The sequence below is a fragment of the Bacillus pumilus genome (assembly GCF_038738535.1).
In the GTDB taxonomy this organism is placed as follows: domain Bacteria; phylum Bacillota; class Bacilli; order Bacillales; family Bacillaceae; genus Bacillus.
Map to the genome: position 1 here is coordinate 2,176,736 of NZ_CP046128.1, position 57,671 is coordinate 2,234,406.

Genomic DNA, 57,671 nt, shown 5'->3' on the forward strand with positions numbered 1-57,671 from the left:
ACTGTTGAAATCATTTGGTCTTGCATCAAATGCAGCCACACTGATCTCTTGCCCAACTTGCGGCCGAATTGAAATCGACCTCATAAGCATTGCAAATGAAGTCGAAGAATATATCTCCACGATTAAAGCACCGATTAAAGTAGCTGTTCTTGGCTGCGCTGTAAACGGTCCAGGTGAAGCGCGTGAAGCTGATATCGGAATTGCTGGAGCTAGAGGCGAAGGCCTATTGTTCCGTAAAGGTGAAATTGTTCGTAAAGTGCCAGAAGAAACAATGGTTGAAGAACTGAAAAAAGAAATCGATAAAATCGCTGAAGAGCATTATGCAAAAATGGAAGCTGAAAAAGCAAAAGCCAACGCATAACAAAAAACGCCTGACGTCACTGTCAGGCGTTTTTCTGTTCTTGTTAAAAGAACGGGGTGATAAATATGCCAAGGATGACGGAAACAATTCCGATCCCGATTGACCATGCGCCAAGCGCATGTGCTCCTTTTCTTCTTGCAATATAACCAACGACGATTGCCGCTACTCCTAATAGCACCGGCAAGACAAATAACGAGATAATCGCAATCGCGAGTGCTGTATAGCCTATCCCCTTACTGCCTGAATCGTCACCTGCTTGGTCACGTTCTCGTCTGTCTACTCGATCTCTTGAAGCCTGATATGGCTCTGCAATTTCAGCAGCTGTTTCCTCTAGATAGCCATCATCATTACTAAAGTGTGTGTCGATTTCACGATCATTTCTTCTGAAATCTTCGTCTCTTTCCATGATCAATTCCCCCTTTTGGTTAATAGAAAGGAGCTTTTTTAGTATGAGCAAAAATGTCTGTTTCATGTTTGCTAAAACTTGCTGGAATTGTGAATTGATTATGTTACACTTTAAGAGTATAAAAATGAGGAGTGTGGGCATGTTACGTTTAGGAATTGATATAGATGGCACAGTGACGGCGCAGGATACCTTTGTTCCCTATTTAAATGAGTCGTTCCAATGTGCCATAACACTAGATGATATGACAGAATATGATTTGACGAAGCTTTTAAATATTTCTCAAGAAGAGTTTTGGGGCTGGATGAATCAGCATGAGCCTCATATATATAAACAGGCAAAGCCTGCTAAGGACGCAAAAGAGATTCTTGATCAAATGAAACATCAACACAGGCTGATCTATATTACAGCGAGAAGGCAGCATCATGCGGATATCACCTACGAGTGGTTTCACAAACATCACGTGCCCTATGATGACATTGAGCTGGTTGGCGGTCATCATAAGCTCGAAGCTGTGCAAAAGCACAAGATTGATGTGTTTTTCGAGGATCATCATGGGAATGCCACAATGATTGCAAAAGAGGCTGACATACCGGTTATTCTTTTTAACTCCCCATATAATCAAATGCCCATTGATGACAGGATTATACGCGTCAACAACTGGCAGGAAGCATCTCAATGGATTAAACAATACGAGCAGCGTTTTGAAACTGTTTATTAATACAGAAAAGCCGATACGCTAATGTATCGGCTTTTGATTGCGCACAAAGAGATAAAATGATCTTTATTTTATCTCTTTGGCTTCATTTCAGCATAGTTGAAAACCCTTAATGTATCGGCTTTTTTGATGGAACAAGCTGACCTTCTTTCATGAGAAAATGGTACAGTGCTCCCTTCATGCCTGCCTGATTCAAGTAGTGGCACGTTTCCAGCTTCACCTGAATGTTCTTCCACGCATGCAGTGTATGTAAATGTTTCTCAATGCTTGATAGTAAATCCGGTCTTGCACTTACGCCGCCTCCAATGAGGATTTTCTCTGGATTAAGGACAGTTGCTACATTGTAAATACCAATAGCGATTCGCTTGTACCACTGATCCACCAGCTTCTCAATGGACGGATCGTGCTTTGCCTTTTCAAAAATTTCTTGACCGTCTATTTGAGTACTTTGCGGAATTCCTTGCTTTTCTTTATAGCTGCGAATTAATCCAGCCGTTGAAGCACTGCTGTTGAGTGTTGTAAATTGTCCATTTTCTGTCTCTGTCAGCATCATGCCAAATTCACCGCCGCGGAAGGAAGCCCCGCGCACAAGCTGACCGCCAGCGAAAAGACCACCGCCAACACCTGTGCCAATCGTCATACAAATAAAGCTGTCACAATCTTTCGCATGGCCACTATATTTTTCTGCAAGAGCTGCACAATTCGCATCATTTTCAACTTCAACACGAAGAGATGTTTTCTCTTCTAAAAGTGTTTTTACATTTTGACCATTTAAGGCGATGATGGCTCCTGCAAATTCTGTATAACCTGTTTCACTGTCCACAAAGCCCGGAAGACTAATGGCGATTCCGCTGACATCCGACGTTCTCTGATATTGCTTGACCACATCCGCCATAACTTCTAAAAACGGTTCAAGCTGCCGGCAGTTCGTTTGATAGTCACCGCTCGTGACCAGCTCCCCATCCTGATCCATTAATCCATGTTTTGTTCTCGTCCCGCCTACATCGAACACGACATAATACGCCACTTTTGACCCCTCCCTTTACTCCAAAAGACGCAAATTGCTGCATCGTACCTTGTTCTCATTTTAATGAAACAGCCGCCCTTTGTAAAACGTTTTCAAAAAGACAAAAGAAAAAGCCAGCTCTGCGGCTGGCTTTTTCATGAGTGAACTTCCTTCGGTTCGCAGGAAGGACACGTTCCGTAGATTTCGAATTTATGTCCGCTAATGTGATAATCCTCTAAATCGGCGTCTAGCTTGTCCATAGGACAGGCATCGATCTCCTTTGTTTTACCGCATGCAAGACAAATAAAGTGATGGTGGTGATGAGAAAATGAGCATTTAAAACGAAAAAGCTTCTCCCCTGACAATTCCGTTGTTTCTAATATACCTAAGTCTTCATATAGCGATAAGTTTCGATATATCGTATCAAAGCTAAGACCTGGGTAGTCTTCACTTAGTGCCGTCAGCACATTTTTAGCGGTCAAATATTTATCAGAATCAGAAAACAATTGAAGCATATCTTCACGTTTGCTTGTATATTTGTAGCCTTTTTCCTTTAATAAATCAAGCGCTTCTTGTACGTTCATGATGATTCCCCCTTCTGAATTTTCCAATACTAATACATCCGATTAAAATCAAAATGGACAGCATCACAATGGTTCCGCCTGGCGCTAAATCTAGATAATAGCTTAAGATTAATCCGGCCAATACAGACAATTCACCGAACAAGATCGAAAGGAAGATCGCCTGTTTGAATCCTTTGGCAATACGGATACTTGCCGCAACAGGAAGCGTCATAAGCGCGGAGACAAGCAGTGTGCCTACGATACGCATTGATGCCGCAATGACGAGTGCGACGACTAAGATAAAAATAAAATGAATCCATTTCGCTGAAATACCAGAAGCCTTTGCATGCTCTTCATCAAAAGAAAGTAAAAACAATTCTTTATATAAAAGCACGACAACTAACACAACAACGAGTGAAATCCCAACAATAATCCAAAGATCTAATCTCGAAACCGCACTGACACTTCCGAACAAATAACTAAACAAATCGGTATTAAAGCCATTCGCTAGTGAAATGAAGATGACGGAAATCCCGATACCACCTGATAAAATAATAGGAATCGCAAGCTCCTGATAATGCTTATACACGGAGCGCAGACGTTCAATAAACAATGAACCGGCAACAGAAAACGCCATCCCTAAGTACAGCGGGCTCACCCCTGTCAAGAGGCCAAACTTTTTATCAAGGAATAAGCTTGCTGCAATACCGGCAAGTGATACGTGACTGAGGGCATCTGCAATCAGCGAGAGCCTTCTCACGACGATAAATACACCAAGTAAGGGCGCAATAAAGCCGATCAGCATTCCTGCGATAAACGCATTTTGTAAAAATTCATAATGAAAAAATGGAAATAGCATTATTCATGTCCCCCATGATGGTGATGGTCGTGATGAATCACTTGAATGTCATGTCCGTAAAATTGAGATAACGCTTGATCATCCATTGAATCAAACGTTTCTGCATCCCCGTGGAAATGAAGTGTCTGATTTAAGCAAGCCACATGGGTGACTTTATCAGAAACGGTGCCAACGTCGTGTGTAACGAGAATTAAAGACATTCCTTTTTCTTTGTTCAATGTTTCGAGCAGCTGATAAAAGCCTTCTACTGTCCGCTGGTCTACACCAACCGTCGGTTCATCTAAAATGAGCAGCTTTGGCTGACTGACGAGCGCACGGGCAATAAAAGCACGTTGCTGCTGACCGCCTGAAAGTTCACCGATGTTTTGGTGCTTTAAATCTTGTATGCCAACTGAGCGAATGGCATCCTCAACTTGCCATTTGTCCTGCTTGCTCATTCGTTTGAATAAACCAATTTTCGCCGTCAATCCACTTGCAACGACCTCGTAAACAGAAGCAGGGAAACCCGTATTAAAACTATTCGCCTTTTGAGAAACAAATCCAATTTGATCCCAGTCTCTAAATTTTGACGCAGGCGTGCCAAATAGCTTTAATTCACCTTGCTGTGGTTTAATGAGCCCAAGCAGGCATTTTAATAAGGTTGTTTTACCAGATCCATTCGGTCCAACAAGTGCTAGAAAGTTCCCTTCCTCTACTGTTAAATGAATGTGATCAATGACATTTCGCTGTCCATACGAGTACGAAATGTCCTTCATTTCAATAATTGGCTTTGCCATGAATCTTTCCACCTTTAATCAATATAAAAAGAATGATTACGATTTATACAACAAAAAGAAAATGGCTTTTGCCATTTTCTCTGTCCATACATACATTTCATTATATAAAAGAAAGATTAAAAAGTAAAATAAAAGCTAATGAATGGCTGTTTTGAACTTACCGCCTTTTGTTTCATGCGTATCCATAATCGTAATAAATGCTTGACCATCAATTTCAAATACAATGGATTTTAGCTTTGTAATTTCAAGTCTTGTGACAACGGCGTAGATGACATCCTTTTCTTCATCTGTATAGCCGCCTTTCCCTCTCAGCTTTGTCGTTCCCCTGCCAAGTCGATGAAGAATCGCATCTGAAATTTCATCATAATAATCTGACACGATAATGACAGCTTTTGTTTCATCAAGCCCTTGAATGACAGCATCAATTGTTTTCATTGCCAAATAATATGTCATGACAGAATACATAGCCTGCTCTGGTCCGAAGACAAAGCCTGCCCAAATAAAAATGAACACATTGACGATCATGACAAACTCACCGACGGAGAAAGGAATTTTTTTCGTCAGAAGAATTCCTAAGATCTCTGTTCCATCCATTGAGCCTCCATTACGGATGACAAGTCCAACACCAAAACCAAGTAATAGCCCGCCAAATACAGTAGCTAAGATCGGCTGATTTGTAAATGCCTCTACATGATGGAGTGAAGATTCAATCACGGCTAAGCTGACAATCCCAATCATTGTGGAAACCAGAAAGGTTTTCCCAATATGTTTGTATCCTGATATCATAAATGGAATATTTAAAATGACAACAATCGTCGCAAAATTGATGAATGGGTTATCTGTAAAGAGATAATCCAAAATAAGCGAAATACCGATGATGCCTCCATCAATAATATTGTTTGGCACTAAAAATAATTCAATGCTGACTGCTGCGCATGCAGCTCCTACTAGAATCAGGAAAATTCTCAAAATAAAATGAGGCACTGATTCCTTTCTATGCTGTTTACTATTTGCCATACGTTCTCCCTTCTACACATGTTAAATTTTCAATGAACATTTTATTCACTTTACTATTTTATCATTTCACAGGATAAAATAAAATTTTTTGCACATTTTCCGTTTTCGCCCATACATTGTTACAGAGGGGAGGAATGGAATTGATTTTAATTCAAAAAATTGTCCTGCAGCGGCTCAATCAGATCACAGCAAATGATCTGTTAAGGTATGCGAAACAGTATGGTGTCAGTTTAACGTCAAACCAAGCTGTCGAGGTGGCCAAACTCATGAATGGGAAAAACGTCAATATTTTTAATGATGCAGAGCGTAACCGGCTTCTTAAGCAAGTGGAAGCGATTACTTCTAAACAGACAGCTCAGACTGTCAATGATCTGTTTAATCAGTTTACAAGTTAAGCAAAAAAGGGCCGCATTTAGCGGCACCTCATGATGTTGTATGCTTTTTTACTGACCCTTAATTTTATCTAGTAAGCCTTCGTCAAATTGCTTTTCTTTCAGCATCGCAATTTCGAATTTGTAAGGTGGTTTTTTGTTCTTTTTATCTTCACCTACATAAGGCGTTTCTAAGATTTTGGGCACATCTTGAAGCTGCGGGTGATGCACAATATAGTTCAGTGCATCGAAGCCAATTTCACCAAAGCCGATATTTTCATGTCGGTCTTTTCTTGCGCCTTGTACGTTTTTACTGTCATTAATATGAAGAACCTTGATTCGGTCAATACCGACGATTCGATCAAATTCTTCTAACACCCCATCAAAGTCAGTTACAATCGGATAACCAGCATCGTGTGTGTGACATGTATCAAAGCAGACTGAAAGTGCTTCGTTATGTGTCACTCCGTCGATAATTTGGGCAAGCTCTTCAAAGCTTCTTCCGCACTCTGATCCTTTGCCTGCCATTGTTTCAAGTGCAATTTGAACCTCTTGCCCTTTTACGATGACTTCGTTTAAACCTTCAATGATTTTTTGGATTCCTGCTTCTGATCCTGCTCCGACATGTGCACCTGGGTGGAGAACAATCTGCCCTGCACCTAGCGCTTCTGTACGTTCAATCTCAGAGCGAAGGAAGTCCACGCCAAGCTCAAATGTCGCTGGATTTACGGTGTTCCCAATATTAATAATATACGGTGCATGTACGACGATATCTGTCATACCATGCTCTTTCATATGCGCTTGTCCAGCTTCAATATTGAGGTCTTCAATTTTTTTGCGGCGCGTATTTTGCGGTGCACCTGTATAAATCATAAACGTATTCGAACCATAAGAGGCAGCTTCTTGACTCGCTGCAAGAAGCATATGTTTTCCGCTCATGGATACATGTGAACCAATCTTCAACAATGTTTCCCCCTACTTTCCATTACGCTTTGACTTTCTACGTTCCTGTCTCTTGATTTTGTCCATCTCACGTGTCATTTTCTTTTTATATCCAGGTTTGACGGCTTTCGGTTTTCTCACAAGACGCTTTGCTTTTTCTTCAATTTCATTAGGTGCTTTTTTACGTCTTTGACGCTTCAAGCGGTCATCTGCATCTCGCCATTCGCCATGAACAATGGTTTTGTTTTCAAACACAACGCCCATTTTCTCGATTTGAATGAGTGCATCCTCATCAGCAAGCTCATAAATAGTCATTGCAATTCCAGATGAACCAGCTCGAGCTGTTCTACCAACACGGTGAACATAAAAATCAAGATCAGATGGAAGTTCATAGTTGATCACGTGGCTGACGCCTTTAATATCAATTCCGCGGGCTGCAAGATCAGATGCCACAATATAAGTGAACTCTAAATCATCAATTTGTTTCATCACTTTTTTACGTTCGCGCGGCGTTAATCCGCCATGAAGCACTCCAACTTTCATTCCTTTTTCTTGTAGGAATGATGCGATTTCATCAACGGTTGTTTTTGTATTGGCAAAAATGATGCCTAAATAAGGCTGTACATTCGTCACCATTTCATGAAGCAGTTTTAGCTTGTCACGCTGTTTAGATGGGACTAAAATATGCTGAATGTTTTCAGCTGTAATTCGTTTTGGTTCAACATGGGCATATTTTGGATTGTCCATATATTTTTTCAGGAACGGCTTTAGTTTTTCTGGAATAGTTGCTGAGAACACAAGCATTTGCAGCTGTTCTGGCATTTGTGAACCAATACGGTCCACATCTTCTAAAAATCCCATATCCAGCATTAAATCCGCTTCATCAATGACAAGAGATGTCGCTTTGTAAACGTTCAGCGCCTGCTCATGAATGAGGTCAGCAATACGTCCAGGTGTACCGACAACCAAATGCGGCTGGTTTTTTAGCTTTTGAATGGATTTCTGCTTGTCCGTTCCGCCAATGTAAAGCTTTGCTTTCATCTCTTCTTCTGGAGAGGCATTCTTTAAAATCGTTTGGGCTTCTTTGAAAATTTGATTGGCTAATTCTCTTGTAGGTGCAGTAATCACAACTTGTACTTGCTCTTTGCTTGGATCAATTGAATGAATAAGCGGCAATAAGTACGCGTGAGTTTTTCCTGTTCCTGTTTGTGATTGACCAATCACGCTTTCTCCTTTTAACACAGCAGGGATGATTCTTTTTTGAATATCAGTTGGCTCATAAAAGCCCAGTTCATGAATAGCATCTATAATAAAAGGCTTTAATTCATATGTCGTAAATTTTGTTTCGTTCATGTTTTCACTCCTTAAGGCAATGCCTTTTTGCTCATCTCCTCATTATAGCTGATTTTCAGCAAAAAAACCATGTCCGCTTTTCTTACAGGAAACCAATTGATGCTTCCTTGCATAACCTATGAAGAGAAAGAGAATGCAGTAAGGGAGGTACAAGTATGTTAGGGCAAAGGCCTATGGGCGATTTTCAGCCGCACCGTCCCTCACGCCGGCATCTTGGAAATGGCGGACAACCCGGGATTTTTCAAAGAGGGCAGCAGCCTCCTATCGAACAGCCTTTTCAAGGGCAAGGCAATCAATTTCAGCAAATGATGCCTCGCTCCCCGTCTGTACAGGGAGGCGGTATACGCGGGATGGACGGAATTCCAGGAGGCGAGAGCCGCGCACTAGGCGGCGGAGCAGGAATGAAAGGCATGCTCGCTAAATTTCTTCCTGGCGCAGGGGGAGCAGGGATCTCTGGAGGTGGTGCGGGATTACAAGGAATCCAGAGCTTCACAAATCCTGCGACCCTCTCAAGCATGTTAGGAAATGTACAAAAAGTGCTCGGTATGGCGCAGCAATTTACACCAATGATTCAGCAATACGGTCCTTTAGTAAGAAATCTGCCTGCCATGATTAAGCTGTACAGCCAGCTCGGCAGTGCGGATGATGATGAAACAAGCGCAGATGAAGATCCTAAAGAGATCGGCAAGGAAACAGAAGTGCCGCAAGAAGAAGCAGCACGAGATGATGAAATAGAAGAAAACAAAGAACCAGAGGACATCCTCGTCAAAAAAGCAGCTCCTCACACATCACCTGCTCCTGAAGCAAAACCGAAAAAAAGACCTGGCAGCTCTGTTCCAAAACTATATGTCTAGTGATCTTTTAACGGCGAAGTGTTCACTGCGTATAACAATCTTTGATATATGCGCTTACTTTGGCTATAATGGAAGCTAGAGAATGATAAAAAGCCGTTTTTTACGGCTTTTTATATTGTTCTTCTCTAGCAGCACTTCCCTACAGGAGGACGAATAAATGAATGTAATTAAAATTTCGCCGCGTGGCTATTGCTATGGCGTTGTGGATGCAATGGTCATTGCTAAAAATGCCGCACTTGATAAAAACTTGCCACGCCCAATTTATATATTAGGTATGATTGTGCACAACAAGCACGTGACAGATGCCTTCGAAGAAGATGGGATCTACACACTGGACGGACCAAACCGCATGGACATTTTAAAGCAGGTTGAAAGCGGAACAGTCATTTTCACCGCTCACGGCGTTTCACCTGAGGTTCGTCAAATTGCAGAAGAAAAAGGCCTTATCACCATTGATGCAACCTGTCCCGATGTAACGAAAACACATGAACTCATTTCAGAGAAAACAGCCGATGGATATGACATTATTTATATTGGGAAAAAGGGTCATCCTGAGCCAGAGGGAGCTGTCGGAGTAGCTCCTGACAAGGTGCATCTTGTCGAAACAGAAGCCGACATTGAGGCGCTCGATTTAACATCAGATAAACTGCTCATCACCAATCAGACGACGATGTCTCAGTGGGATGTTCACGATCTAATGGAGCTGATTAAAGAGAAATACCCTCACGTCGAGTACCATCAAGAAATTTGTCTTGCGACACAGGTACGTCAGGAAGCTGTTTCCGAGCAAGCTGGCCAAGCTGATCTTACCATTGTTGTCGGCGATCCAAAAAGTAATAACTCCAACCGTCTGGCACAAGTGTCCATGGAGATTGCTGGAACGCAGGCTTACCGTATTGGTGACCTAAGTGAGCTCAAGCTGGAGTGGCTGCAAGGCGTAAATACCGTTGCCGTTACGGCTGGTGCTTCAACACCAACACCTATTACAAAGGAAGTCATACGTTTCTTAGAAAACTACGAGCCGGATGATGAAGCAACTTGGAAGATTGAACGGTCGGTTCCTCTTTCGAAAATACTACCGCGCGTGAAAACAAAGAAATAAAGAAAACGTCAGAGCATAGCAGCTCTGACGTTTTTTTGTTTACATAAATTGAAATGGGTTTGTGTTCGATTCAGAAACAAAGAGCTGTACATCATACTTTTTATCTGAACATAGCGATTGAAGCTTCGCCTTTACGCCCTCTTTCATAATCTTTTCTGCATAATGCCCTGGGTCCACTACGTTCAGCCCGAGCATCATGGCATCATGGGCGACATGGAAATAAAGATCCCCTGTCACATACACATCAGCACCCATTCTTTTCGCTTGATGAATGTATTTATTTCCGTCTCCGCCAAGCACAGCCACTTTTTTCACAACAGCGTCCTGATCACCTACAAAGCGAGCACCATTTACATCCAGCTTTGTCTTCACAAATCGTGTAAAATCTCCAAGGGTCATAGGCTCTCTTAGCTCCCCTATACGGCCAAGGCCTTTTTGAATCGGAGGAAGATCTGTCGTGTGTACACTATAAGCGACTTCTTCATAAGGGTGTGCTTTGATCATTTCACGAATCACTTGTTTTTCTATACTTGCCGGGAAAATGGTTTCAATCCGCACTTCTTTGACAAATTCCAATTGACCGCTCTCACCAATGAACGGATCCGCATCTTCTGATGGCAAAAAGCTGCCTGTCCCCTCATTTGAAAACGCGCAATGGCTGTAGTTGCCAATATGGCCTGCGCCCGCATTTCCTAAAGCTGTACGGATGGCTTCTTCAAATTCCTGCGGAACATACAGGGCAAGCTGTTTGATTTGATCTTCATATGTCGGGACTAACACACTTGTTTCTTCAAGCTCTAAAGCCTCCGCAAGCAAGTCATTGACTCCTCCATCAGCCACATCTAAATTCGTATGTGCCACATATACCGCAATATCATGTTTGATGCATTTCTCAATGATCCGTCCAGCTGGCTGATCTGTCGCTACATGTTTTAACGGACGGAAGATCGGTGGATGGTGAGCAATAATGAGATCCACATTTCTTTCGATCGCCTCATCTACCACATTCTCTAATACATCCAAGGTGATCATGACATTGTTTACCTTTTTATTTAACGTCCCAATCTGGAGACCGATTTTGTCACCTTCTACGGCATATGCCTTTGGTGAAAATTGTTCAAATAATTGGATGATTTCATGTCCGTTTACTGTTTTAGCCAACAGTCAAAACCTCCTTTAGAATCTTTATTTTTACATGCAGCTCTTCAAGGCGCTCCTCATTCTCTTCTGCCCGCGCTGCCTGCTGAATTTGACTTTCTATTTTCTCCATATGCTGAAGCTCTTGCATCCACTTGCGCCGGAAGACGTCGTTTTGCTCTTTCGCAAGAAACGGACCAACTAGCATGCCTGTTTCAATCGACATCCCTTCATAGGCTTTATCTTTGTCGCCTTTTTCTGCGATCATGATTTCGTATATTTTGCCATCCTCTTCTAAAATGACTTCATCCATCAATTCATACCCCTCTTGATAGAGCCATAAACGAATGTGGTGAGCATGGATATTTGGCTGAAGAATGAGCCTCTCATGGCCTGCGAGCTTATGCTTGCCATCATTTAAAATGCTTGCGATGAGTGCTCCGCCCATACCTGCAATCGTGATAGCATTCACTTCGCCCTTTTCAATAACTTCAAGGCCATTACCTTTTCTGACCGAGATCTGGTCATCTAATTCAAGTCTATGTACTTGCTGCTTCGCCGATTGAAGCGGTCCCTCTGTAATTTCACCAGCAATGGCTTTTACTGCTTTTTGATGCAGGATCGCATAGCATGGCAAATAGGCATGATCTGAGCCGATATCAGCAAAGACGGCCTCATGTGGTAAAAAGTCTGCGACTCTTTTTAATCGTTTTGATAAATTCATTTCATTCATACGTATCACTACTTTTCTTTAATGTTCATACTTGTCTATCTTATATAAATTATGGACTTTTTAAAAGTCGTTTTCAAATGAAAAAAGCTCTTCTGATGAAAAAGAGCTTTTTGCGTAACATTATTTAATTTTGGATACCCATTCCGACATTTCATCGAGCTTTTCATTCGGGATCAGCCCGCCTGGCATCCCGTTGCCGCCTTCTTGAATTTTCTTCTTGATGTCTGCCACTTCAAGCTTGTCTCCAACGCCTTTTAATGCAGGACCTGCGCCGCCTTCATAGTTTTCCCCGTGACAGCTCAAACAGTTTTGCTTATACAATTCTTCCGGCGTCGCATTCGCTGTCTCTTCTTGTTTTTGCTCCTCGCCTCCAGAGGCGATTTTGTCTTCATCTTTCAACCCCTTCATTGATAAGAAAAAAGTGAGTCCAATACCTAAAATGGCAATCAATAAGAATGGTATAAGTGGATTCCGTTTCATTTCTTTCATCCTCCCCTTTGTGAAAACCCCTTTGAGACTATGCAAACAATTCTAATTCTACTTTAATTTTACAAAAAGTAAACGAATTATGATACAAAACTTTGGTCAAGTTCACAGATTAGACAAAAATGATACAAGATGAGAAATGAAGCCTTCAGCACATTTTGATGTATTTTTTATACATCTTTTCTCTAAGAACGTTGCAAATTCATTTGTTATTCAGTAAAATATAATCAGATTGAAAAAAGCGTTTTCATTTTTGATGAAGAAAGAACGGATCTCTTTCAAGATCCGTCCAGTTTCTACTCTAAGAAGTCTTTTAATCGTTTACTTCTGCTTGGGTGTCTTAATTTACGCAGAGCTTTCGCTTCAATTTGGCGGATACGCTCTCTTGTGACGCCGAACACCTTTCCAACCTCTTCTAACGTACGTGTTCTTCCGTCATCTAGTCCGAAGCGTAGTCTCAGTACATTTTCTTCACGGTCCGTTAGCGTGTCTAATACATCTTCAAGCTGCTCTTTTAACAATTCGTATGCAGCATGGTCAGATGGAGATGTCGCCTCTTGGTCTTCAATAAAATCACCAAGATGCGAGTCATCTTCTTCACCAATAGGTGTTTCTAAAGATACAGGCTCTTGCGCAATTTTAAGAATTTCTCTTACCTTTTCTGGAGTTAAATCCATGTCTTCAGCAATTTCCTCTGGCGTTGGTTCTCTGCCTAGGTCTTGCAGAAGCTGTCTTTGAACACGGATCAATTTATTAATGGTTTCCACCATATGAACCGGGATCCTGATTGTTCTGGCCTGATCGGCAATCGCACGCGTGATCGCCTGTCTAATCCACCAGGTTGCATATGTTGAGAATTTGTATCCTTTGCGGTAATCAAACTTCTCAACTGCCTTCATAAGACCCATGTTTCCTTCTTGAATCAAGTCAAGGAACAGCATACCACGACCGACGTAGCGTTTCGCGATGCTGACAACGAGACGAAGGTTTGCTTCCGCTAATCTTCTTTTTGATTCCTCATCGCCTTCTTCGATCTTTTGAGCATACGTAATTTCTTCTTTAGCAGATAACAAATTGACGCGTCCGATTTCTTTTAAGTACATACGAACAGGATCATTAATTTTGACACCTGGTGGTACGCTTAAATCATTCAGGTCAAATTCCTCTTCTGCTTTAGCCAGCTGCTGAACATTTGGGTCTTCTGTCTCTTCGTTTTCACTGATGAGCTCTACACCCTGTTCGCCTAAGTATTCATAGTATTCATCCATTTGGTCTGATTCAATTTCAAAGCTAGACATACGCTCTGCAATTTCTTCGTATGTTAAAACGCCCCGTTTTTTACCCGTTTCAGTGAGCTTATCTCTCACCTGTTCATAGGTTAATTCAGTTTCGGTTTCGTGGGCTTGTTTATCAGCCATTATGGATCCCTCCTTCCAAAGCTTGCAACGAATTCTAAAGTAACTTGCGATTTGCTTTCGCTCTGCTTTTCTCTCTTTATCAAACAGATGAGCAAATAGGAATAAAATAAATAATGATGAAGGCAAGATGCTTGCGGTCTTATGCTCCTCCCGTAAAGGATTCATTGCCAGCCGTAAGTCTTGTCATAAATATTAGACGTATTACTTCAGCGAACGGTTCAACTGAATAATTTCTTTTGCAAGTGTTGCCGCTTTGAAGAAATCTTTTTGCCTCTCCGCTTCTGCACGTTCTAGTTCTTTTTCCTTTATCATTGACAAATTCCGATGATTCAACACTTTTTTTACATAATCACTTAATTCAGCTTCACTTAGTTCGTCTCCAACTTGAATCATGAATATATCCGTCAGAAGCTGATTGATGACATCATCTTCTATACGGTTCATCAGATGCTGCGGCGTTGGTTCTTTGCCTTCTTCATACAAAGCATAAATGTACGTGGCCAGCGCCCTGTGAGAATCTATATTAAATTCAATCCCTACTCTGTCAAGTACTTTTCGGATCACGTCATCACTTTTTAACATATGAGCAAGCAGCATTCGCTCTGCATTTTCATATGCTGGCCGCAGACGCTTTCTTCTTACCTGTGTTGACAGATGTGCACGCCGTTTTTCAAGCCCGCTTTCTTCCTGTGTGCTTTTGGCTTCTTGCCGCTGCTGTTTTTCAAACAGCTCCAGTTGTTCTTTTAATGAATCAAGTGAGATCGAGAACTCTCCAGCAAGCTGTTTCATGTAAATCTCTTGTTCCAAGGAACCGTTTAACCGGCTAATTTCTCGGAGTACCTGCTTCATATAAGTAAGCCGGTCTCCTTCGTCAGATAAATTCTTTCCCCTACGGAAAAAGTTCATCTTAAAAGTCATTAATGTCACACTTGCATCTATGATGTCATTCCTAAATTTCTCGCCGCCATATTTACGAATGTAATCATCTGGATCAAGTCCATCTGGTATCATGGCAACGCGAACTTTACATCCTCTTTTTCCAAGCAAATCTGATGCTTTCATGGTGGCTTCATAACCGGCCGTGTCAGAGTCATAGCAAAGAATGATCTCTTCTACGTTACGTCTGAGAAGTTTTACGTGCTCTTCTGTTAGAGACGTACCCATTGTTGCAACACTTTCGCCGACACCTGATGTGACAGCTGAAATGACGTCAGCAAATCCTTCGAAAAGAACCGCCCGTTCGCGTTTTCGTATATGCATACGCGCGTCATGAAAGTGATAAAGCAGCTTACTTTTATGAAAAAGTGGCGTTTCAGGACTATTCATATACTTAGGCTGCTGATCACCAAGCGATCTTCCGGAAAAAGCGACAACTGTCCCATGATGATCATGAATGGGAAACATCACACGATCCCTAAAGCGGTCAAAAAAGCCTGTTCCGTTTTCACGTTGAATCAAAAGACCAGCCTTCTCCATCATCACAGGATCAAACCCTCGTTTTTCTAAAAACTTGGTCACGAAATCCCAAGAGTCAAGAGCATATCCGATCTCAAACTTGGCAATTGTTTCATCCGTAAAGCCTCTCGCCCGTAAATAATCGAGTGCGTTTTGACCTTCCTTTGTATTTACCAGCAAATGGTGGTAAAATTTCTTAAGAAGCTCATGCGCTTCAATCATTTTATGATCTGCAGTGTCCTCTTGCTGTGAGGAGCTGACCTGAGCATTTGCTACATGATCAGGCAAATCAATATGGTACTTATCAGCAACATGTGAAACGGCTTCAATAAATGAGTAGCCTTCCATTTGTCTGAGGAACGAAAATACATTACCTCCTGCACCACAGCCAAAACAATGGAAGATTTGCTTATCTGCTGAAACAGAGAATGAAGGAGTATTTTCACCATGGAATGGACAAAGACCGAAGTAATTTCGACCTTGCTTTCTAAGCTGTACGTATTCTCCAATCACTTCGACAATGTCTGCGTTTTTTTGGATTTGCTCCAAAAGTTCATCTGGTATACGTTTGCTCATCCTATAACACTCCGTCGTACATTATTCGCCTTTTAATTCAAAAATCCTTCATGATTCGACAGGATTTTTTGTAGCTGCGCAATAAATCGCTTTTTATCCTCTTCTAAAAGCTTTTTGGGACCTTTTCCATATACACCTTTTCTTCGCTGTTTACTGGAAACATGTCTGCGTTCCAAATCAAAATCAATTGTTTCGTTTGTGTACATCCGTCCTCTTTCAGACAGTACAATGACCTGTCTTGGAAGCAGTAAGGAGGCAAGACCAATGTCTTGGGTGACGACAATATCATGCGCGGCAGCTGAGTTCGCAATGACTAAATCCGCTGCTTCCTTATGTGTATCTACAAACCGCCAATCTTCAAGTGGAGATCTTTTGGTTTGAAAATGCTCATATGAAGCAATGAACATCACAGGTACTTGAAATTGAGATGCGACAGAAAGGATTTCGTCTTTTACAGGACAAGCATCTGCATCGACATAAATCGCCCTCTCTTGTTTATGTTCATTCAGGTGACTAATTCTCCATCCCTCCACCTTATTCCTGCTTTAGAGAAGCAAAAAGACCATACTTTCCCCCCATATAGCAAACAACAGTAAAACTCATTTTGTCGAAAAGTTATGTTCAGAATCACTTGACTTCTGCCAATATTAGTTTATTCGTTCTTGACTTAACTTAAACCTAAAATCAATCATTTTATCACAATTTTTTATTATAATACAAATGCAGCAAATATGCCATTGTTTTTGTTTACCCGTTTCCCACCATAGGAAAAACCCAGGAGGAGCATCCTGAGTTTATTCGGAACCTCTTTTGGTCAGCATTTGATGAATGACATTTGCCGTTTCCTCAACTGCTTTATTCGATACATCAACGACTTGACAGTTAATGCGGTCCACCACTTTTTCAAAATACTCTAGTTCTTCTTTAATCCGCTCAATGTTCGCATAAATTGCGCGATCATTTAAACCTAGAGATTTCAAACGCTCTTTACGAATATGATTTAGTTTGTCTGGACTGATTTTTAGACCGATGCATTTTTTTGGATCAACTGAAAATAACTCCTCTGGCGGATCTACTTCAGGAACAATTGGAACGTTCGCTACCTTCAGCCGTTTATGCGCCAAGTATTGAGATAATGGTGTCTTAGATGTGCGTGATACACCGATGAGCACAATATCAGCCTTTAGAATGCCTCTTGGGTCTCTGCCGTCATCATACTTCACTGCGAACTCAATGGCTTCAACCTTTTTAAAATAGTCCTCATCTAATTGACGTACACGCCCCGGCTCATGTTTCGCTTCATTTCCATAAGCAGTCTCCATTTTATCGATGAGTGGTCCGATGATGTCATAATAAACGACTCCGTTTGCTTCTGCCTCTTCAATTAAGAATTGGCGCATTTCTGGCACAACAAGAGTAAAGCAGACGATTCCGTTATCTGCTTTCGCCAGTGAAATGACTTCTTTAATCGTACCGACATCCTCTACATACGGAATTCTTCTAATATTTGAATGGTCTGATGAACCGCCATCAAATTGGCTAAGTGCCGCTTTGACCACGAGCTCTGCCGTTTCTCCTACTGAATCTGATACCACAAAAATTACGCGATTACTCATAACATCCCCTCGCAGTCTTCTGTAATTAGATTATTTCATTCTCCGATAAGCTAACAAGTATTTTCGTCATGTTTGTTTTCGTAATTCTGCCGACCACTTCAAAGCCTTTATCCGTATCTTTTATAACAGGAAGTGCATCTATCTGCTTTTCAATCAAGTGCTTCGCCACATCCATAATAAAATCTTCCTTGCGGCAAACGGTGATGTTCGGCATTCTTGTCATAATAATATGGACAGGGATAGATGGAAGCTCCTGTTTTCCAATACTTGCGCGAAGGAGGTCTTTCCTTGACAACACGCCTGTTAAAATAGAGTGATCATCCACAACGAATAATGTGCCCACATCCTCTAAAAACATCGTACAAATCGCATCATAAACTGAAACATTCTCATGTATCACCACTGGAATGGATTGAAAATCTTTTACTTGAAGTTTTTTCAGCTTATCTGCTAGAAGCTGCGTGCCTGTTTTTCCTGTGAAAAAGTAGCCGACCCTTGGTCTTGCTTCTAAAAAGCCTGACATCGTTAATATGGCTAAATCCGGTCTGAGGGTCGCCCTAGTTAAGTTCAGCCGATCGGCGATATGCTCTCCAGTGATCGGACCATTCTCTTTGACAATCTGTAAAATCTGCTCTTGCCGTTTATTTAACTCGATTGTACTCACCACCTTTAAATAGAGAGAGCGAATCTTTACTTTATGTATATCATTTTCATAACTCATCATATTATAGCGCATCTTTGTCCGAATGAAACAAAAATCCACTCAAAAACCGTGAATTAAATGAGTAAAAAACGATTGCCCTTCGAAAAAGGCAACCGTTCTTAGGTATTTATTTTACAATTAAATTGTTCATATTCGCAAATGATTGAATGACTTTGGCTAGTTTGACCATTTGCGCCAAACGATTTCGCTTCAGCTTTTCATCATCCGCATGTACCATTGTGTGATCGAAATAATGAACAATCGGTGTTTTTAACGTATCTAGCGCCTCAAGTGCTGCGCTGTATTGCCCTGCTGCTACATGTTCCTTGACAGCTGTCTCTACTTGTTGATACGCCTCATATAGCTTTTGCTCATGCTCATTTTCAAACAGCTCAGGCTGAATCTCTGCATCTTCCCCTTTTTTACTGATTGAAATGACGCGTCCTAATGCTTCTGCCGTTTCTTTGAAGCTTTCTTGTTTCACGCTCTCTTCAAGAACAGCTGCTTTTTTCACGACTGCATAAGGTTCAATATTTTCAACATCCAGCACTGCATCCACAACATCATGACGGATATGCTCTGCTTGGAGGACATATTTTAAACGGTGTGTCAAAAATTCAATCAGAGCAGCTTCATGTTCTGCTTCTACTTGAGCAAGTGCCAAAAGCTCTTTAAATGAAATATTCCAATGACGATCGAGCAGGATTTGAACGATACCGCTCGCTTGTCTTCTCAGTCCATAAGGGTCTTGAGAGCCTGTTGGAATGACATCAATTGAGAAGAAGGAACAAATAGAATCCAGCTTATCTGCTACTGCCACAATCGCACCAATCAAAGTGGAGGGCGCCTCATCACCGGCAAAGCGCGGCATATAGTGCTCGTTGATACTCTTTGCCACTTCTTCATGTTCGCCAAGTGCTTTTGCATATTTCTCGCCCATGATTCCTTGTAATTCTGGGAATTCATAGACCATTTGAGTCACAAGATCAAACTTCGAAATACTTGCTGCTCTTGCCACTCGTTTTGTCGTTTCGTCATCTGCACCGACATGCGCTGCTAGACGGGTCGCAATGTCTGCCACTCTCTTTAGCTTGTCGCCAATTGTGCCAAGTTTCTCATGGAATACAACTTTATCAAGCTTCTTAATATTGTCATCAATGACTAGTTTTTCGTCTTCTTTATAGAAGAATGCAGCATCTGATAAACGTGCACGAAGTACTTTTTCGTTCCCTCTTGCGACATTTTCAAGCGCCTCACTGTTTCCATTTCTGACCGTAATAAAGTGCGGCAATAATTCCCCTTGCTCATTTTTCACAGGGAAGTAGCGCTGATGCTCTTTCATTGTGGTCACTAATACTTCTTCCGGCAATGCAAGGAATTCTTCTTCAAAGGAACCAGAAAGCACCGTTGGATATTCTACAAGATCGTTGACTTCTTCTAGAAGCTCAGGATCAACAGGAATGACCCAGCCTTTTTCTGAAGATAGGGCATTTAGCTGCTTAGTAATGGATTGTTTTCTTTTATCTGAATCTGCAATGACAAATTGATCGCGCAATGTTTGCTCATAAGAAGCAGGCGAGTCGATGGTGGCTGCCCTACCAAGGAAACGGTGTCCTCTTGTCTCACGGCCGCTTTTCACCCCAGCAATTTCAACAGGTACAATCTCCTCTCCAAATAAACAAACAATCCATTTAATCGGACGGATATAGCGTAAATCTTTACTTCCCCATCTCATGTTCTTTGGAAAACTTAATGAGGCGGCGATCTCACCTAACGCTGGCAGAAGGTCTTTGACTTGCTTTCCTTCTTGAAACTTTTGGACATGAACGTAGTCCACTCCTTTGATCTCTTTAAAATAGAGATCAGCTGTTGAGGCACCTTGTCCGCGGGCAAAGCCTTCTGCTGCTTTTGTCCAATTGCCTTCAGCATCTTTCGCAATCTTTTTAGCTGGGCCTTTTGCTTCTTCTTTGATGTCTTCTTGTTTTTCTGCGACACCTTTCACGAGTACAGCAAGACGTCTTGGTGAGTTGAATAAAGCAACATCTTCAAATGAAATATTTTGCGTTTCAAACCATGCTTTTACTTTCTCACCTAGCTGCTTTGTGCTTTCCGGCATGAAACGAGCCGGCATCTCTTCTAAGCCAATTTCGAGTAATACATCTTGTTTATTCATGAGAAGCCGCCTCCTCTTTTAGCATAGGGAATCCCAATTTTTCTCGTTCTTCATAATATGTTTTGGCTACTTTTCTGGCTAACTGGCGCACTCTTCCGATATAGCCAGTTCGCTCGGTAACAGAAATCGCGCCCTTTGCATCGAGCAGATTAAACGTATGAGAGCATTTGAGCACATAATCGTATGCTGGGTGAACAAGCCCTTTGTCCATTTGGCTATGCGCTTCCTTCTCATAGGTCGTAAATAACTCAAACAGCATGTCAGTATTAGATGTTTCAAATGTATAAACAGAGTGCTCATATTCAGCCATTAAGAATAAATCTCTGACTGTAAACCCGTCTGTCCATTCAAGATCGAAGACATTTTCTTTGTCCTGGATGTAGGAAGCAAGACGTTCAATACCGTATGTGATTTCAACGGAAACAGGCTTACATTCTAAGCCGCCGACTTGCTGGAAATACGTGAATTGTGTAATTTCCATCCCATCAAGCCATACTTCCCAGCCAAGTCCTGCACAGCCAAGAGATGGGTTTTCCCAGTTGTCTTCCACAAAACGAATATCATGTTTCAGCGGGTCAATACCAAGTGCTTTCAATGATTCAAGATACAGTTCTTGAATATTGTCAGGTGACGGCTTAATGATCACTTGAAATTGATGATGCTGATACAATCTATTTGGGTTTTCTCCATATCTGCCATCAGCCGGGCGTCTTGAAGGCTCTACATATGCTACCTTCCACGGCTCTGGGCCAATGCTTCGCAGGAACGTGTATGGACTCATCGTTCCGGCACCTTTTTCTGTGTCATACGCCTGCATTAATACGCAGCCTTCATTTGACCAATGCTTTTGCAGCGTCAAAATCATGTCTTGAATATTCAATGATCGCACCTCCATCTTTTCTACACCATCCGCTATGATATGGCGGGTGGGGATGAGAACCTCGTAAGAGAACACAAAAACTCCCGTCTCTATGCTCGCAAGGCTCCTTGCAAACATAGGGACGAGAGTTTTTCCCGCGGTTCCACCCTATTTGCTGGTGTCGTAGCATCCAGCCGCTTTGTTTTACGTTGCTCAAGAATGCCTTTCGTTACGCCTCCATCCTTAGCTCACACCGCCCTAAGGTCGCTTTTAATGAATTCTGCGTAAGTACTTCTTTCTGTCAATGCAACATATTTTATCTTAGATGATCTTACAAAAAGTCATGGGAGATGTCAACTTTTGTTTTCCCCGCCCATTAGCTTTTTCATGGATTCCATCTGATTCATGAATTTTTTTGATTTCAAATAAAGGCCTGAATACTCTTCATAGTAGTGATCGAGCACTTGACGAATTTCTTGTTTCGTCTGCGGTTTCACATCAACCTGACCGAGCCTTGATAAATCAAAATAATGAAATAAACGGAGCAGCCTTGCAGCTGCTGGGGATAAGGGCAGTTTATACGGATCTTTAGAAAAGCAATTTTGGCAAATGAAGCCGTTATCTCTAATAGAGAAATGAAACTGCCCTTCTTTTTGACCACAATGGACACATTGATCAAGTTCAGGCTTCATTCCCATTACTGATAACATTTTGACCTCTACGATAAATAAGATAATATCAGCATCTGTGCCTTCATTCAGATGACGCAGAGATTGAAGCAGGAGCTCAAACAAATAAGGGTTTGGCTTTTTTTCTTCTGTGCCTTTATCGAGTAACTCTGTCATATATGCGGCATATGCGGTCAAAAATAAATCCTCCCGAATGGTTCGCATACTTTCAATCATTTCGCCTTGCTGGAGCGTTCCAAGTCCTGTTGATGATTGGATCAGGAAGGTTCCGTATAAAAACGGCTGGCTTATGGCTGACAGGCGGCTGTTTGATTTTTTTGCACCTCTTGCCATCACGCCAATTTTCCCATGTTCTCTAGTGAGCAGCGTGACAATTTTGTTTGTTTCGCCATAATCTGTTGTTCTAAGGACGATTCCTTCACTTTTAATGAGCATTTGTCTACACTCCGAGCATTGGAGGGGGTCAAGAATTATAAGATTGGAAAATCAAATCGTGCTATCTCTTCTTCAAGTACATCGGGTCTTTCCAGGTTCTCCTTTTCTAACTCTTTGAAAAGCAGATACGTGTCAACGCTTCCTGTTTGTGAAAATACGTTCCATGTAAAATTCAACATAAAAACCCCACCTTTCTTTATTAGAAGCAGCAACGCTACATCCAACATATTAATTTTATCTTGACCAAGCTACCTCCATTTCATGATAAACAATTTTTACTAATCGAACCGCACCATTGTCAGATTTTATGACAACAGCAGCGATTTTTTAATATTCGTCTTCTCTAAATCCGAAGTCACGAAGATGAGTGGATTTATTACGCCAGTCCTTCTGAACCTTTACCCAAAGCTCCAGATACACTTTTGAACCGAGAAGTGCTTCAATATCTCTGCGTGCTTTTTGTCCCACTTCTTTTAATAAGCTGCCTCGTTTACCAATGACGATCCCTTTTTGTGAATCACGTTCTACGACAATGGTCGCCGCAACATGGATCTTGCCATTTTCATCTGGCTTAATGGATTCGATCGCAACTGCAATACTGTGCGGGATCTCTTCTCTCGTTAAATGCAGCACTTTTTCACGAATTAATTCAGAAATAATAAACCGCTCTGGATGATCTGTTACTTGATCTGCCGGATAAAATTGAGGGCCCTCAGGAAGATAACTTTCAATCTGCTGAAGAAGCGTGTCAATGTTGTTTCCTTCAAGAGCTGAAATTGGCACAATTTCCTTAAATGGATAACGTGTGCGGTATTCATCAATTAAAAGGAACAGCTCATCTGGGTGAATTTGGTCGATTTTATTGACGACTAGGAATACCGGTGTAGATGTTTGCTTGAGTCGTTCAATGATGAATTCATCACCCTTGCCATAGCCTTCCTTTGCATTGATCATAAACAAGATCAGGTCGACTTCCTTCAGTGTATTTTGAGCCACTCTCATCATAAAATCACCAAGCTTATGCTTAGGTTTATGAATCCCTGGTGTATCGATAAAGATCGTTTGTGACGTGTTTGTTGTTAAGACACCTTGCACTTTGTTTCGTGTCGTTTGGGGCTTATCACTCATGATCGCGATCTTTTGTCCAATCACACGATTAAGAAAGGTTGATTTTCCTACATTTGGTCTTCCAATAATTGATACAAATCCTGATTTGAAGATTTCGTTAGTCATTTAAATCCTCCGGTGAAAATGCGCCTGGCAATAGTTCGTTTACTGTTGTTTCGTATATATGTCCTTTTAAGTTCGTTAGAATCACTGGCATATCAGGTGCACATAGCTCTGAAATGACCTGTCTGCATGCGCCGCACGGCGAAACAGGCCGGTCTGTATCAGCCACTACCGCTAGCATTTGAAACGATGTGATGCCTTCTGAATAGGCTTTAAAAAGTGCTGTTCTTTCCGCACAATTACACATGCCATATGCTGCATTTTCAATATTGCAGCCGCCATACACTTTTCCATCATTCGACAATAATGCTGCACCGACTTTGAATTTTGAATAGGGTACATATGCAAAATCTCTTGCTTTAACTGCTTCTGAAATCAACTCTTGTTTGTTCATTCCTAGTTCCCACTTTCAGAAGAAATGGACCCACTGTCACATTTATATTTTACATAATTCACGTGACATTTTCACGCCCATTTCTAAAAATGTTAATAAATAGTAATATTGTTCTATTGCATGATCTTCGGTAAGAAGATGATCAACCCAATCATAACCGAAACCGCGGCGTAAACGCAAACAGCGCCTGCTGCAGCGTCCTTCGCTCTCTCTGCAAGAGGGTGCTTCTCTTCTGTCATCAGGTCCACTGTATGTTCAATGGCTGTATTGACAAGTTCAAGCGCAAACATCCCCCCGCATAAAAGCAAAACGATCGTCCATTCGAATGGTTCAATGTGAAACCAAAAGCCGCAGATCACCACGATGATGGCTGCGACTGTGTGAAATCGAAAATTCCGTTCATTCAAGAAAGTTCGCCATATTCCTCTAAATGCATAATAAAAACTCCGAAAAAAACGGGCAAGCGGCCTTCTCTTCTTACGAAGATCTTGAAAGGCCATAATCATCCAAGATCTTTGTCTGTTTGGCGAACATTTCTTTTTCATCTTCTTCTGTCATATGATCAAACCCGAGCAAATGAAGGAACCCATGAATGGTGAGAAATCCAAGCTCTCTCATAAAGGAATGTCCATATTCCTCTGCCTGCTCTTTCGTACGGTCCACACTAATGATGATGTCGCCGAGTACAGGCGGAATATCATCAGCACCAATGATTTCAATTTCCCCTTCTCCTTCTTCCTCAAGTGCAAAGGAGATGACATCCGTTGGTGCGTCTTTCCCGCGGTATTCTTTATTGATTTGATGAATCTCTTCATTCGAGACGATCGTCACTGATACCTCCGCTTGATCTTTGACCTCAAGGGCATCTGCAGCGAACTGAAGAAGCTTTTCCACTTCTTCAAGCTGCTCTTTTGATACTTGTCCTGTTTCATCTATTAAATCGATTAACAATGTCATTTACTTCACCTTCTGCTTCGGGGCATCTGGATATTCAATCCGAGAATGAAAAATCCCCTTTAATGTTGTACAAATCGTTTGACCAATAATATTTAATTCTTTAAATGTCAGATCACATTCACTAAATTGCCCATCCTGCATTTTATCTGAAATAATGCCTTTGACGAGCTTTTCGATTCGCTCTGGATTTGGATTATGCATCGATCGTACTGCCGCTTCAACGCTGTCCGCTACAGAAATAATTGCCGCTTCTTTTGATTGCGGTTTTGGACCAGGATAACGGAATTCTTCCTCTGTCACCTGATCATCACGCTCTTTTGCCTTATAGTAAAAGAACTTTAACAGTGACTTCCCGTGATGCTGTTCTGCAATATCGACAAGCTCTTCAGGAAACTTCTTTTCTCTCAGCATATCAGCTCCATCTGTCGTATGGGCAATAATGATATTTTTACTTAGCTGAGGAGAAAGCTTGTCATGTGGATTATCAATGTTCATTTGGTTTTCGATAAAGTATTGCGGTCTTTTCGTTTTCCCAATGTCATGATAATAAGCGCCGACCCTTGCTAAAAGACCGTTTGCGCCAACTGCTTCACATGCAGCATCCGCTAAATTTGCCACCATGACACTATGATGATATGTACCTGGTGTCTCTGTTAAAATCTTTTTGAGCAGCGGATGATTTGGGTTTGATAATTCAATCAGCTTCATTGTTGAAAGGATGCCGAACATACTCTCAAACACAGGCATTAACCCGATGACCAAAATAGATGATGCAAACCCTGACACAAACGCCATCATGAGGTTCACACCGATTTCAAGCCCTGATGGTGAGGAGTTTTGGATCAGCGTAATGGATAGAACCACAAGGACATTCACCAAAGCGACCCAAAGCCCTGCCTGCAATATTTTTGAACGTGCATTATGCTTTCTCAAAAATAAAATGCCCGCCATCCCGTTCACAAGGTAATAAGCACAGATCACATAGTTAAAGACGCCGGTTACCCCTTGATTAAACATCATACTGCCGCAAAGAGCAAATACAAGGCCAGAGAAGATCGCTAGCCGCTCATTGATAAGCAGCTTGATCAGCATCGTGCCAAGTGCCACTGGTACCACATAACCTATTGTCGTATACTTCGTTTCCTGGAAGAGACTGAATACTTCCATGATGACTAAAATAATGGTGAAAATAAGCGAGTAGAGCAGCAACGACTTATTCTTATGAACAAGCGATTTTTTCCTCGTTTCAAGTGAATGAATAATCGCTGCTAAAAACAGACCAATCAATATCATAAGACCGCTTACAGGCTTAATCAAATTGGAGCTGTTTAAGAGGCCTGTCAGTTCTAATTTACGATACACTTCCCGGTCGATAAGTTCTCCTTCTTCGACTAAAATTTGCCCTTGCTTAATCTGAACCGGCTGAATATTATCAGCTGCTTCTTGTCTTTTCTTCTCTGTAGCCACTGGATCAAATACATAGTTTGGAATGATCGCAAATTCACCGATTTCTTTTGCTGCATTTAAGTATTTTGATGGAATTGAATTATTTTCAAGCTCTGTTTTCACTTGTTTTTTCTCATCTTGTAATTTCGCTGCTGTGATTTCTTTACTCATCAGTGAATTCACCACTGTGATGATGGAATCCTTAGTAAAAGAGAGATTTTCGTCACTTGCCTGAAGCAGTGCTTTGATGGATTGGTCTGAAACAGCCTCCTGCATATCTGATGTGAGTTTTTCTTTGACACGCTTGACCATTTCTTTATCTGATGGCGGATTCTCTTTTTCATCAGCTGCTTTCTTCTCTTCTTTAATGGCTTCAAAAAGGGAGGAGATGAGGTCAACACGATTGTCAGAATACGCTTTTTTGAGTGTATATTGATCCTCTACTTGATCTGTTGCTTCTTGCTTCTTTTCTTCTGTCGCTTCTTGATCATCGACGGTTGATGGAGAATAGATGGTCTGTTCGCTCACTGAAAATAAATCTAAGTCGAGCGATTCAGGCTTTACATGGAAGAAGAGCACCACGAATAGAATGGCTGCTAAACCAGCGTATAGCAAAACATTTAAATAACGTGAGCGCTCCATTTTCTGAGGTTCTTTTTTAGACAGCAGTCTTTTGCGCTTACTGTCTTTCTGATTCTTTCTCAAGGAAAGTACCTCCTTTTTTACTTTAAACCACGATCGAAACAAAATGACCCGATGAAGACGATCGGGTCACTAAGTTCATTTTTGCTTTTCGTATGCTCCGATGATCTTCGCCACAAGCGGGTGTCTGACCACATCTGTCTGGTCTAGCTCAATAAATGAAATGCCCTTGATCTCTGCAAGCATGTCCTTTGCAGCTGCAAGGCCAGACTGCATGCCCTTCGGCAGATCAATCTGTGTAATATCTCCTGTAATGACCATTTTAGAGCCAAACCCAAGTCTCGTCAAAAACATTTTCATTTGGGCAGGCGTCGTATTCTGCGCTTCATCTAAAATAACAAATGCATCATCGAGTGTCCGCCCTCTCATGTAGGCAAGAGGCGCTATTTCAATCACGCCGCGCTCGATTAAACGTTCCGTATGATCACTGCCAAGCACATCATGCAAGGCATCATATAGTGGTCTTAAATAAGGATCTACTTTTTCCTTTAGATCACCTGGTAAAAAGCCAAGACTCTCTCCTGCTTCAACAGCTGGTCTTGTCAGGATAATCCGTTTCACATGTCCATTTTTCAGTGCATGTACCGCATTGACGACTGCCAAATACGTCTTCCCTGTTCCAGCTGGTCCAATTCCAAAGACCAGATCATCTTTTTTCATCGCCGCAGCATATTCCCGCTGGCCAATGGTTTTTACCCTGATTGACTTCCCTTTAGCATTTTTCGTAATTTCATCTTCATACATATTTTCAAAATAATTGAGCTTGTCTTTTTGCGCCATTTTAATGGCATAGACGACATCCCGTTCAGAAATCTCAATTCCCTTTCGGATGAGATGTAAGAGAGATGTAATCAGACGGCTCGCTGTATCTCTTGATGCTTCCTGACCAGAAACATACACTTTTTCTCCGCGCGTAATAATGGAGACATTCAGCTCGTTTTCCATCAGTTTCAGATAAGCATCTTGATTTCCAAATAAAGCAATCGCTTCGTTTGGGCTATCTAATTTTTGTTGAATTTCAAGTAAATGTTCTGTCATTCTCTAGTCTCCCTGAACAATAGGTGTTGGTTGAACAATATCTTCTATTACTTGGTAAAGGATGATTAACTTAACTTTACCATTCCCTGTTGTCTCGTGCAAAACTTTTTCACTTTTCACCTCTCCTGTTTGACCTAGCTTCTCTTCTAATTCTTTTTTACCCATTTTAATCCCTGCTTGAACCGCTTCTTTATTTGTGTATGTCCGATTTATTTTTTCACTTTCGCGTGTCATTTCTTTTTCATAGGAAAATGGGAGCTGGAAGTTTAAGAAATGTAGTGGGTGAACTTCTGTTTCTGTTTTTGGCTGCTTAAAATCATCCTTTTTAAAGGAAATGCCCCAAAATGGCATTGAACCTCCAAATGCGGAGAGCTTGTGCTTTGTCTTCATTTTACCCGTAAAGACATCAAAAGATGTTCGAAGAGGGACAGAAACTTCAGAACGGTACCACGTTTCACCATAAATTTTCGCTCTAGCACCCACCGTTTTTTGCTGGTCTTCGCTGCCGATGAGGCCAGAGACGAGCATCTGCCCTTTCTTCACATGCTCATCAACTGCGGCAAGCGGCTCCCCTTTTTCCACATACATTCTCGTGATGACAGCCTTCTTCTTGGCAACGATGTGCTGAGGACTCGTATATTTCTCTTTTTCCGGCTCATTTTTTTCCACAACTTTCATTTGAAATGTTGTACCGTTTAGTTCAACGCCGACCCAAGTAATGCTTTGAATATTGGCGGTCAGTGATTTTTGAATTTTCTCAGGTGTTCCCATTAGAAACTGAAAACGGCCTTTTTGCACTCCAATCTCGTCTAAATGCTTTCTCATCTGATGTTCAGTTTCTGGATTGGCTCCTTTAATATCAATTTTCCACACCATGTTTGAAAGCGCCAATATCGTCGCTAGAAAACACACAATCCCAAGGGTAAACCCAATATTCTTCCTTGACCATAGGAGAAGAAACGGAAATCCCTTCTTTTGATGAAATGAACATGTCACTTCATGATGTCTTTGTACTTTTCTGAAGGCATGTACATCTGATAAGCGAATAAATAAGCGCACGCTGTCTTGACGGCGGCTCACTTGAAACATTGTGATCCCCTGTCTCGTGCACTCATTGATGAGCCGCTCAATGCCGTTTCCCTTGATCTCCACTTCCACTCTGCCAATAAAATAGGCGAACCATTTATTCTTCACACTTCTCCCCTCCGTCAGTTAAGAATCAATATAACGGACCTCATCGATTTTCCCTTCTAATAAGATCTCTTCTGGCAAAATCGTTTTAATCACAAAATCTTTCCCTGAAATAATGCATTGTCCTTGTTTGAGCATCAGCCTTACCTCTTGATCACTGAAAAGCAAAAGCCCTTTATGGTTCTCTATGTAAATGTGGAGTCTGCCAACCATCGTAATACGGGGAAGATCCATCATGACGTCTGGAGGGATTTCAAGTGTTCTTGTCAGCCATGCTTTAAGTCGATTTTTTCTTTTTCCCATTCAATAAGAACCCCTTCCCGCCCCATGTGTATGAGATCAAACTGAAAGATGGTGAGACTGATGAGAAAGCCTCTATATCATCCTATTCCTCAGCGGTTCAGATCATGCTAATGAATCCCGTAAAACAGCCGTTTCATCATTTTTACTGCGAGAAATCTCCATCAGGAAAAACAAAAAAGCCCCTTTATATAAAGGGGCTTTCTTCTTTATCTTTTATATGGCCGTTTCATCGTTCTGTGCGGCTTTTTCGCGCGCGGCTCTCCAAATACTTCTCCAAGAAGCATGCCTTGAACAACAGTATTTTGGTTAAGCCTGTCAATGACGTGCGGCTTCATTTCCGCAGCAGAAGCTTTCGGTCTGGTCAGCTGCCTTTCAAGAGATTTGAACTCTTTATTCAGCTCGCTTTTTCTTTCTTCCATTTCAGCTAGTGTAGCGGTATAACGATCCTGTAAAGACTGTGAACCTTGTTTCTTCATCCCGCCATGATCATGTACATCGCCGAAATCGTCCAACTGGTCTGTTTTGACTGGGTTCGGGCTGGTTTGTTCTGCTTTCTTTTGAGGCATAGGCTTATTCTGAGGAGCCGGCTTATGTTGCTGGTTGTTTTGTTCCTTCTCCTCTTGTTTGCCGATTTTCCCAAATACAGCAGAGATGATACCGATGATAATCGCAATTAGTAACGGATTTTCAAATAGAATGTCCATTGGGCTCCCTCCTTAAAGCGTGAGAGGATGCTTATTTGTTTTCATTATCAGATGGACCTTTTGTCATTTTACCAAATGAATCTCTCATATCCGTATCAGCATCGATATTCTTAATGTTCATGTAGTCCATGACTCCAATATTACCTTCGCGTAATGCTTCAGCCATTGCAAGTGGTACTTCAGCCTCTGCTTCTACGACTTTCGCGCGCATTTCTTCAACTCTTGCACGCATTTCTTGTTCTTGGGCAACAGCCATTGCGCGGCGTTCTTCCGCTTTCGCTTGTGCGATGTTTTTGTCTGCTTCTGCTTGGTCCGTTTGCAGAATCGCCCCGATGTTCTTACCGATATCCACATCTGCGATATCAATCGAGAGAATTTCAAATGCAGTACCTGAATCTAATCCTTTTCCTAGAACCGTTTGAGAAATCATATCAGGATTCTCTAGAACCTTTTTATGATTATTTGATGAACCGATTGTAGAGACAATTCCTTCACCTACACGAGCAATGATTGTTTCTTCCCCTGCACCACCGACAAGTCGTTCGATGTTTGCGCGAACTGTAATACGTGCTTTGGCTTTTACTTCAATCCCGTCCATTGCCACACCAGAGATAAATGGTGTTTCAATGACTTTAGGATTTACACTCATTTGTACAGCTTCAAGTACGTCACGGCCTGCTAGGTCGATCGCTGCACAACGTGCAAAGTTCAATTCAATATTCGCACGTTGAGCTGCGATTAATGCGTTCACAACACGGTCAACGTTACCACCTGCCAGGTAGTGACTTTCTAATTGGTTAATCGTCACATCAAGACCTGCTTTATGTGCTTTGATGAGCGGATTGACCACTCGGTTTGGAATGACTCGACGAAGTCTCATTCCTACAAGTGTAAAAATGCTCACTCTTACGCCAGCCGCTAAGGCAGAAATCCACAGCATCACCGGTACAAAGGTGAAGAAGATCGATAGAACGATCAGACCTGCTGCGATAATCACAAATAATAGTAAAGTAGATGGATCCATTTTATTCCTCCTATAAAATCAGTTATCTATACTTTCCTCACGACAATGCGTGAGCCTTCCGCTTTGACGATTTTAACCTGTTCATCCTTGTCAATAAACGCACCTTCTGACACAACGTCAATGCGCTCATCTCCGAGTACAGCCGTCCCAGATGGGCGAAGCGCTGTTAATGTAACAGCGATCTGTCCAACAAGATCCTCTCTTGTTTCATTTGAGACATAACCGCTTTCTTTATTGGTTGAATCGGTTAAAATGAACTTTTTAAAAAATTTCATACGTTTCCCCAACACCTTTGTCAATAAAATAACTGCTATGATTGAAACAGCAGTGGCAATCAAGATGGAAATCGCCATTTCTGTAAAGCTTCCAGCTGCTAAAAATAAGCTGGCAACAACACAGATCAGTCCAATGACACCTACGATTCCCCCCGGCAAAAACAATTCCAGAATCATGAGCAATATCCCTGCTAAAAACAGGAACAACGTCTCATATCCTGCAAAACCAGCCACGAGATGTCCATAAAAGAATAAAAGAAGCGCTGTCACTCCCATGGTGCCTGGAACCCCAAAGCCAGGAGAATAGAGCTCAACAATTAACCCTAAGCTTGCGATGGATAAAAGGATTGGAATGACGATTGGGTGCGTGAGAAAGCGCGCAACCTTTTCAGCAAAGCTCACTTCATCGTATTGAACAGAAGCGTCTGCTAATTTCAGCTTCTGAAGCAAGTCATCTAAATTCTTCGCTTCACCTTCTGCGTAACCAAATTGAAGCGCTCGATCCGTATTAAAGGTGAGCAGTTCTCCTTTTGGTGCACCAGCATCTTTCGCATCTATGTCTGGATCAGCCATCGCAAGCGCATATTTCGGATCACGCCCCTGCTTTTCGGCAGCATCACTCATTTCAGCAAGCCATAGCGATTCAGATTTTTGATCGGCAGCATTGCCTTCCCCATCAATGATCGCAGCAGCTCCCATCTTTCCATTTGGGGTCATGTAAATCTCGTCGGCATTTAGTGCAAGGAATGCCCCTGCTGAAAGCGCTCTATGATTCACAAATGCTGTCACAGGGATATCAGACGCACGAATGGTATCTGCAATCTCAAGCGCCGCATCGACTGCACCACCTGGTGTATTGATGTCTAGAATGATATGTTTCGCTCGTTCGGACTTTGCCTGCTCAAATGATCGTTCAATAAATTTAGAAAGTCCTTTTTCTACTGTATCTTCAATTGGGATAACATGAACTTTCTGATCTACTGATTTCGCGGTCAATTGAACCCCTAATAACAAGCATATTATAAAACAACTGAAGAGAGCAATAGAAATTTTTATTTTTTTCATCTATTTGGTGATCCCTCCTCTCTATCTTCCATTTTACCGTTCCTTTACATACGTTACAAATGTATCATAGGTTTCATTTTTATATGACAGAATGATGAAGGTATAAAAAAAGTACCCTTCTAACAATAGAAGGATACTTTTTTATTGAGACAGCTGCTCGCTGACAAGTCTGTTAATGACAGCACCATCAGCTTTACCTTTTACTTTTGGCATAATAGCGCTCATGACTTTACCCATATCAGCCTTCGATGAAGCACCTGTTTCAGCGATCGTTTCTTTCACGATCGTTTGCAGTTCTTCTTCAGAAAGCTGTTCAGGTAAATAAACGTCTAAGATGTCAATCTCTTTTTGAACTTTATCTACTAAATCTAAGCGATTAGCTTTCGAAAATTCATGGAGGGAGTCTTTACGTTGCTTAATCTCGCGGGAAAGGACGGTTAGTTCCTCATCGCCGGTCAAACTGTCTTTCTTAAGCTTAATTGCTTCATTTTGGAGCGAAGCCTTTACCATACGAATGACAACAAGCTTGTCTTTCTCACGGTTTTTCATAAAAAGCTTCATATCAGTATTTAATTGCTCAAGAAGACTCATAAAATCCACCCTCTTTAGAATTTACGTTTTCTAGCAGCTTCAGACTTTTTCTTGCGCTTTACGCTAGGCTTTTCATAAAATTCACGCTTTCTTGCTTCTTGCAATGTTCCAGTTTTGGATACACTGCGTTTAAAGCGACGAAGAGCATCTTCAAGCGATTCGTTTTTTCTAACGACCGTTTTTGACATTCTCTTTCCCTCCCTCCGAATACACCAATCGACTGCATTAAAAAAAGATATACATGCAAAACATGTACCTAGACATTATAATATAAGCCTAGTGTGAGGTCAACTAAGTGATTTGGGAATATATTTTCGTCATGAGCAGGTAGACAAGTCCATATATTCATTGGTAAGAGGAGGACTTTTCTATGATGGCGATCATTTATTTTTGTGCACTTATTTTCATTTTTTTATGGTCAATGGGTTTGCTGAGAAAAGGATTAATGGCGCTTGCGTCGTCTCGTATTGAGAAATCACTTCTTCTCTTTACAGATCACCCAATAAAAGCATTCTTGGTCAGCATCGTATTTACAGGGATTCTTCAAAGCAGTTCAGCGTTTATGGTCATCGTGATCGGCTTTGTCAGTACAGGCATTCTCTCTTTTAAAAAATCCATTCCAATGATTCTTGGCACCAATATTGGCTCCACGTTTACAACAGAATTTATAGCCATTAAAATGGATGTTTTCATGTGGGTCTTGATCCTAGCTGGTCTGATATGCATCATGTTTGGCAGAAAATCTTTTAGGCATGCAGGAAAAAGTATATTTGGGCTCGGGATGATCTTTTTTTGTATTCAAGGCTTTTCTAAAATTGCAGGTATGATGACAAGTCAGCCTGAGACATTGCGCTTTCTTGAAATGATGCAGCATTCTGACTGGACGGCGCTGCTTTCGGGTACCATTTTCACAGCGATTGTTCATTCGAGCTCCGTCTGTATCGGCATTTTAATGGGGTTTATGAATGAAGGAACTGTTGGGCTTCAGGAAGGCATCAGCTTTGTGTTAGGGTCAAATATCGGGACATGTATTACAGCCGTAATGGCTTCCATATCTGGCGGCTATGCAGCACGTCAAACGGCTTATGCACACGTTTTGTTTAATGTGCTCGGCGTGCTTTTATGTCTCCCATTTCTCGCCATGATGACGGAATTCGTCGCCCTTCTTGCAAACGCTCCAGCCCAGCAAATTGCGCATTTCAGCCTGCTGTTTAATGTGGCAAGCTCTTTGCTTTTCTTCCCGTTCATTCGTCCATTTCACACATTGATCTTATGTCTTTTACCGAATCAGTCAAAATAAAAAAACCAGCTTGCTCTTTTGGCAGCCGGTTTTTTATTGATTATGAGGTCATTCTCACTTTGTCTGTTTGCACATCATCACTGATACGAACGAATTGTCCTTCGTTATAAGGATAACCCGCTTTCATGATTTTCACTTTGACCAAACGGCCGATCATGTCCTCTGTTCCTTCAAAAACAACCTTCATATAGTTATCTGTATATCCCACATAAAGATTGTGCTTTCCGTCTTGTTCTTTGAAGGATTCTTCCGGAATAATCTCTAGGACATCTCCTTCATAAGCTGATGCATATTCTTTCGCAAGCTGGTCAGAAAGAGCAATCAAGCGGTGGACGCGTTCGTTTTTCACATTTTCATCCACTTGATCTTCCATTCTTGCAGCTGGCGTACCTGTACGTTTGCTGTAAGGGAATACGTGTAGTTCAGAGAATTGATGGTCTTTGACAAAATTGTACGTTTCCAAAAACTCTTCCTCTGTTTCCCCAGGGAATCCAACAATCACATCAGAGGTGACAGCAAGGCCTGGCAATGCTTTTTTCAGCTTTGTTAAACGCTCTGCAAAGAATTCCATCGTATATTTACGGCGCATTCTTTTCAGGACTGTATTAGAGCCAGATTGAAGCGGGATGTGCAGGTGTCTGACAATCTTATCTGACTGATCAAGCACTTCAATCACTTCATCTGTAATTTGGCTTGCTTCGATAGATGAAATACGGATTCGTTTTAAACCGATGACACGTTCATCTAATTCTTTCAGAAGCTTTGCAAAGTTATAATCCTTTAAGTCTTCTCCGTATCCGCCTGTGTGAATACCTGTTAATACAATTTCTTTATAGCCGGCATCCACAAGCTGCTGCGCTTGGTTGATGACCTCTTCTGGATTACGAGAACGAAGAAGTCCGCGAGCCCAAGGAATAATGCAGAATGTACAGAAATTATTACAGCCTTCTTGGATTTTTAATGAAGCGCGTGTTCTGTCTGTAAATGCAGGAACATCGAGTTCTTCAAATACACGTGCTTTCATGATATTGCCAACCCCATTAATCGGCTGTCTTTCTCTGCGATATTCTTCAATGTAACCGAGTAATTTATGTCTGTCTTGTGTTCCCACGACAATATCAACGCCAGGAATCGCCATGATTTCTGCTGGAGATGTTTGCGCATAACAGCCTGTTACACAAATGACACCATCCGGGTTATGACGAATGGCTCTTCTAATAACTTGGCGGCTTTTCTTATCGCCTGTATTCGTGACCGTACATGTATTAATGACATATACGTCTGCTTTTGATTCATACTCTTTTCTTTCATAGCCTGCTTCTTTAAACAGCTGCCAGATCGCTTCTGTTTCATAGTGATTGACCTTACAGCCAAGTGTATGGAACGCTACTGTTCCCATCATGATTCACCTCTTAATAACTCTGTTTGATAAGATATAGCAGAAAGCGCGTAAAGAGGAGCTGTTTCCGTTCTTAAAATGCGTGGTCCGAGCCCGCAAGTGACTGCACCAAGCGTTTCAAGCTCGTCAATCTCCTTTTCTGCCAAACCGCCTTCAGGGCCAAAAACCACGAGCAAGGTTTGTCCGCCTTTCATCTGTTGAAGCACAGTTTGAAAGCGGCTTTGCTCTCCTTCTTTCGATGATTCTTCGTATGCAACGACACATTTATCGAATTCACCAGCTAATTGAGTCAGCTCTTTAAATGTTGATACTGGATCAACACGAGGAATGATATTCCGGTAGGACTGTTCAGCTGCTTCTTTCGCGATTTTCTCCCAGCGCTCTCGTTTTTTATGTGACTTCTTTTGGTCAAGCTTTGTAATGGAACGAGCCGCTTGAAACGGGATAAATGCACTTGCGCCAAGCTCTGTGCCTTTTTGGATAATCAGCTCAAGCTTATCTCCTTTTGGGAGACCGCTCGCAATTGTTACTTTTACCGGAAGCTCTCTGTCCTGATTTGTCCAGCCTTCAACGTGACAAATGACTTCTTCCTTTGTTATTGTATCAATTTTACTGAGCGCTTCAAAGCCGTCTGTCGTTAAGCAAAGGATTTCCTGCCCTGCTTTCATGCGCATGACGTTGGAAAGGTGATGTACATCTTCACCATTGATGACGATAGATCCCTTTGCGATCACTTCTTCTTTCGTGAGGTCGATAAAATATCGTTGCATACGTGTCCTGACACCTACTCGCTTTATTTTTTCGCTATAATGCTGACCCAATCTTCCATTGACAGCACTTCAACAATGTCAAAACCTGCTTCTTCTAGTGCTGTTTTGACTTGTAATTTCTTTTGTCCAATGATGCCTGATGTAATGAAATAGCCATCTTTCTTCAATAAGTCATAGGCTTGATCTGTAAAGCGCAAAATCACTTCTGCGAGAATGTTGGCGACGATCACATCACGTTCACCTGAAATCCCATCAAGTAAGTTGTTTTGCTTGACCGTCACTTGTTCGCTTACACCATTTAGCTCGATGTTTTGCTTCGCACTTTCAACCGCAACGGTGTCGAGATCAAAGGCTTGAATGTCCTTTGCACCAACCATCGCTGCTGCCACACTTAAAATCCCGGAGCCTGTTCCAACATCAATCACCGTATCGTTTTCCTTCACATAGCGCTCAAGCGCCTGAATACAAAGAACGGTTGTTGGATGTGTCCCTGTTCCAAAGGCCATTCCTGGGTCCATTTCAATAATCAGTTCATCAGAATGAACCGGAGTATATTCTTCCCATGTTGGAACGATGGTGAATTTTTCAGAGATTTTCACAGGATGATAGTATTTTTTCCATGCGGTGGCCCATTCTTCTTCATTTACTTCACAAATGGACAGCGTATTTCGTCCAAGATCAATATCGTATAGAAGAAGATTATTGATGGCTTCTTTGATCTCATCTACCGTTTCCATTAAAAAGCTGTTCATTGGAAGATAGGCTTTGACGATGACCCCTTCTTCAGGATAGTCATTCGGATCGAGCTGGTAGATCTCACCGTATACATTTTCACGTTCCTTGACTAAATCAAGCGGGTCCTCAATCACGACACCACTAGCACCTGCTTCATGCAAAATATTGGTGATCGGTTCCACCGCTTCATTTGTTGTATGGACGCTAATTTCTGACCACTTCAATACTACCAACTCCTTATCCGTCTTACTCGCCTTTAAATGCACGTTTCACCTTATCGAAGAAGCTCATTTCTTGTTCGTCCGGTTTATTTCCGCTCACTTCAGCAAATTTTCTAATGATATCTTTTTGATTGTCCGTTAAATTTGTCGGTGTGACGACTCGTACAACGATATGCTGATCGCCTTGGCCATAGCCGCGTACATTCTTCACACCTTTTCCTTTGAGTCTAAACTTCGTGCCAGTTTGCGTGCCAGCAGGGACTTTCAATTTCACTTTACCGTGTAATGTCGGCACTTCAATTTCGTCACCTAATGCAGCCTGTGCAAAAGTTAGCGGCATTTCGCAGTAAATGTCATCTCCATCACGTTCGAAGAATTCATGCGAACGCACATGGAACACAACAAATAGATCGCCTGGAGGTCCTCCATTTACACCTGGTTCCCCTTGACCAGACACTCTGAGCTGCTGACCATCGTCAACACCTGCTGGGATCGTTACATTGATTTTCTTACGCTTACGCACTTTACCAGAGCCGCCACATGTAGAACATTTGTGATCGATTTGTTTTCCTGTTCCGCTGCAGTAGTTACATACTCTGCGGTTGACCACTTTACCAAACGGAGTTGACTGCTCAACATTTAATTGACCAGAGCCGCCGCAATGTGAACAAGTCTTTGCTTCTGTCCCAGGCTTTGCCCCTGATCCATGACATGTTTCACATGATTCCTCGCGAGGGATTTCAATCGTTGCTTCTTTCCCAAATGCTGCTTCTTCAAATGAAAGCGTCATTGTATATTGCAGGTCTGCTCCTTGACGCGGTGCATTTGGATCTCTTCTTCTGGCTCCGCCGCCAAAAATACTAGAGAAAATGTCATCAAAGCCGCCGAAGCCGCCAAAGTCTCCTCCTCCGCCAAAACCGCCGCCGCCAAAGCCTTGGTTTGGATCGGTATGACCGAACTGGTCATATTGCGAACGTTTTTGATCGTCAGAAAGGGTTTCATAGGCTTCTTTTACTTCTTTGAATTTCTCATCTGAGCCAGCTTCTTTATTAATATCAGGGTGATACTTTTTTGAAAGCTTGCGGTATGCTTTTTTGATCTCGTCTTTTGAGGCGCTCTTACTCACGCCAAGCACTTCATAGTAATCACGCTTACTCATCTCTTCACACTCCCGATTTTCTCACATAAATACGATTGTATCATTTTGATTTGACCTTTTTCAATTGCTTTCATCATTGGAAAGAAAAAAAGTCAAAGCCAAGAGATCCTGACTTTGACTTTCTGACGAGTACGTTTCAGCAGTCTTTTTCAAAAGTAAAGGTGATTATTTTTTCTCTTGATCGTCGTTTACTTCTTCGTATTCTGCATCCACTACATTGTCATCTGCTTTTTGAGCACCTTCAGCGCCGCCTTCTTGCTGAGCTTGTGCTTGTTTTGCAGCTTCTTCATAGAGCTTTGTCGTTAGTTCTTGAACGATTGTTTGCAGCTCATCTTTTTTCGCTTTGATGTCTTCAAGCTCGCCTTTTTCGATCGCAGCTTTCAGTGCATCTTTCGCGTCGTTTGCTTTTTTCACTTGCTCTTCATCGATTTTGCCTTCTAGATCTTTTAATGTTTTTTCAGTTGTAAACACTAATTGATCTGCTTCATTGCGCACTTCGATTTCTTCTTTTTTCTTCGCATCTGCTTCAGCATTTTCTTCTGCTTCTTTCACCATTTTTTCGATCTCATCATCAGAAAGACCTGAAGAAGATTTGATTGTGATGTTTTGCTCTTTGCCTGTACCCATATCTTTCGCACGTACGTTGACAATACCGTTTTTATCGATATCAAAAGATACTTCGATTTGCGGTACGCCGCGTGGTGCTGGCGGGATGTCAGTCAATTGGAAACGGCCTAATGTTTTGTTGTCTGCAGCCATTGGGCGCTCACCTTGCAGGACATGGATGTCTACCGCTGTTTGGTTGTCAGCAGCCGTTGAGAATACTTGAGATTTACTTGTTGGAATGGTTGTATTACGTTCAATCAGCTTCGTGAATACGCCGCCCATTGTTTCAATTCCTAAAGAAAGTGGTGTTACGTCAAGAAGAACAACGTCTTTGACATCTCCTGTGATGACTCCCCCTTGGATCGCCGCACCAAGAGCAACCACTTCATCAGGGTTTACACCTTTATGAGGCTCTTTGCCTGTTTCTTTTTTGATTGCTTCTTGTACTGCAGGAATACGAGTTGATCCACCAACAAGGATGACTTTATCAATCTCGCTAGCAGATAAACCAGCATCTTTCAATGATTGACGTACAGGTGTCATTGTACGCTCTACAAGATCTGCAGATAGCTCTTCGAATTTAGCACGCGTCAGCGTTAATTCAAGGTGAAGAGGACCTGCTTCTCCAGCTGTGATAAATGGCAATGAGATTTGTGTAGAAGATACACCAGAAAGATCTTTTTTCGCTTTTTCAGCAGCATCTTTTAAACGCTGAAGCGCCATTTTATCTTTAGAAAGGTCAATACCATTTTCTTTTTTGAATTCAGCTACTAGGTGATCAATGATAACTTGGTCAAAATCGTCTCCACCAAGACGGTTGTCACCAGCAGTTGAGCGTACTTCAAAGACCCCGTCTCCAAGCTCAAGGATTGATACGTCAAATGTACCGCCGCCAAGGTCGTATACAAGAATCGTTTGATCTTCTTCTGTTTTATCTAAACCATACGCAAGTGCAGCTGCTGTTGGTTCGTTGATGATACGTTCTACTTCAAGACCAGCAATTTTACCAGCATCTTTTGTTGCTTGGCGTTCTGCATCGTTGAAGTAAGCAGGAACTGTGATAACAGCTTTTGTTACTTCTTCGCCAAGATAGCCTTCAGCATAAGATTTAAGGTGTTGAAGAATGATTGCAGAGATTTCCTGCGGTGTATAGTTCTTGCCTTCAACTTCTACTTTATAATCTGTACCCATATGTCTTTTAACAGACATGATCGTGTTCGGGTTTGTAATTGATTGACGTTTCGCTACTTCACCAACTTGGCGCTCTCCGTTTTTAAAAGCGACAACAGATGGTGTTGTACGTGCTCCTTCAGCGTTTGCAATAACTTTTGGCTCTCCGCCTTCAAGTACTGCAACACATGAGTTTGTTGTTCCTAAGTCAATCCCAATGATTTTACTCATAATCGATGACCTCCCATTATGTAGTTATTGATTTACTTTTACCATTGATGGACGAATAACTCGGTCTTTGAGTTTATAGCCCTTTTGCAATTCTTCTACTACGATATTTGAATCGACGTTTTCATCTTCAACTTGCATGACGGCTTGATGAAGGTTTGGATCGAACTCTTTGCCGACAGCTTCAATCGGTTCAACGCCTTCATTTTTCAACGCTTCTACCAGCTGGCGGTAAACCATTTGCATTCCTTCTAACAAACTTTTCGTCTGCTCATTGTCTGGATCAATTCCAAGCGCTCTTTCAAAGTTGTCAAGAGCTGGGAGAAGATCGCTGACAACATGTTGAGAACGATATTTTTGCACGGTCTCCACTTCAGTTCGAGCACGGCGTTTATAGTTTTCAAAATCTGCTTGAACACGCAGAATTTTGTTTTCTTTTTCATCTAGAAGCTGCTGCAATTCATCGATTTTCTCTTGGAAGGCAGACTGTTCATCATGTGTTACTTCCTCAGTATCTGCTTGAACTGCTTCTTCTTGTGCTTCAACCTCTGCTTCTTGCTCAGGTGTCTGTTTTTCTTCTGACATTGTGTTCACCTCCCTCAAAAGATTCAAGAATACGAAGGGGCAATGCCCCTATCTTTTATCACCCTACTCATCATACAAATTGGAAAGTGCGTTTGACAAGTCTTTTGATACATGATGCAAAAGACTAACGACTCGCCCGTAATCCATGCGGGTTGGACCGATGATGGCAATGGAGCCAAGTGATTTTTGATCAATCGAATAAGTGGCTGTGATCAAACTGCAGTTCTCCATTGCTTCCAAATTGTTTTCTGAACCGATTTTAATGGTGATTCCTTGCTGATTTGGATGAAACAGCTGCATGACATCATTCTTTTGCTCAATCAGCATCATGAGTGAGCGAATGCGGTCGATGTCATGAAACTCTGGCTGATTCAACATATTAATCTTCCCGCCAAAGAAAAGTTTTGATTCATTTTGTGTCGATGTAAATGTGCTGCCCAGCGCATCTAAAATGTGATCATAATCTTTTAAATGTGTGCGCAGAAGCATGACCACTTCTTTATACATCCTGTCCTTCAGCTGGTCCATTGGAACGCCAGCTAATCGGCTATTCAAAATATTCATCAGCTTCTCAATATCGGAGACATCGAGATGCTCAGAGAAGGTAATGGTTTTGTTTTCAACATGCCCGCTATCTGTAATCATGATCGCTACTGCTTTGTTTGGCTGAACGGGGACAAGTTGAATTTGCTTTAATCGATTTTCACTCAGCTTTGGACCAAGCACAATCGATGTATAGTTTGTGAGATCTGATAAAATTTCCGCCGATTTTTGAACTGTTTTTTCCAGCTCAAAAATTTTCTCCTGAAAAGCCGACTGGATGAGCACAAGTTCTTTAGACGACAGTTTTCGCGGAGAGAGCAAATGATCTACATAATAACGATATCCTTTTTCTGAAGGAATTCTTCCAGATGAAGAATGGGTCTTTTCAATAAAACCAAGTTCCTCCAAATCAGCCATTTCGTTTCTAATCGTCGCAGAGCTGAATGTGATGTCCTCTTTTTTAGAAAGAGTCCTTGACCCAACTGGCTGCGCCGAACGAATAAAGTCATTAATGATGACTTGCAGAATCAAAAGCTGACGATTTGTTAACATCATCATCACCCCTGTTAGCACTCTCTTTCAACGAGTGCTAATTGTATAAACAAAATTACCAAACTCAAATTAAAATGTCAATTATAACTCACCGAGAAACGCTTGAAATACTTCATTTCCTAACAATTTCCCTTTTCTTGTTAAACGAATGCCGATGTCATCTTTTACAATGAGACCTTTTTCTTCTAATTCTTCAAGAACAGTGGAAAAAAGAGCTTCTGGTGCAGCACCATATTTGGCTTGGAAGTCGGCACTTTTCACCCCTTCGATCTTTCGAAGGCCTAAGAACATTTCTTCTTCTATCTGCTCTGCTTTTGTGACCTGATGAGTTTCCTTATACGGGAACCCAGTTTGCTCAATCAGTTCCAAGTAATGCTTCACAGGCCCTGCGTTCACATTTCGGATGCCATCTACATACCCGTGTGCTCCTGCACCGAAACCGAAGTAGTCTTCATTGCTCCAATAGGTCAGGTTATGCTGGCTTTCAAAGCCAGGTTTTGCGTAATTGCTAATTTCGTATTGCTTTAATCCATGTCGCTCCATTTCATCCATCACAAGCTCATACATTTCAGCCTCACGTTCTTGCGGCGGTAAATGCAGTTTGCCTTTTTGCATTAAGTTGTAAAAAACTGTTTTCGGCTCCACTATCAGTGAGTAGACAGAATAATGCTCTGCCCCTAATGAGAAAGCTGTCTCAAGTGAATTCATCACATGATGCTTTTCTTGATGCGGCAATCCAAACATGAGGTCGAGGCTAATGTTGTCAAATCCAACGGCTCTTGCTCGCTGGAAAGACGTGAGGACATCTTTCTTTTGATGAACTCGTCCGATTTTTTTGAGTAAATCGTCTTCAAAGGTTTGCACCCCAAAGCTTAGCCGATTGACGCCGGCTGCTTTTAACACATGCAGCTTCTCGAGTGATAATTCATCTGGGTTTGCTTCCACTGCAAATTCAACCAGATGTTTTGCCGGTTTTAACACTCGGTGAATGCTGTTCATGAGCTGGTCTAGCTGGCTGACGGTCAGTGATGTCGGCGTTCCCCCGCCAATAAAGATCGTCTTTAGTTCTTGCTCGCCCTTTTGCTCGATCGTGTGCTGCATCTCTTTTTCAAGAGCCGCTAAGTATTCATCGACTGGCTGCGTTTTAATGAAAAATTTATTGAAATCACAATAGTGGCAAATGTGCTCACAAAATGGAATATGAATGTATGCTGCTTTCATTTGATGACACCTTCTTTACAGGTAAAGAGCCGCAGTTTATCGCTGCGGCACCTTTGTTTGTTTTCGACTATAAACGCCAAGGCTGACATTGTAAAGCAGGTTGCCTTGAGGGTGTTATTTTTTTGGTGTGCTGTCGTCCATCTTCAGCACAGCCATAAATGCTTCTTGCGGGACTTCAACAGAGCCCACTTGCTTCATGCGCTTTTTCCCTTCTTTTTGCTTCTCAAGAAGCTTCCTTTTCCGGGAAATGTCTCCACCATAACATTTAGCAAGTACGTTTTTACGCATCGCTTTAATGGTAGAACGAGCCACGATTTTTTGTCCAATCGCTGCTTGAACTGGTACTTCAAAATGCTGGCGTGGAATGAGTTCTTTCAGCTTTTCTACGATGATCTTGCCTCGTTCATATGCGTAATCACGGTGAACAATAAAGGAAAGGGCATCGATTTTTTCGCCATTCAGCATGATATCCATTTTCACTAGAGTAGATGGGCGATAGCCAATCAGCTCATAGTCAAAGGACGCATAGCCTTTTGTGTTGGACTTGAGCTGATCAAAGAATTCGTACACGATCTCCGCCAAAGGAATTTCGTACACAATGCTCACTCGGTTTGCATCAAGGTATTGCATATCAATGAAATTGCCGCGCTTTCCTTGGCAAAGCTCCATGACAGAGCCTACATAGTCATTCGGCACCATCATTGTTGCTTTTACGTATGGTTCTTCAATTCGCTCAATCTTTTGCGGATCAGGCAGATTGGACGGGTTATCTACGACGATTTTTTCTCCGTCTGTCATATACACATCGTAAATAACACTTGGTGCTGTCGTAATAAGATCGATTTTGAATTCACGTTCAATCCGTTCTTGGATGATTTCCATATGAAGCATTCCAAGAAAGCCGCAGCGGAAACCGAAGCCAAGTGCTTGGGATGTCTCTGCCTCATATTGAAGGGAAGAATCATTTAATTCAAGCTTTTCTAGGGCTTCACGTAAGTCATTATATTTCGCTGTGTCAATCGGATAAAGTCCGCAGTACACCATTGGGTTCAGCTTTCTGTATCCTGGCAGCGCTTCTTTCGCTGGGTTCTCCGCACTTGTGATCGTATCCCCCACACGTGTATCACCGACATTTTTAATCGCTGCTGTTAAGTAGCCAACATCTCCAACAGTGAGTTCATCTGTCGGCATGGCTTTTGGTGTGAATACGCCGACTTCAAGCACTTCAAATTCTTTGCCCGTCGCCATCATTTTGATTTTCTGACCTGGTCTGACGGTTCCTTCAACAATTCGTATGTACGCAATAACGCCGCGATACGCATCGTAGAGAGAATCAAAAATAAGAGCTTGAAGCGGTGCTTCTGGGTCTCCAGCAGGTGCCGGCACCTTTTCGACGATTTGTTCTAAAATATCTTCGATCCCAATACCCGCCTTAGCAGAGGTGAGAACAGCTTCAGACGCATCCAACCCGATGACATCTTCAATTTCTTCTCTTACACGCTCAGGCTCTGCACTTGGCAGATCGATTTTATTGATAATCGGAAGAATCTCTAAGTTGTTATCAAGAGCTAAATAAACGTTCGCAAGTGTCTGTGCTTCAATTCCTTGTGCTGCATCTACTACAAGAATCGCACCTTCACAGGCAGCAAGGCTTCGAGATACCTCATAGGTGAAGTCGACATGCCCTGGTGTATCAATCAGGTGCATAATATATTCTTCTCCATCCTTCGCCTTATATTTCAGCTGGACAGAGTTTAATTTAATCGTTATGCCGCGTTCACGCTCTAAGTCCATGGAATCAAGTAATTGTTCTTTCATTTCTCGCTGAGTAATCGCCGCTGTTTTTTCCAAAATACGGTCCGCCAATGTGGATTTCCCATGGTCAATATGGGCGATAATGGAGAAATTTCGAATTCTTGATTGCCGTTCTAATCGTTTTTCTTTATCTGTCACAATCTATCACTCCTACTATAAAACGCGGGTTGCGCTAGCTTAGATTATATCAATAGGGCTGTAAAGATTCAATCGAAATCAAGAAAAGCCGCTCATCGGTCAGCGGCTTTAGTCATATGGTATTGATTTGTTTATTTCCCATTCATCCAATCATAAAGAGAACGGGCTGCATGTGTCATGCCATCAGACAGCGCTTTTCCTGCCTTGGAGAAGGCATTAAAGCTCTCTATTTCCTCAAGCTGCTTTTGTTTTTCGGCAAGATCCTTTTCTGTAACAGCCGTTCCTAAGATAGAGGCTTCTCGTTCTTCATCGTCGTTCATTTGGATGGAGAACGCGCCTTTTAATTGTGGGTCATGGTAACCCTTCATTTGCAGCATGCCATTATTCGCCTGCTGCATTCCTAAAAAGACGCCAAATAGCAAGACTAGTCCTAAAATAATGGTTTTTCCAATAAATGATCCCATGCACCGTCACCACCTTAAGAGCGTTTTTTCTCATCCTTTGCTTTGCCGTTCACCTTTTCCGCGTCCCAGAAAATGTCGCTGAAGACATCAGCTGCTGCATTGGATGCATTTTTCAACTCTTCCATATTATTATCCACTCCGCCAAATTCTAAAAGTAGGGCTTTGTCGGATAAATCTTGATTATAAATTCCATTATCGCCAATTTCTCCTTTGGCAAACACACCGACACTGAGACCTTTATATTTTTTCTCCATCAAATGGTGGAACTCCGTCGCAAGCTTGAGATTTTTCTCATAGCTTTGATTCTTCTTCCCTACAACAAACGCAATTCTCGCATATTTTTTTCCTTTGATCTCGACAGTGGTGTCTTTCTTTCTTCTTGAGTCACGGTGGATATCAATTAAGTATTCGAGGTCATCATTTTTCGCTAAGGCTTCTTTTACGACCAATCTTGATTCATTATAAGATTGAGGATACTTTAATCCTTTTTGCAGGAGCCTTTTTTCAACTTCCGTTTTGTCGACCGTATTCCCGATTCCTTGCTGATCAAGCGCCTTTCCGAACATGTCGCCGACAAGGGTGACATTCACTTTTGAGTGCCGTGCATTGTTTGGATTCGTTTCTCCTTTTAAAAATGGTAAATATGATTCCGTATTATGCGTGTGGTAAATGTACACGGCTTTTCGTTTTCCTGTCGACCGGTCCGGCTCTTTCGCAGGCTTTTTCGGCACATCTTTGTCGAGCTTGTCCAGCTCTGCCAAATTTGCTTCTTTTTCATCTTGGATGACTTCACTTGGCGGCGGCGATTCCATTGGCATGTTGGTATAGTCTGTTCCTTCACCCGCTAAGATGATTTTTGTATCAAAATGTTCAAAACCTGGGAGTTCTCTCCCTAGAAAACTACGCGGGTCTTCTAAATTGATACTAGTCGCAAGCTTGAGTGACAGTCCAGAGAAATGAAACCCTTTTTGATCTTTCGGGACTGCTGAGGCGAAATATTGATTTTCCATACCCATTAATGTAGCGAAGAACGCTCCGGAAAGCTCATCTGCTACACCATATAGCGAGGCTTGCGGCCTCAGCTCTGGCTTTAAAGATGTCAACGCCCCTGACATCACAAACACCACAACAAGCGAGGCTATAAATAAGAAAATGCTTTTCACTACTTTTGTTCCATTAATCGCAACGACCAACTGTCGAGGACGGCGGGGTCTTTTTTTCATGATTTACTCCCTCCAGCACGCTTTCTAGTAATTACACTATGAGCGAGCTAGAGAAAGTAGAACCGATTAATGATTATAAGAACCCATGTTATCTTGAGAGATTTTTTGATGGAGTGCTGTATTTAATCCATTGGCGAGTACGTTTGCCATATCATCAATGAATGTATCCACTTCCTTAGGCGTGACCATTAAATTTTGCCCTAGCGGCGCAAGTACTTCATGGATCAGCTGCCGTTTCTCTTCTTCCGGAAGAGTCCCTACGATACCTAAAAATGATTGACGCGTTTCCTCATCTGGTAAGTCTTCTTCATTTAGCACTTTTTTCTTCCCAAAAGTCAAACCAGCCGGCACAAGAGAGCGGGACGGCCGGTCATCTTTCAGTTCTCTACCAAAATGCTTTAAGACATAATCAATTGTGTCACTTGCAATGGTTACTGCATCTACCACTGTTGGAACGCCAATCGCAATCACTGGAATCCCCAACGTTTCTTTGCTTAATTCTTTCCGCTTATTCCCTACACCTGAACCGGGATGGATGCCTGTATCAGAGATTTGAATCGTGGTATTCACCCGTTCCACTGCACGAGCAGCAAGAGCATCGATTGCAATGACAAAATCAGGTTTGGACCGCTCGATTACACCTTGTATAATGTCGCTTGTTTCAATACCGGTCAGTCCCATCACTCCCGGTGATAAAGAGGACACTGGGCGATACCCTTCCTGTACATTTTCCGGCTGCAATTCAAAGAGATGCCGGGTCACAAGCAGGCTTTCAACCGTGAGCGGGCCTAGCGCATCTGGCGTGACATTCCAGTTTCCTAGTCCTACTACAAGACAGCTCGCATCAGCCTGAATGCCTCGGTCTTTTAAAAACTGAGCAAAATGACGCGCAAATACTTCGACGACTTTTTCCTGCATCTCAGAATCTTTCTCCCGAATGCCCTGCGCCTCAAGCGTCAAGTATGTTCCTGTCTTTTTGCTGGTCAGCTCCTCCCCTTCTTTCGTGATCTCCACTGTGCGTATACGGATGCCATGCTCCTCTTTTTCCTTTTCGACAATCCCTTGAATTCCGTCCTTTTTGACGACATTCGGATCGTTCTCTTGTTCTAGTATCTCTTTTGTTTCAACAGCCAAGTCTGTCCGGATTTGATAAGCACTTAAATCAAGTTTCTGTTTCTCCATAAAAAGACTCCTTCCACCAAGTAATTAACAGTAGTCTTTCCATCTCTTTAAAGAAACATTCGAGCGCTTCATCAATGAAAAATACTTTACATTTATATTGCATTCTAAAGGTGTGTTTGATAGAATACAACTTGTTCTATTGTGAAGATTTAACCTTAAGACAATTGTGTTTAGGTTGTATCTTAGGAGGTGAAACACATGCCAAATATTAAATCAGCGATCAAACGTACAAAAACGAATAACGAACGCCGTGCACATAACGCAACAATCAAGTCTGCGATGCGTACTGCGATTAAACAAGTTGAAGTTTCTGTAGCTAACAACGATGCTGAGCAAGCAAAAGCTGCTCTTTCTTCTGCTGCAAAACGCATTGACAAAGCCGTTAAAACTGGTCTTGTACACAAAAACGCAGCTGCGCGTTACAAGTCAAGACTTGCTAAACAAGTAAACGGACTTTCTGCATAATGCTTGCAACGCCTCAGTGATGAGGCAACTGTTTAACTGTACGTCCGTCCTGACCGGCTCAGCCATTAGGACAGACTGGCAATTATACATCTAAACAAAAACGACCCTCTTTTTAGAAGGTCGTTTTTTTATGTTCAAGCGCCCAATAGTCGAAGCAGGAACAATTCTAACAATAGCTGCTTGTCCTTTTTACCGGTTTTCATTTCATAATCGATCGTTGATAGCTCTTTGACAATCTGCTTGAGCTCTTCTTCTGAAAACAGCCTTGCCTGATCCATAGCAAGTTTGACGCGGAATGGGTGGACTTTTAGATTTGAAGCAATTTGTTTTTGCCCATATCCTTGCTGAGCGAAATACTTCGTCTGCAAAATCAATCGAAATTGAGTTGATATGAGTGCTAATATTTTAATGGGTTCCTCATTTTGTTTCAGCAAATCATAAAACATCTGCATGGCCTCAGAGCGGCGTCTGTTGACAATTTGGTTAATTAATTCGAAAATATTCTGCTCTAAGCTTCTTGCAACGAGCTCATTGACATCCGCTAATTCAATTTCTTCTCGTTCTCCAATATATGTACTCAGCTTCCTGACCTCTTGAAACAATGTGGATAGACTCCCACCGCATAGCATCACAAGCTGCTCAGCCGCTTCAGATGTCATCGCCTTTCCTTCTGTTTTCACCAGTGTAATGGTGAAATCCGTTGTTTCTTTTGGGTTTAACTCTTTTGCCTCAACCATAGCCGCTTTCTTTTTTAGCAATTTGGTGATTTTCTTCCGTTCATCCAGCTTTTCATATGGTGCTAATAACACGAGAATGGTATAAGGCGCCGGCTTTTCTAAATAAGCTTCTAACACAGAAAGCTCATGCTCAATCTTCTCCTTTTTCTTTTCCGCTGTAAGAAAATAAGGATTCTTGATCACAACGAGACGCCTTTCTCCCATAAACGGAAAGGTTTCTGCATCCGTCACAGCCTGTTCAAGCGGCACCTCTTCCATATCAAAGACGGAGTAATTAAAATCCTTCGTCTCCTCGTCTACTACAGCTTGTCTTAATTTAGCTGCTGTTTCTTGCAGTAAATACGTTTCTTTTCCATATAAGCAATAAACGGGATGGATATCCCCTCTTTTTAAATTGTTCCAAACTTCAAAGACCATAAATTGAATCCCTCTCTTTCACTTCCTCCTCTATCCTAAAGTGTGTGAAGACATTAGTAAAGAGGAAGCTGAAAGTGCCGCCTCCTCATTTATAGTAAACGTCTGGTGCAAGCTCCCGGGTCAGCTCGCTGTCAGACGATATTCATAAAATGATCATGAAAATGGAAAACGGTTACTTTACCTTCTAGCAATTCCAAATGAGTTCAAGTATACTAAAATTAGCCAGGAGGGATGAAAATGAATGAATTTGAAAAAAATGTTCAAAGCAAGCGGAATGATGTGACCGACTCAGCCGTTGGTTTTATCGTCACATTCGGATTTTTCGCCTCAATGTTTATTTTGGCAACAATTATACACCTCGTTGGATCTTAACTTCATGATTGCTAAATGACTGCCGTTTTGGCAGTTTTTTTATTGATTTTGTAAGATATCATATGGAGGTTGCGTGTAAAACGTTCCTTTCTTCTCAAGAAATTCATAGGTCACACTTCCGTCTCGATCTGTGCGGTACACCTCCATTTGATGATCCTTTAGTTTTTTCAAAACTTCCTGATGAGGATGCTGATAACGATTGCGTTCACCAGCCGAAATGAGTGCATAGGACGGCTCCAGATGTCGAAGCCACTCCTCACTTGTTGACCCTTTACTGCCATGATGCCCAACCTTTAAGACATCCGCTCGCAGGTGGGGATAGGCTTCTATGATGTCTCGTTCCCCTTCTTGTTCAAGGTCTCCAGTGAACAGAAAACGTTTCCCACCAAGAGTAAAAGCCAGAACGAGTGAATCATTGTTCTTACTTGTCACCCGGTCTTGCGAAGGGTGCAGAACCTCAAATATGTGCTCTCCAACTCGGAGCTGATCTCCTCTTTCTAATTCATCAATAAATATCCCTTTTTTAGCTGCTTCTTTTAGCAGCTTTGCGTCCTCTGGACTTCGGGCAAAGCCTTTTGGTATGGCCAGCCGCTTTACTTTATTTCGGTTGATTAAACGAACCGCTTCTCCCATGTGATCTTGATCCGCATGCGTGAGAATCAGCACATCAAGTTTTGCTATACCTTTAGAATGCAGAAACGGGATCAGCGTTTGATCACCGATCGTAGATACTTTACGTCTTTTTTTCCACGGTTCCTCTTCAAAAGAAAGTCTGCCCCCTGTATCCACAAGCAGATGCCCCTTTCGATAGGGCAGTTGAATAAACAAACTATCCCCCTGCCCTACATCCAGCATCGTGACCTCCCCTTTTTGGAGAAAGTTCGGAGTAAAAAAGTGTACACTCAAAACACCAATGGAAAAAAGAATTGGCACAGAATAGGATTTCACAGAAGCTTTGCACTCCATCACAAACAGCAGAAAAACAATGGCACTCACTTCCAGAAGAATATGCCACCAAGTAGATTTCATAAAAATCAAGTTAAACCCATCAAAAACTGCCATATGTGCTGACAACTGATGACTTAGCTGGATGACCGAATCAAGCAGCTGGAACAATGCTTGTCCAAGAGGGAGATAAATGATGGACAAAAGAAAAAAGAGTAAGGACAGAGGCAGGACAACCGTCGTATAAAAAGGGACAAACATCATATTCAATGGGATGCTCAGCAAAGAAAATTGCTGAAAATGATATAAAAGAACAGGAAGCGAGGCAAGCTGCGCAACAAAGGATATAAGGAATAACTGCATCACTGCACTTTTCGCTTGTGATAAGATTCTGGTCGATAACAAAATAAAGAACGTTACCACGAATGAAAGCTGAAATCCGATATCAAATAGAAATAGAGGATGAAACGCTAATAAGAGTAAAAACGTTGCGCTTAATACGACAGCAGAAGGCTGTTTCATTTCTTTCGGCAGGCTCGTCATCACTAAATAGATTCCTGCCATGAGACAAGCTCTTAAAACCGATGGTGCAGCACCTGTCAAACAAGCATAAACAGGAAGAAAGCATAATAAAAGAATACGTGCTGTCTCTCTTGTCACACCGGCACGAAGCAGACACCAAAATAAACAGGCAAGAAGCGTTTGCACATGCAGTCCTGAGATCGCTAACAGATGAATAATGCCGAGCATTTGATAGTCTCTTAATGTGTCAGGATCAATCAACTCACGATCACCAAAAATAAGGGCCTGTACAATGCCTACAGAGTTTTTCGGCACATGATCTTCTAAGAATTTTAAGCCATTTTGCCTCATCGCTTGAAGATAATAGGAAGGTCTGTCTTTTTTTGTACAGCCTTTGATTGACTGCGGTAAGAAAATGGCGCTAATGCCTTTTGATTTTAGAAATTGATCATATTGAAACCCGTTAGGAATGGTTGCGTGTTTAGGCGGCCGAACATCACCTGTCATATGACAGCTCATACCTGGCTCTACATCTTTTAGCGCCTCTTTTTCACGCTCTGTTTTAATGGTATAGAAAGCGGCTAGCCGTTCATGTTCTGTTGACACAGTTGCTGAAAAACGATTGCCATCTGTCTTCGGAATACTTTCAATCACAACGGAGCCGGAAAGAAATTTTTCTTGTACAGGTTGATCCGTTTCAAAAAACTCATGAACCATAAAAATAAGAGTATAAACAGCTCCACATAGGCTGATCATGAGAAAGAGCTTGGGAATTTTTTTCAGTAGGCTGAGAAGTAATATGATGAGAAGAAAGAGAAGGAAATACATATGAAGATGATATGCAGCCAGAGCAATTCCAACAGCTGCTGAAATTGCCCCAAACGGCAAATAATTAAACATAGGAAGTAAATAATTGATTCGCCTTCTCATGCATAACGCGAATTTCTGTTTCACTAAGTCCTGATTCACTTAGCTTGCCAATTAAATCTGCAACAAAGGCCAATTTTTCTTGATTTTTTAAGTCGATGATCATTTCATCCAGTTCAACTTGTTCCGTTTGAACACCTGCCTGCTCAAATAAATCAACGGCATATGGGTGATTTTTATAATCCTTTGCATAGTACACGGTTCGAATACCTGCTTGAATAATGGCTTTACAGCACTGCAAACAAGGAAAATGCGTGACATATATTTCAGCATCCGCTGTAGGTGCACCAAATTTGGCACATTGTAAAATAGCGTTCATTTCCGCATGGATGGTGCGAACGCAGTGATGATCAATGACATAGCATCCCACATCTGCACAATGGACATCACCAGCAATTGAGCCATTATATCCCCCTGCAATGATACGCTTGTCTCTGACGATGGTCGCCCCAACAGCTAACCGCTCACAGGTGCTTCGTAAAGCAAGCAAATGGCTTTGTGCCATAAAATATTGATTCCATGAAATTCTTTCCACGAGCTGATCCCTCCAGAATGATGGTTGGTATTAAGTGTACATGCCTTCCTTCTATACCGTCAATTCTACTTCACGGTCAATTCACTTTTCAGCCGTTCAATGGTCTTCTCCCCAAAACCTGAAATGTTCCGCAAATCTTCAATTTGTTGAAATTCCCCGTGTTCCTCTCTGTACGTAATGATGGCTTCTGCTTTAGCTGGCCCTATTCCGTTAATGGTTTGCAATTCCGCCGCATCAGCCTGATTGACATTGACACCTTGACTCTTTTCTTTACCCGATGGAGCGTCAGCAGCTGCTATTTGCGTCTGCCTCTCCGCTTCTCCCTGCTTCCGGACATAAATCATCATACTGTCCTCTAATTTTGCTGCTTGATTGATTTCAATCGTGTCTGCTTTACTAGTAAAGCCCCCTGCTCTCCGAATCGCTTCTTCTACCCGTGCATCAAATTGAAACGTATAAACCCCTGGCTTTTTCACAGCTCCTTTGACCTCTACAAAAATGGGAGGTGATTCATTATCGGTCTTTTCTTGTTTGTCTTCTAATGTGACTTGTATGTCTTTATCTTCCTTCAATACACTTGGCTCTCTGCTGCTCTCCCTATTTCCTGCGAAAAGGAAGAAAGTGATGATGATCACGACCATGAGCCCAGCTCCGATATAAAGACTGTATTTTTTCAATGGAATGAGTCGCTTCACGTGCTCACGCTTCTTTCAATCATATTTTTCTATTGCTCAACATACTGTTTAGAAGATAACAGATCCTATGCGCCTAAGGAGGGAGAACGTTTGAATATCGGGATAATCGGTACAGGAAACATGGGTACCATACTTACTGAGGCATTTATTGAATCAAAGGCAGTCAATCCCTCATCCATCACCATCACAAACCGGACCATAGAAAAAGCGTTCAATATAAAAAAGAACCACCCAGAGCTTGAAGTAACGAAACAGCTTACAGGAGCTGTCATGAATAAGGATTTCATCTTTGTTTGTGTCAAGCCGCTTGATATTTATCCACTTTTAAAAGAGCTGAGCCCTCTTTTAACAGAACAGCAAACCATTGTCATCATTACAAGTCCGGTTCACCCTGAACAGCTTCAGGATATCGTTCCTTGTCAAACAGCCAGGCTGATTCCAAGCATTACGAACCGTGCTTTATCAGGAGCGTCACTTTTAACATTTGGATCGTCATGCAGTGTCGCGACGAAAACAGCGTTAAGACAGTTAGCTTCCTGCATTTCAACACCCATTGAGATTCATCATTCGATTACAAGAGCGGCGTCAGATATCGTCAGCTGCGGTCCTGCCTTTATCAGCTTTCTCGTTCAGAAAATGATTGAAGCAGCTGTCGAAGAAACAGATATTTCTAAAGAAGAAGCCACCACCTTATCAGAAGATATGCTTGTAGGACTTGGCCGTTTGATTGAAAAAAGAGTCTATACCCTTCCGACACTGCAAGACAAAGTGTGTGTTAAAGGCGGCGTCACTGGTGAAGGGATTAAAGCACTTGAAGCAGGTGTTCAAGATATGTTTCACCGCCTCTTTCAAAACACCCATGAAAAATTCGATGAAGACCTTGAAGCGGTTGCGCATCAATACCCGCCAAGTGTGTTTACTGATGATCGCAGAAATTAATCATCTCTGCAACAAGCGAAAAAAGGGTTTTAAAAAACCATCGTTCCATTAAACGATGGTTTTTGGTTTCTTAGCTGAAATGAAATATCTTTCGGCGAATTCCCCAGGGACTTCATTTGTAAAATCAGCGGTCACTTCTATCTGTTCAAAGCCAGCGGACTCAAGGAACGCCGCATATGTCTCAAATGGAAATGTACGCTGTTCATGTGTCTCATCATAACGCTGATACACGTCTCCGTCCTTTACAAAAAAGCTTAAATCGTGAATGACCGAATACATGTCATCCCCTTTATCACTCTGCCAAATATAGCTGATCTCTTCATCTTGATCGGCATAAGTCGAACCTGGGAATACCTCTTCCATTTTATAAGGTGTATGAACATCAAAGAGTAAAACCCCATCTGCCTCTAAAAGCTGAAACATGTTTTTAAAGGTTTTTTTGACGTCATTTTCGTTTTTTAAGTAATTCAAGGAATCACAGCAAATAACCGCTGCTTGAAAGACTTGCTCAAAACCCGTAAGCTCTCTCATATCTTGATGTAAAAATTGAATGGACTGCTTTTTCGCCTGTGCTTTTTGCTGCGCGAAGACCAGCATTTCTTCACTGAGGTCAATTCCTGTGACTGTGTGGCCCTTTTCAGCTAACCGAAGAGAAATTTCTCCAGTCCCACAGCCAACATCAATAATGGCAGCATTCGGTTTGATATTCTGCTGGATCCACTGAACCCATTCATCATAAGGTGCATGTGTCATGAGCTCGTCATACACACCTGCAAACCCTTGATAAATCATGAGTTAATGCCAAGTGAAAGCGTTTCTCTCGGCGCATCTCCCCATAGCTTCTCTAGGTTGTAGTATCCTCTTTCTTCTTTGTGGAACACATGAGCAATGACATCACCAAGATCAATCAATACCCATCTTGCTTCATCAAAGCCTTCCATCTTCTTCACTTCGATTCCACTTTCCTCTGCAAGATGTTTTACTTCTCTTGCAATGGCCTGCACTTGCTTATCAGAGTTCCCGTGACAAATGAGAAAATAATCGGCAACAAGTGAGATTCCTTGCATATTAAGGGCAATAATATCCTCAGCCCGTTTATCATCGCATGCTCCTGCCGCGACGTTTAAAATTGATGATGAATCCATCCAAATTCCTCCTTAATTGTTCTTATGCACAAGCGAGTTGTAAGTAGCCAATGTATCTGGAAAGACTGGCTGATTCTTTTTCAATAAGAAGCTGATGGTGTTTTTTAGTGACTGAACCAACGCGCTATCCAAATAATGCTCTGCTAACTCTCTTACTTCTTCAACACCAGGGAAATGACGTCCTGGTTCGATATAATCAGCGACATAAATGACCTTTTCAAGTAATGTCATGTTTGGCCTGCCTGATGTATGAAATTCAATGGCAGTTAAAATGTCTTGATCGTCAATGCCTGCTTCCTTTTTAACCAGATAAGCACCAACTGGGGCATGCCAAAGCTCAGGCGAATATTCAAGCAATAGAGGGTTCATCTGTTCCTTCTGGATAATTCCCTTCATTTCTTCCTTTGGTCTAAATTTCGCATAATCATGAAAAATAGCGGCGATCTCTGCTTTTTTCACATCTGCACCGAACCGTTCCGCTAATGAAATGGCTGCACTCATGACCCCGAGTGTATGTGTATATCTATGCTCTGTTAACTGCTCTTTGACACAGTTCAATGCTTCTTCACGATTCATATAAATGATGCTCCTTTATATAACGCTCAACAGCTTTCGGTATCAAATAATCGACAGGTTTTTCCTGCTTTATTCGCTGCCTAATCAATGTCGATGATACATCAAAAGCTGGAACATCTGCAAATAAAAGAGGATATGCCGTACTTCCGGCATAACCCGGTCTTTTCATCCCAATAAAGGTGATCATCTGAAGCAAATCATCAATCCGATGCCATTTTGGCAAATACTCGACCATGTCCGCTCCAATCATAAAAAAGAACTCATCTTCAGGATGACGCTTCTTTAAAAGCTCCACCGTATCCACTGTATAAGATGGACCCTCTCGCTCCATTTCAATGAGCTCCAGCCGAAAATATGGATTTGACTGGATCGCCGCTTCCACCATTTTCACCCGGTGACGACTATCTGCTCGTTTCCGGTCTGTTTTATGAGGGGGCTTGTGATTTGGGATAAACCACATTTCATCAAGCCCCACTTGAAAACGCACTTCATTCGCCATCAGCAAATGACCATTATGAGGAGGATCAAACGTACCGCCGAACAACCCTATTTTTTTCATA

At 41.9% G+C, this 57,671-nt stretch carries 62 protein-coding genes (1 of these 62 cut by a window edge); 9 read left to right on the top strand and 53 right to left on the bottom strand.

Translation table 11 applies throughout. The features are described 5' to 3' along the window. Window positions 1–361, top strand: partial view of a flavodoxin-dependent (E)-4-hydroxy-3-methylbut-2-enyl-diphosphate synthase gene (gene ispG, locus GKC25_RS10995; protein WP_034661319.1) — the end only. The gene continues 752 nt to the left of window position 1, outside the view; the window shows 361 of its 1,113 coding nt (coding positions 753–1,113); its start codon lies beyond the left edge, outside the window; it ends in the stop codon at window positions 359–361. A 43-nt stretch (window positions 362–404) separates the two neighbouring features. Here ispG and GKC25_RS11000 read toward each other — a convergent pair whose 3' ends face one another. Beyond that, a complete protein-coding gene (locus GKC25_RS11000) occupies window positions 405–767 on the bottom strand; it encodes a DUF308 domain-containing protein (RefSeq protein ID WP_034661320.1) in 363 nt (120 codons plus the stop codon). Window positions 768–906: 139 nt separating this feature from the next. Between GKC25_RS11000 and GKC25_RS11005 the strand changes: the two genes are divergently transcribed. Beyond that, window positions 907–1,485 (top strand): 5' nucleotidase, NT5C type, encoded by a 579-nt coding sequence (locus GKC25_RS11005; RefSeq protein ID WP_187703967.1) that lies wholly within the window; start codon window positions 907–909, stop codon window positions 1,483–1,485. A 106-nt stretch (window positions 1,486–1,591) separates the two neighbouring features. Here GKC25_RS11005 and GKC25_RS11010 read toward each other — a convergent pair whose 3' ends face one another. The 5 genes from GKC25_RS11010 to GKC25_RS11030 form a co-directional block, all read right to left on the bottom strand. Next, window positions 1,592–2,509 carry an ROK family protein gene (locus GKC25_RS11010; protein ID WP_034661322.1) on the bottom strand — a complete coding sequence of 306 codons (918 nt, stop codon included), beginning with the start codon at window positions 2,507–2,509 and terminating at the stop codon, window positions 1,592–1,594. 134 nt (window positions 2,510–2,643) lie between these two features. Next, entirely contained in the window at window positions 2,644–3,072 is a 429-nt protein-coding gene (locus GKC25_RS11015) for a Fur family transcriptional regulator (RefSeq protein WP_012010595.1), read from the bottom strand. After that, on the bottom strand, window positions 3,050–3,910 hold the full coding sequence (locus GKC25_RS11020) for a metal ABC transporter permease (protein ID WP_060596671.1): 861 nt from the start codon (window positions 3,908–3,910) through the stop codon (window positions 3,050–3,052). The genes GKC25_RS11015 and GKC25_RS11020 overlap by 23 nt, the downstream gene beginning before the upstream one ends. Further along, window positions 3,910–4,686, bottom strand: a complete 777-nt coding sequence (locus GKC25_RS11025) for a metal ABC transporter ATP-binding protein (protein WP_095285396.1) — start codon at window positions 4,684–4,686, stop codon at window positions 3,910–3,912. The genes GKC25_RS11020 and GKC25_RS11025 overlap by 1 nt, the downstream gene beginning before the upstream one ends. A 135-nt stretch (window positions 4,687–4,821) precedes the next feature. After that, window positions 4,822–5,703, bottom strand: a complete 882-nt coding sequence (locus tag GKC25_RS11030) for a YitT family protein (protein ID WP_034661326.1) — start codon at window positions 5,701–5,703, stop codon at window positions 4,822–4,824. Window positions 5,704–5,843: 140 nt separating this feature from the next. On the opposite strand from GKC25_RS11030, the gene GKC25_RS11035 reads away from it, so the two are divergent. Beyond that, window positions 5,844–6,098 carry a DUF2624 domain-containing protein gene (locus GKC25_RS11035; RefSeq protein ID WP_034661327.1) on the top strand — a complete coding sequence of 85 codons (255 nt, stop codon included), beginning with the start codon at window positions 5,844–5,846 and terminating at the stop codon, window positions 6,096–6,098. A gap of 48 nt (window positions 6,099–6,146) precedes the next feature. Here the strand turns inward: GKC25_RS11035 and GKC25_RS11040 are convergent, their stop codons facing one another. After that, complete coding sequence (locus tag GKC25_RS11040) at window positions 6,147–7,040, bottom strand: deoxyribonuclease IV (RefSeq protein ID WP_034661328.1); 894 nt, start codon at window positions 7,038–7,040, stop codon at window positions 6,147–6,149. Between the two features lie 9 nt (window positions 7,041–7,049). Next, window positions 7,050–8,369 (bottom strand): DEAD/DEAH box helicase, encoded by a 1,320-nt coding sequence (locus tag GKC25_RS11045; RefSeq protein ID WP_034661331.1) that lies wholly within the window; start codon window positions 8,367–8,369, stop codon window positions 7,050–7,052. Window positions 8,370–8,524: 155 nt separating this feature from the next. On the opposite strand from GKC25_RS11045, the gene vrrA reads away from it, so the two are divergent. Next, on the top strand, window positions 8,525–9,223 hold the full coding sequence (gene vrrA / locus GKC25_RS11050) for a VrrA/YqfQ family protein (protein WP_034661332.1): 699 nt from the start codon (window positions 8,525–8,527) through the stop codon (window positions 9,221–9,223). A gap of 157 nt (window positions 9,224–9,380) precedes the next feature. Continuing rightward, window positions 9,381–10,325: a 4-hydroxy-3-methylbut-2-enyl diphosphate reductase gene (locus GKC25_RS11055; protein WP_034661333.1), complete on the top strand. Its 945-nt coding sequence runs from the start codon at window positions 9,381–9,383 to the stop codon at window positions 10,323–10,325. A gap of 39 nt (window positions 10,326–10,364) precedes the next feature. Here the strand turns inward: GKC25_RS11055 and GKC25_RS11060 are convergent, their stop codons facing one another. The 25 genes from GKC25_RS11060 to rpsU form a co-directional block, all read right to left on the bottom strand. Beyond that, window positions 10,365–11,486 carry a Nif3-like dinuclear metal center hexameric protein gene (locus GKC25_RS11060; protein WP_060596667.1) on the bottom strand — a complete coding sequence of 374 codons (1,122 nt, stop codon included), beginning with the start codon at window positions 11,484–11,486 and terminating at the stop codon, window positions 10,365–10,367. Continuing rightward, window positions 11,479–12,195 carry a tRNA (adenine(22)-N(1))-methyltransferase gene (locus tag GKC25_RS11065; RefSeq protein ID WP_095285397.1) on the bottom strand — a complete coding sequence of 239 codons (717 nt, stop codon included), beginning with the start codon at window positions 12,193–12,195 and terminating at the stop codon, window positions 11,479–11,481. Before GKC25_RS11065 ends, GKC25_RS11060 begins: the two co-directional genes overlap by 8 nt. A gap of 120 nt (window positions 12,196–12,315) precedes the next feature. After that, entirely contained in the window at window positions 12,316–12,675 is a 360-nt protein-coding gene (cccA, locus tag GKC25_RS11070) for a cytochrome c550 (RefSeq protein WP_003217503.1), read from the bottom strand. Window positions 12,676–12,977: 302 nt separating this feature from the next. After that, window positions 12,978–14,099: an RNA polymerase sigma factor RpoD gene (gene rpoD / locus GKC25_RS11075; protein ID WP_187703968.1), complete on the bottom strand. Its 1,122-nt coding sequence runs from the start codon at window positions 14,097–14,099 to the stop codon at window positions 12,978–12,980. Window positions 14,100–14,300: 201 nt separating this feature from the next. Next, window positions 14,301–16,130, bottom strand: a complete 1,830-nt coding sequence (gene dnaG, locus GKC25_RS11080; protein WP_034661338.1) for a DNA primase — start codon at window positions 16,128–16,130, stop codon at window positions 14,301–14,303. A 32-nt stretch (window positions 16,131–16,162) separates the two neighbouring features. Then, window positions 16,163–16,663, bottom strand: coding sequence for a YaiI/YqxD family protein (locus GKC25_RS11085; RefSeq protein ID WP_034661340.1), 501 nt, complete (start codon window positions 16,661–16,663; stop codon window positions 16,163–16,165). Window positions 16,664–16,924: 261 nt separating this feature from the next. Continuing rightward, on the bottom strand, window positions 16,925–17,746 hold the full coding sequence (locus tag GKC25_RS11090) for a pyruvate, water dikinase regulatory protein (protein ID WP_008342399.1): 822 nt from the start codon (window positions 17,744–17,746) through the stop codon (window positions 16,925–16,927). Window positions 17,747–17,771: 25 nt separating this feature from the next. After that, entirely contained in the window at window positions 17,772–18,410 is a 639-nt protein-coding gene (locus tag GKC25_RS11095; protein ID WP_024423017.1) for a helix-turn-helix transcriptional regulator, read from the bottom strand. Window positions 18,411–18,576: 166 nt separating this feature from the next. Continuing rightward, window positions 18,577–20,622: a glycine--tRNA ligase subunit beta gene (glyS, locus tag GKC25_RS11100; RefSeq protein WP_034661343.1), complete on the bottom strand. Its 2,046-nt coding sequence runs from the start codon at window positions 20,620–20,622 to the stop codon at window positions 18,577–18,579. Next, on the bottom strand, window positions 20,615–21,502 hold the full coding sequence (gene glyQ / locus GKC25_RS11105) for a glycine--tRNA ligase subunit alpha (RefSeq protein ID WP_012010611.1): 888 nt from the start codon (window positions 21,500–21,502) through the stop codon (window positions 20,615–20,617). The genes glyS and glyQ overlap by 8 nt, the downstream gene beginning before the upstream one ends. A gap of 332 nt (window positions 21,503–21,834) precedes the next feature. Then, window positions 21,835–22,605, bottom strand: coding sequence for a DNA repair protein RecO (recO, locus tag GKC25_RS11110; protein WP_034661344.1), 771 nt, complete (start codon window positions 22,603–22,605; stop codon window positions 21,835–21,837). 35 nt (window positions 22,606–22,640) lie between these two features. Further along, window positions 22,641–22,784, bottom strand: a complete 144-nt coding sequence (locus tag GKC25_RS11115) for a YqzL family protein (RefSeq protein ID WP_003217288.1) — start codon at window positions 22,782–22,784, stop codon at window positions 22,641–22,643. Window positions 22,785–22,932: 148 nt separating this feature from the next. Next, window positions 22,933–23,838, bottom strand: a complete 906-nt coding sequence (era, locus tag GKC25_RS11120) for a GTPase Era (RefSeq protein ID WP_034661346.1) — start codon at window positions 23,836–23,838, stop codon at window positions 22,933–22,935. Further along, window positions 23,831–24,229, bottom strand: a complete 399-nt coding sequence (locus tag GKC25_RS11125) for a cytidine deaminase (RefSeq protein WP_034661347.1) — start codon at window positions 24,227–24,229, stop codon at window positions 23,831–23,833. The genes era and GKC25_RS11125 overlap by 8 nt, the downstream gene beginning before the upstream one ends. A gap of 113 nt (window positions 24,230–24,342) precedes the next feature. Further along, the gene (locus GKC25_RS11130; protein WP_034661348.1) at window positions 24,343–24,729 is read right to left on the bottom strand and encodes a diacylglycerol kinase family protein; all 387 of its coding nucleotides are present in this window, start codon (window positions 24,727–24,729) and stop codon (window positions 24,343–24,345) included. Beyond that, window positions 24,707–25,186 (bottom strand): rRNA maturation RNase YbeY, encoded by a 480-nt coding sequence (gene ybeY / locus GKC25_RS11135; protein WP_012010615.1) that lies wholly within the window; start codon window positions 25,184–25,186, stop codon window positions 24,707–24,709. The genes GKC25_RS11130 and ybeY overlap by 23 nt, the downstream gene beginning before the upstream one ends. Continuing rightward, complete coding sequence (locus GKC25_RS11140) at window positions 25,187–27,298, bottom strand: HD family phosphohydrolase (RefSeq protein WP_370876313.1); 2,112 nt, start codon at window positions 27,296–27,298, stop codon at window positions 25,187–25,189. Window positions 27,299–27,412: 114 nt separating this feature from the next. Next, the gene (locus tag GKC25_RS11145) at window positions 27,413–28,372 is read right to left on the bottom strand and encodes a PhoH family protein (RefSeq protein ID WP_034661351.1); all 960 of its coding nucleotides are present in this window, start codon (window positions 28,370–28,372) and stop codon (window positions 27,413–27,415) included. 3 nt (window positions 28,373–28,375) lie between these two features. After that, window positions 28,376–29,566 (bottom strand): sporulation protein YqfD, encoded by a 1,191-nt coding sequence (yqfD, locus tag GKC25_RS11150; protein ID WP_034661352.1) that lies wholly within the window; start codon window positions 29,564–29,566, stop codon window positions 28,376–28,378. Window positions 29,567–29,584: 18 nt separating this feature from the next. Then, complete coding sequence (yqfC, locus tag GKC25_RS11155; RefSeq protein WP_012010618.1) at window positions 29,585–29,866, bottom strand: sporulation protein YqfC; 282 nt, start codon at window positions 29,864–29,866, stop codon at window positions 29,585–29,587. 206 nt (window positions 29,867–30,072) lie between these two features. After that, entirely contained in the window at window positions 30,073–30,570 is a 498-nt protein-coding gene (locus GKC25_RS11160; protein ID WP_106042442.1) for a hypothetical protein, read from the bottom strand. A gap of 31 nt (window positions 30,571–30,601) precedes the next feature. After that, the gene (gene floA, locus GKC25_RS11165) at window positions 30,602–31,594 is read right to left on the bottom strand and encodes a flotillin-like protein FloA (RefSeq protein ID WP_034661354.1); all 993 of its coding nucleotides are present in this window, start codon (window positions 31,592–31,594) and stop codon (window positions 30,602–30,604) included. A 26-nt stretch (window positions 31,595–31,620) separates the two neighbouring features. Next, window positions 31,621–32,934 (bottom strand): NfeD family protein, encoded by a 1,314-nt coding sequence (locus GKC25_RS11170; protein WP_268495597.1) that lies wholly within the window; start codon window positions 32,932–32,934, stop codon window positions 31,621–31,623. Window positions 32,935–33,075: 141 nt separating this feature from the next. Then, window positions 33,076–33,525, bottom strand: a complete 450-nt coding sequence (locus GKC25_RS11175; RefSeq protein WP_034661357.1) for a GatB/YqeY domain-containing protein — start codon at window positions 33,523–33,525, stop codon at window positions 33,076–33,078. A gap of 14 nt (window positions 33,526–33,539) precedes the next feature. After that, on the bottom strand, window positions 33,540–33,713 hold the full coding sequence (rpsU, locus tag GKC25_RS11180; RefSeq protein ID WP_003152957.1) for a 30S ribosomal protein S21: 174 nt from the start codon (window positions 33,711–33,713) through the stop codon (window positions 33,540–33,542). A gap of 182 nt (window positions 33,714–33,895) precedes the next feature. Here rpsU and GKC25_RS11185 point away from each other — a divergent pair, with 182 nt between their 5' ends. Next, window positions 33,896–34,825, top strand: a complete 930-nt coding sequence (locus GKC25_RS11185; RefSeq protein ID WP_268495600.1) for a Na/Pi symporter — start codon at window positions 33,896–33,898, stop codon at window positions 34,823–34,825. Between the two features lie 40 nt (window positions 34,826–34,865). Here GKC25_RS11185 and mtaB read toward each other — a convergent pair whose 3' ends face one another. From mtaB to gpr, 12 genes are all read right to left on the bottom strand, one after another. Beyond that, complete coding sequence (mtaB, locus tag GKC25_RS11190; protein ID WP_342689973.1) at window positions 34,866–36,224, bottom strand: tRNA (N(6)-L-threonylcarbamoyladenosine(37)-C(2))-methylthiotransferase MtaB; 1,359 nt, start codon at window positions 36,222–36,224, stop codon at window positions 34,866–34,868. Next, window positions 36,224–36,994: a 16S rRNA (uracil(1498)-N(3))-methyltransferase gene (locus GKC25_RS11195; RefSeq protein ID WP_342689111.1), complete on the bottom strand. Its 771-nt coding sequence runs from the start codon at window positions 36,992–36,994 to the stop codon at window positions 36,224–36,226. The genes mtaB and GKC25_RS11195 overlap by 1 nt, the downstream gene beginning before the upstream one ends. 23 nt (window positions 36,995–37,017) lie before the next feature. Continuing rightward, the gene (gene prmA / locus GKC25_RS11200; protein WP_003217481.1) at window positions 37,018–37,953 is read right to left on the bottom strand and encodes a 50S ribosomal protein L11 methyltransferase; all 936 of its coding nucleotides are present in this window, start codon (window positions 37,951–37,953) and stop codon (window positions 37,018–37,020) included. Window positions 37,954–37,975: 22 nt separating this feature from the next. Beyond that, window positions 37,976–39,109, bottom strand: a complete 1,134-nt coding sequence (gene dnaJ / locus GKC25_RS11205) for a molecular chaperone DnaJ (protein WP_003217525.1) — start codon at window positions 39,107–39,109, stop codon at window positions 37,976–37,978. Between the two features lie 165 nt (window positions 39,110–39,274). Beyond that, the gene (dnaK, locus tag GKC25_RS11210) at window positions 39,275–41,116 is read right to left on the bottom strand and encodes a molecular chaperone DnaK (RefSeq protein WP_034661361.1); all 1,842 of its coding nucleotides are present in this window, start codon (window positions 41,114–41,116) and stop codon (window positions 39,275–39,277) included. A gap of 24 nt (window positions 41,117–41,140) precedes the next feature. Beyond that, complete coding sequence (grpE, locus tag GKC25_RS11215) at window positions 41,141–41,698, bottom strand: nucleotide exchange factor GrpE (RefSeq protein WP_034661362.1); 558 nt, start codon at window positions 41,696–41,698, stop codon at window positions 41,141–41,143. Between the two features lie 63 nt (window positions 41,699–41,761). Beyond that, window positions 41,762–42,793 carry a heat-inducible transcriptional repressor HrcA gene (gene hrcA, locus GKC25_RS11220; RefSeq protein WP_034661363.1) on the bottom strand — a complete coding sequence of 344 codons (1,032 nt, stop codon included), beginning with the start codon at window positions 42,791–42,793 and terminating at the stop codon, window positions 41,762–41,764. 81 nt (window positions 42,794–42,874) lie between these two features. After that, the gene (gene hemW, locus GKC25_RS11225; protein ID WP_187703970.1) at window positions 42,875–44,014 is read right to left on the bottom strand and encodes a radical SAM family heme chaperone HemW; all 1,140 of its coding nucleotides are present in this window, start codon (window positions 44,012–44,014) and stop codon (window positions 42,875–42,877) included. A 114-nt stretch (window positions 44,015–44,128) separates the two neighbouring features. Further along, window positions 44,129–45,967 (bottom strand): translation elongation factor 4, encoded by a 1,839-nt coding sequence (gene lepA, locus GKC25_RS11230; protein ID WP_024423038.1) that lies wholly within the window; start codon window positions 45,965–45,967, stop codon window positions 44,129–44,131. A gap of 131 nt (window positions 45,968–46,098) precedes the next feature. Then, window positions 46,099–46,431 carry a YqxA family protein gene (locus tag GKC25_RS11235; protein ID WP_034661365.1) on the bottom strand — a complete coding sequence of 111 codons (333 nt, stop codon included), beginning with the start codon at window positions 46,429–46,431 and terminating at the stop codon, window positions 46,099–46,101. A 14-nt stretch (window positions 46,432–46,445) separates the two neighbouring features. Beyond that, complete coding sequence (locus tag GKC25_RS11240; RefSeq protein WP_034661367.1) at window positions 46,446–47,654, bottom strand: stage II sporulation protein P; 1,209 nt, start codon at window positions 47,652–47,654, stop codon at window positions 46,446–46,448. Between the two features lie 66 nt (window positions 47,655–47,720). Further along, entirely contained in the window at window positions 47,721–48,836 is a 1,116-nt protein-coding gene (gene gpr / locus GKC25_RS11245) for a GPR endopeptidase (RefSeq protein WP_106037998.1), read from the bottom strand. A gap of 198 nt (window positions 48,837–49,034) precedes the next feature. Between gpr and rpsT the strand changes: the two genes are divergently transcribed. Beyond that, window positions 49,035–49,301, top strand: a complete 267-nt coding sequence (rpsT, locus tag GKC25_RS11250) for a 30S ribosomal protein S20 (protein ID WP_008342485.1) — start codon at window positions 49,035–49,037, stop codon at window positions 49,299–49,301. A 134-nt stretch (window positions 49,302–49,435) separates the two neighbouring features. Here rpsT and holA read toward each other — a convergent pair whose 3' ends face one another. Further along, complete coding sequence (gene holA, locus GKC25_RS11255; protein WP_275718141.1) at window positions 49,436–50,455, bottom strand: DNA polymerase III subunit delta; 1,020 nt, start codon at window positions 50,453–50,455, stop codon at window positions 49,436–49,438. 237 nt (window positions 50,456–50,692) lie between these two features. Here holA and GKC25_RS11260 point away from each other — a divergent pair, with 237 nt between their 5' ends. After that, on the top strand, window positions 50,693–50,827 hold the full coding sequence (locus tag GKC25_RS11260) for a YqzM family protein (RefSeq protein WP_012010638.1): 135 nt from the start codon (window positions 50,693–50,695) through the stop codon (window positions 50,825–50,827). Between the two features lie 39 nt (window positions 50,828–50,866). Here the strand turns inward: GKC25_RS11260 and GKC25_RS11265 are convergent, their stop codons facing one another. From GKC25_RS11265 to GKC25_RS11275, 3 genes are all read right to left on the bottom strand, one after another. Next, entirely contained in the window at window positions 50,867–53,194 is a 2,328-nt protein-coding gene (locus GKC25_RS11265; RefSeq protein WP_187704576.1) for a DNA internalization-related competence protein ComEC/Rec2, read from the bottom strand. Beyond that, entirely contained in the window at window positions 53,187–53,756 is a 570-nt protein-coding gene (locus tag GKC25_RS11270) for a ComE operon protein 2 (protein WP_034661371.1), read from the bottom strand. The genes GKC25_RS11265 and GKC25_RS11270 overlap by 8 nt, the downstream gene beginning before the upstream one ends. Before the next feature lie 65 nt (window positions 53,757–53,821). Continuing rightward, entirely contained in the window at window positions 53,822–54,451 is a 630-nt protein-coding gene (locus GKC25_RS11275) for a helix-hairpin-helix domain-containing protein (protein WP_034661372.1), read from the bottom strand. Between the two features lie 90 nt (window positions 54,452–54,541). Here GKC25_RS11275 and comER point away from each other — a divergent pair, with 90 nt between their 5' ends. Further along, complete coding sequence (gene comER, locus GKC25_RS11280; protein ID WP_034661373.1) at window positions 54,542–55,390, top strand: late competence protein ComER; 849 nt, start codon at window positions 54,542–54,544, stop codon at window positions 55,388–55,390. A 48-nt stretch (window positions 55,391–55,438) separates the two neighbouring features. Here the strand turns inward: comER and GKC25_RS11285 are convergent, their stop codons facing one another. Genes GKC25_RS11285 through GKC25_RS11300 form a run of 4 tightly spaced genes read right to left on the bottom strand, consistent with a single transcriptional unit; the run spans window position 55,439 to window position 57,670 of the window. Then, window positions 55,439–56,182, bottom strand: coding sequence for a class I SAM-dependent DNA methyltransferase (locus GKC25_RS11285; protein WP_034661374.1), 744 nt, complete (start codon window positions 56,180–56,182; stop codon window positions 55,439–55,441). Beyond that, window positions 56,179–56,535, bottom strand: a complete 357-nt coding sequence (gene rsfS / locus GKC25_RS11290) for a ribosome silencing factor (protein WP_003217467.1) — start codon at window positions 56,533–56,535, stop codon at window positions 56,179–56,181. Before rsfS ends, GKC25_RS11285 begins: the two co-directional genes overlap by 4 nt. A 12-nt stretch (window positions 56,536–56,547) precedes the next feature. Then, window positions 56,548–57,111 carry a bis(5'-nucleosyl)-tetraphosphatase (symmetrical) YqeK gene (gene yqeK / locus GKC25_RS11295; protein WP_342689794.1) on the bottom strand — a complete coding sequence of 188 codons (564 nt, stop codon included), beginning with the start codon at window positions 57,109–57,111 and terminating at the stop codon, window positions 56,548–56,550. Continuing rightward, window positions 57,101–57,670, bottom strand: coding sequence for a nicotinate-nucleotide adenylyltransferase (locus GKC25_RS11300; protein ID WP_034661376.1), 570 nt, complete (start codon window positions 57,668–57,670; stop codon window positions 57,101–57,103). Before GKC25_RS11300 ends, yqeK begins: the two co-directional genes overlap by 11 nt. Between the last annotated feature and the right edge of the window lies 1 nt (window position 57,671).

Excerpts from the sequence above, each read along its gene's own strand:
- gpr (WP_106037998.1), bottom strand. The coding sequence starts at position 48,836 with ATGGAGAAACAGAAACTTGATTTAAGTGCTTATCAAATCCGGACAGAC.
- era (WP_034661346.1), bottom strand. The coding sequence starts at position 23,838 with ATGACTAACGAAATCTTCAAATCAGGATTTGTATCAATTATTGGAAGA.
- GKC25_RS11130 (WP_034661348.1), bottom strand. The coding sequence starts at position 24,729 with ATGGCCTTTCAAGATCTTCGTAAGAAGAGAAGGCCGCTTGCCCGTTTT.
- GKC25_RS11235 (WP_034661365.1), bottom strand. The coding sequence starts at position 46,431 with ATGGGATCATTTATTGGAAAAACCATTATTTTAGGACTAGTCTTGCTA.
- GKC25_RS11025 (WP_095285396.1), bottom strand. The coding sequence starts at position 4,686 with ATGGCAAAGCCAATTATTGAAATGAAGGACATTTCGTACTCGTATGGA.
- GKC25_RS11300 (WP_034661376.1), bottom strand. The coding sequence starts at position 57,670 with ATGAAAAAAATAGGGTTGTTCGGCGGTACGTTTGATCCTCCTCATAAT.
- dnaK (WP_034661361.1), bottom strand. The coding sequence starts at position 41,116 with ATGAGTAAAATCATTGGGATTGACTTAGGAACAACAAACTCATGTGTT.
- GKC25_RS11265 (WP_187704576.1), bottom strand. The coding sequence starts at position 53,194 with ATGTTTAATTATTTGCCGTTTGGGGCAATTTCAGCAGCTGTTGGAATT.
- holA (WP_275718141.1), bottom strand. The coding sequence starts at position 50,455 with ATGGTCTTTGAAGTTTGGAACAATTTAAAAAGAGGGGATATCCATCCC.
- GKC25_RS11045 (WP_034661331.1), bottom strand. The coding sequence starts at position 8,369 with ATGAACGAAACAAAATTTACGACATATGAATTAAAGCCTTTTATTATA.
- grpE (WP_034661362.1), bottom strand. The coding sequence starts at position 41,698 with ATGTCAGAAGAAAAACAGACACCTGAGCAAGAAGCAGAGGTTGAAGCA.
- rsfS (WP_003217467.1), bottom strand. The coding sequence starts at position 56,535 with ATGGATTCATCATCAATTTTAAACGTCGCGGCAGGAGCATGCGATGAT.
- glyS (WP_034661343.1), bottom strand. The coding sequence starts at position 20,622 with ATGAATAAACAAGATGTATTACTCGAAATTGGCTTAGAAGAGATGCCG.
- GKC25_RS11090 (WP_008342399.1), bottom strand. The coding sequence starts at position 17,746 with ATGAGTAATCGCGTAATTTTTGTGGTATCAGATTCAGTAGGAGAAACG.
- rpsT (WP_008342485.1), top strand. The coding sequence starts at position 49,035 with ATGCCAAATATTAAATCAGCGATCAAACGTACAAAAACGAATAACGAA.
- yqfC (WP_012010618.1), bottom strand. The coding sequence starts at position 29,866 with ATGGGAAAAAGAAAAAATCGACTTAAAGCATGGCTGACAAGAACACTT.
- GKC25_RS11145 (WP_034661351.1), bottom strand. The coding sequence starts at position 28,372 with ATGACAGAACATTTACTTGAAATTCAACAAAAATTAGATAGCCCAAAC.
- GKC25_RS11000 (WP_034661320.1), bottom strand. The coding sequence starts at position 767 with ATGGAAAGAGACGAAGATTTCAGAAGAAATGATCGTGAAATCGACACA.
- GKC25_RS11055 (WP_034661333.1), top strand. The coding sequence starts at position 9,381 with ATGAATGTAATTAAAATTTCGCCGCGTGGCTATTGCTATGGCGTTGTG.
- GKC25_RS11005 (WP_187703967.1), top strand. The coding sequence starts at position 907 with ATGTTACGTTTAGGAATTGATATAGATGGCACAGTGACGGCGCAGGAT.
- rpsU (WP_003152957.1), bottom strand. The coding sequence starts at position 33,713 with ATGTCAAAAACGGTCGTTAGAAAAAACGAATCGCTTGAAGATGCTCTT.
- GKC25_RS11015 (WP_012010595.1), bottom strand. The coding sequence starts at position 3,072 with ATGAACGTACAAGAAGCGCTTGATTTATTAAAGGAAAAAGGCTACAAA.
- GKC25_RS11260 (WP_012010638.1), top strand. The coding sequence starts at position 50,693 with ATGAATGAATTTGAAAAAAATGTTCAAAGCAAGCGGAATGATGTGACC.
- rpoD (WP_187703968.1), bottom strand. The coding sequence starts at position 14,099 with ATGGCTGATAAACAAGCCCACGAAACCGAAACTGAATTAACCTATGAA.
- GKC25_RS11030 (WP_034661326.1), bottom strand. The coding sequence starts at position 5,703 with ATGGCAAATAGTAAACAGCATAGAAAGGAATCAGTGCCTCATTTTATT.
- dnaG (WP_034661338.1), bottom strand. The coding sequence starts at position 16,130 with ATGAGCAAACGTATACCAGATGAACTTTTGGAGCAAATCCAAAAAAAC.
- yqeK (WP_342689794.1), bottom strand. The coding sequence starts at position 57,111 with ATGAATCGTGAAGAAGCATTGAACTGTGTCAAAGAGCAGTTAACAGAG.
- ybeY (WP_012010615.1), bottom strand. The coding sequence starts at position 25,186 with ATGACATTGTTAATCGATTTAATAGATGAAACAGGACAAGTATCAAAA.
- recO (WP_034661344.1), bottom strand. The coding sequence starts at position 22,605 with ATGCTCATTAAAAGTGAAGGAATCGTCCTTAGAACAACAGATTATGGC.
- GKC25_RS11170 (WP_268495597.1), bottom strand. The coding sequence starts at position 32,934 with ATGAAAAAAATAAAAATTTCTATTGCTCTCTTCAGTTGTTTTATAATA.
- GKC25_RS11195 (WP_342689111.1), bottom strand. The coding sequence starts at position 36,994 with ATGCAACGATATTTTATCGACCTCACGAAAGAAGAAGTGATCGCAAAG.
- GKC25_RS11240 (WP_034661367.1), bottom strand. The coding sequence starts at position 47,654 with ATGAAAAAAAGACCCCGCCGTCCTCGACAGTTGGTCGTTGCGATTAAT.
- vrrA (WP_034661332.1), top strand. The coding sequence starts at position 8,525 with ATGTTAGGGCAAAGGCCTATGGGCGATTTTCAGCCGCACCGTCCCTCA.
- GKC25_RS11125 (WP_034661347.1), bottom strand. The coding sequence starts at position 24,229 with ATGAACAAACAAGAGTTGATTTCAGAAGCAGTTAAAGCAAGAGATTTT.
- hrcA (WP_034661363.1), bottom strand. The coding sequence starts at position 42,793 with ATGTTAACAAATCGTCAGCTTTTGATTCTGCAAGTCATCATTAATGAC.
- hemW (WP_187703970.1), bottom strand. The coding sequence starts at position 44,014 with ATGAAAGCAGCATACATTCATATTCCATTTTGTGAGCACATTTGCCAC.
- dnaJ (WP_003217525.1), bottom strand. The coding sequence starts at position 39,109 with ATGAGTAAGCGTGATTACTATGAAGTGCTTGGCGTGAGTAAGAGCGCC.
- GKC25_RS11285 (WP_034661374.1), bottom strand. The coding sequence starts at position 56,182 with ATGATTTATCAAGGGTTTGCAGGTGTGTATGACGAGCTCATGACACAT.
- floA (WP_034661354.1), bottom strand. The coding sequence starts at position 31,594 with ATGGATCCATCTACTTTACTATTATTTGTGATTATCGCAGCAGGTCTG.
- mtaB (WP_342689973.1), bottom strand. The coding sequence starts at position 36,224 with ATGGGAACAGTAGCGTTCCATACACTTGGCTGTAAGGTCAATCACTAT.
- GKC25_RS11065 (WP_095285397.1), bottom strand. The coding sequence starts at position 12,195 with ATGAATGAAATGAATTTATCAAAACGATTAAAAAGAGTCGCAGACTTT.
- GKC25_RS11160 (WP_106042442.1), bottom strand. The coding sequence starts at position 30,570 with ATGGACATTCTATTTGAAAATCCGTTACTAATTGCGATTATCATCGGT.
- GKC25_RS11175 (WP_034661357.1), bottom strand. The coding sequence starts at position 33,525 with ATGAGTCTTCTTGAGCAATTAAATACTGATATGAAGCTTTTTATGAAA.
- cccA (WP_003217503.1), bottom strand. The coding sequence starts at position 12,675 with ATGAAACGGAATCCACTTATACCATTCTTATTGATTGCCATTTTAGGT.
- GKC25_RS11185 (WP_268495600.1), top strand. The coding sequence starts at position 33,896 with ATGATGGCGATCATTTATTTTTGTGCACTTATTTTCATTTTTTTATGG.
- GKC25_RS11020 (WP_060596671.1), bottom strand. The coding sequence starts at position 3,910 with ATGCTATTTCCATTTTTTCATTATGAATTTTTACAAAATGCGTTTATC.
- GKC25_RS11115 (WP_003217288.1), bottom strand. The coding sequence starts at position 22,784 with ATGTTGAATTTTACATGGAACGTATTTTCACAAACAGGAAGCGTTGAC.